Below are 56,602 nucleotides of genomic sequence, written 5' to 3' on the forward strand. Positions count from 1 at the left end.
CTCATCCCGTATGCCTTAGTGCTGCTGCACCTGCGCGTGTTCTATGCCCGCGAGGAAGCCTGGACGCCGACCTTCATCATCGCCGGCATCACGCTGACCAAGATCGTCCTTACGCTTTTGGCCCCGTTGATGACGTCCAACCCGGACCGCGTGGTGATTTTGCTCGGTACGGCCAATGGCTTTGGCTTCGTCTCCGGTGCGGTCATCGGTGGCTTCTTGCTCAAGCGCAAGCTCGGCAGCCTCGGCGGCAAAGCCGTCACGCAGACCGTGCTGTGGGCTTCTGGTGCCGGTCTCGTAGGCTTGGTTGTCTCCTGGGTGCTGTACTGGGGCGTGAATTACCTCCTTCCAGAGAATTTGCCCTCCATCGTCTCGCTGATCAAGGTCGCGGTGCTTGGAGTCATCTTCCTCATCGCCACCGGCCTGGTGCTCTCTAAGTCCTCCTTGCCGGAGGTCCAGAACCTGGCCCGCGCCTTGCAGCGCATCCCGGGCATGTCCCGCTTCATCAAGGTCGATTCCTCCAAGGCTATCGAGCTGGAGGAGCCCGACGTGCCGGAAATCCGGCCGGTATTCACCCAGGATGCCTTCAATGCCACCCTGGTACCGCCACCAATGTCCGCCGGTATCGTCCGCGGCCCACGCCTCGTGCCGGGCGCCCCGGTATCGGATGGTCGCTTCCGCTTGCTCCAAGATCACGGTGCGGTCACCGGTGCACAGTTCTGGCAAGCACGCGAGCAGTCCACCGGCCGCCTAGTCGCGTTGACGTTCGTCGATACCAATAGCCTGGCACCGATTGCGCCATCGACTCCGGGAGTTGCCGCCCGCCGCTCCGCCGAGATTTCGCGCAATACCCGCCGCCTTGCCGAGCTGGAGCTCGATACCGTGGCGGATAATATCCAAGTCCTGTCCTACCGCACGGGCTGCCTGGTGGTGGCGGATTGGTTCGAGGGCACCTCCCTCAAGCAGGTGGCTGAGGCCGATAACCTCGACCCCCATTCTGTGGCTCGTGCTACTGCGCCGCTATTTGCTGACGCCGCCGCTGCCCACGATGCCGGCCTCATCCTCGGAGTGGAACACCGCGACCGCTTCCGCGTTTCTACCGACGGTGTAGTCAAGGTGGCCTTCCCCGCCGTACTGGATGGCACCTCCGCCGCCACCGACCGCGAGGCCCTCAGCTCCGCCCTGGAGCTGCTCGTGGAGTCCACGGAGCCTTCGCCGAAGAAGCTGCGCGATATTTCTGAAGATGCCAACCTCTCGGCCAACGAGGCCGCCCAGCGCGTCGAGGACGCGCACTTTGCCCTCGATAGTGCTGATGAGGACAGCCGCGAGGAAAAGATGGAACAGCTGCAGGAGGCAAAAGCGCTGACCTTGGCCGGCATCGCCCAGCGCCTGCACGACTTCGCACCGGAGGAACCGGAGGAAGCACCCGAGGCCTTGCCGGTAAAGGCAGAAGAAGAACCGGCCCAAGAGGATGACCCGGCCCAAGAGCCTGGCTTCGGCGGCCGCGGTTATTCCGGTTCCGGCGTCATCGTTATCGGTATCTTCGCCACCATCTTCGTCGTAGCGATGGCTGCATTGACCACCTGGATCATGTCCTTGCTCAGCGATGTAAAGGCGTCTAATCCGGTCAGCGAAACCATCCACGGCAGCACCGAAATTCCGGATGCCCCGCCGGTGCGTCTCCAGCCTTCCTCTGCGGTTACCGTTCCTGATAACAAGGACGATGCTGCGCTTATCGACGGCAAAACGGCCACCACCTGGTCCACCGAAGAGGAGGACACCGGCGTCCTCGTCACTGTGGATTCGCCAACGCACTTCGCAGTCTTGCCGGTGGTGCAATCCAATTCGGCTGGGGCGAAATATGCCGTCTATGGCGTTAATCGTGACCGCTTCAACCCAGAAAACCCACAGGCCGGCTCTCTGTACCAACTGGCAAGAGGCAAGTTCAAAAACGGCAAGGAAGACATCGAGCTGGAGAAAACCCCCGAGCAATTCGACGGGCTGCTGCTCATGATCACCGAGCTCCCCAAGTCCAATAAGGCAACCATCGCAGACATTGGGCTCGTTGGACAGCCCTAGGAAAACTTCGGATACATGAACCCACATTGCAGTCCATGAAATGACGGCCGAACTGAAGAAAATCGCCTTCAGTTCGGCCTTAGTTTTTATTTTTCTTCAACACAAAACTTCATGAGCTGCGCCTTCTAAACTTTTTTACTTCAAGTATTGACCATTTAGGAGTAGTGCGTACACTGTGGGGTGTAACGCAAGCAACAATTTTAGGAGTATTCACTATGTCCCTCGCAGCAGGTACCTACGCACTCGATCCAGCCCACACCGTTATCGGATTCGTCGCCAAGCACGCAATGGTCACCAAGGTCCGCGGCAACTTCGCCGATTTTGAGGGCACCATTACCGTGGCCGAGAACATCACTGAGTCCAACGCTCAGGCCACCATCCGCACCGCATCCATCTCCACTGGCAACGATGACCGCGATGCCCACGTAAAGAACGAGGACTTCTTCGCGGTAGAGCAGTACCCGGAGATCACCTTCAAGGCCACCAACCTCAACGTTGATGAGAATGGCAACGGCACCGTCACCGGTGACCTCACCATCAAGGGCACCACCAAGTCCGTCGACCTCGATGTGGAAGATGTTGCTACCGCTGAGGACCCATTTGGCAATACCCGCCTGGGCTTCGAGGCAACCGCCAAGATCAACCGCAAGGAATTCGGCATTGACTTCAACGCTCCACTGAAGACCGGCGGCGTGCTGGTCTCCGAGGAGATCAAGATTGAGCTCGAGGTCTCCGCTATCAAGCAGTAGACCCGTGCCCCAGACGCACTAGAAGCATTAAGCTTCCCCAAGCCCGCAGCCACCTTCTGGCTGTGGGCTTTTCCTACGTCTTCCGATATAGCGGTACAGCCACTCCTTACCCTTGGGAAAGCATTTCAGCGTGAACATGAAGACATAAAAAGTAATTTTCATGGAAAATATGGTGCTGCGTGGAGGACGGTAAGTGCGTCACCGTTGAAATGAAGTACATGGAGGTACCAATCGCAGATACTTTCTATGGCGTTGACCTTAATCGTCACCCCGCGGAGACCGCACAGGAGAGCACTGAACGAGTCGCACAAGAGCTACAACGCCAAGGAATCCGCACCGAGACAAATAATTTCCTCATCTTATTGCCTGACCACTTAGTCGCAATCGAAGTGAACGAAGGCGTTGCTTGGTTCGATCCTGACTATTGGAGTCTCGAGGACTTTCTTGAAACGTCGTTCCTTGCCTAGTGAAAAGTAATCCTCAGTTGTCAGCGAACGAGGCGGCGGCATGGTTCAACGGAAAATAGTTAGACTGCACACCAACTGTGATGACGGTTTCAGTTTCCCACTTTGTACTGCGATATATGCCTAAGGGCGCTGTGCTCGTAAAGCGGAGACTCTGGAATTGTTCTTGATCCATGTTGCGGCATGAGGATCAATGAAACCCGCTATTTCTTGGATAGCGTTATCAACGGAGTCGAGATGTGCGACTTCACTGGCTCTATCGCGCTGTTGAACGATTGATTCGTGGTGAGAGCACCTATTTCTCATTTCATAAACAATGACTACAAGCTCTTCGAACTGCTGTCTGCTGTCAGGGGGTTTCTTCAACGCCCTCTTTACCTGAGGCCAGATGCTTGCTTGATAGTGGTTACTTAAGAGGTAACGCCAGAAGTCGAAGCTGAGTTCAGCAATGATTTTTCCCGGTAACGCCCCTCCTCCTCCAGCTCGTCTTTTCGCTTTGCGGATATTCTTCTTTGCCGCAACGTTGAAAGGTATTCGATCGTCATCAAACCATCGGTCACCGTACCTTCTGGTTAGGGCACTGTGAATGCAGTTTCGAAGAAGTACTTCAACATGCTCAATGTCAGCGAGATAGGTCTTCGTGAGGTGAGTATTCCAAAGGTATAGCGCCTCTGGTGTGGGGTGATCGGCGTACCGGCTCATCCGCGCGGATGAAAACCATTGGGATAGCGGTACGGGGGTCGATCTTGGATTACTCATTATGGAAATGCTAATCTCTATCTTGAAAGCCTCGGAACGATCCCTGCACTACGAAAGTAGGAGTAAATCGCCGAGGTTATTGATTTTCCCGGACGATTAATTTCTTGCACGTCTTTAGATCTAGTCGTGAGGCCCACCATACTGTGCACCTGAGACGGCAACTAGGTTCTTTCGCAAATCTTGCGTGCTGAGATGAGATCGCCCACCTCCGCGCGAGGTTGCGTCCTCTAGTGTGGTGTAACGCTTGCTGATGGTCACTGACATCTAGCGCCGCTTGAAGAGTATGGGACGGGCAAAACTAGTCCAACAGGTCCGCAGCGAGGTCCCAATACCCGCTGGGTATTTTGCTCCTAGAAGGCAGCGGAACTTAGGACCCCAACCCCGCACCCTACGTGACGGAGGTAACTATAGTTCGTAGTCATGACCGCACCACAAAATAAGACGCAGCACGAGTTGCTCCAAGAACGCGCAGCAGCGGTGGACCTGCGCGCCTATCACCTCCACCTTGATCTTTCGGAGGTACTCGATAGCCCCACCTACCGCGTGACTACCCGCCTCGAGCTGACCAGCAATGAGCCCGAGCTCTTCCTGGATTACCTGGGAGAATCGGTCGCTGAGCTAAAGGTCAATGGCACCCCGCAGGAGGTGGACTTTGATAGCAGCATCATCCGGCTACACGGCGTGCCGGTAGGGGAGGAGCTGACCATCGAGGTCATCAGTCACTCCCGCTATTCGCGCACCGGCCAGGGCCTGCACCGCATGCACGATCAGGCCGATAACGCGACCTACCTGTACTCACACCTCGAGCCTTCCGATGCTCGCCGCATCTTCCCCTGCCTCGAGCAGCCGGATCTCAAGGCCGTCTTCCACGTGCGCATGACCGCACCAAAGCAGTGGCAGATCCTCTCTAACCAACCAGAAGTCGAGCGCAATGAGGATGACAATCTCGCCACTGTCACCTTCGCGGCGACACCGCCGCTGTCGACCTACCTGACTTCTTTTGCGGCAGGCCCTTATCAGTATCAAGAGCGCACGTGGACCGCCCCGGATGGCAGCCACTCGGCACAGTTGCGCGCCTTTGCGCGCGCGTCCATGTTTGAGTACCTCGACGAGGAAATCTTGGACCTTACTGCCCAGGGTATGGACTTCTTCCACCAGAACTTTGGCTATCCCTACCCGTGGGGCAAGTACGATTCCATCTTTGTGCCCGAATACAACCTCGGCGCGATGGAAAACCCTGGTCTCGTCACCTTCACGGAGAACTACATTTTCCGCTCCCACGCCACCCGCGCGCAGCATGCCGGCCGCGCGAATACCATCCTGCACGAGATGTCCCACATGTGGTTCGGCGACTTGGTTACGCCACAGTGGTGGGATGACCTATGGCTCAAGGAGTCTTTCGCAGAGTTCATGGGCGCGGATTCTTCCGTGCACGGCACCGAGTACACCGAGGCCTGGTCCAACTTTGCCGGCGCCCGCAAAAATTGGGCCTACCTGCAGGATCAGCTGCCCACCACGCACCCAATTAAGGCGGAGATCCCGGACGTAGATGCCGCGCGCCAGAATTTCGACGGCATCACCTATGCCAAGGGCGCGGCGGTGCTCAAGCAACTGGTGCACTATGTCGGTCGCGATAATTTCTACGCTGGGGCGCGCGACTACTTCCAGGAGCACGCCTTTGCCGCCGCCACCTTTGATGACCTCCTGAAGGCGCTAAAAAAGCACACAGACCGCGATCTTGATGCTTGGTCGCAGGCCTGGCTGCGTACGTGGGGTCCAGATACGCTCATCCCGGAGCTGCACACCGAAGGCGAGAAGATTGCGGAGCTGGCCATCCTTGCAGAAGCCGAGGACGTCTGCCGGCCACACCGCCTGACCGCCTCGCTTTTTGATGCCGACTTACACAAGTATCGCGAGATCGACATCGATCTCCCCACAGGCGATGGCACCATCCGCACCATTATCGATGAGGCGGCCGGCCTTCCGGACCCAGCATTGCTGCTGCTTAACGACGCCGACCATACCTACGCCAAGATCCGCTTCGACGAGGCCTCCCTAGACACAGCGAGTGAGCGCCTGACCGACATCGAGGATGAATTGACCCGCGCGGTAATCTGGACCGCACTATGGAACCTCACCCGCGATGGGGAAATGTCGGCGATTGATTATGTGGGGGTCGTCGTCAAGCACGAAGCCTACGAGACCAACACGACGCTGCTGGCTACTGCCTGCGCAAATGCCAATTTTGCGATTGCCCACTATGTTTCGGAAGCCGACCGCGAGCAGGTCCGCACCGACTATGCCGAGGCGATCTGGGGCCATCTGGACGAGGCCGAACCAGCCTCGGACGCCCAGCTTGTACTCGCTCGCGCCGCCATCCGCGCACTCGCCGCAACGCCGGAGGAATCAGGCACCGCGCGCCTTAAGGCCCTGCTCTCCGGTGACATTGCCGGCCTTCGCTTGGACCCCGAAATCCGCTGGTCCATCCTGCGCGCACTCGCCGCCCGAAATGCCGTAGAACTAGACGAGTTGGAGAAAGAAAAACAGCGCGATAATACGCTGACCGGCGCTACGGAATTCCTCGGAGCCAGCCACGCTTTCCCCACGCCAGAGACCAAGCGTGCCGCGTTCGATAAGGCGCTCACGCCGGGCGCCTACTCCAATGCCGAGGTAGACGCGCTGGTCGCCGGATTCAATGCCCCGCGCTCAGCTGCACTGCAGGAGGCCTTTGCGGAGGAATTCTTCTCCCGCGTGGAAGAGATCTGGGCCGCGCACCCGTTTGAGATTGCCAACCGCCTCATCCGCGGCTTCTATCCACAGCTGCCCATGGCCGACGACGCCACCACCCGTCTGCTGCACCGTGAGCTGCCAGGAGCGCTGCGCCGCGTGCTGCTCGAGTGTCGCGATAATCTGCGGCGCACGCTTCGCGTGCGGGCTGGTCAATAGACTGTACTGTCCAGCGCTCGCGCTCTGCTTCCCCTCGGGTCACACTGTGTTTAACAGTTGTTGATCCGGGGGGAATCTACATATGACGCTGAGTCATGACCGCAGTGACGAAGAACTAGTTGATGCTTTCATTGAAGGGGATAATAAGGCCTTTTCCACCATCGTGGAACGCCACCGCACGCGGCTGACCACCGTGGCACGGCGCTACACCAAAAACGATCACGATGCCCAAGATGTGGTCCAGGAAGCCTTCTTGCGCGCCAGCTGCAACCTGCACTCCTATCGGCGCGAATCCGCGCTATCGACTTGGCTGCACCGGTTGGTGAAAAATTCTGGCTATGACTACCTCAACCATCGCTCGAATAGGGAAAATGCCTCATTAGATACGGAGGACTTCGACGACGATCGCAACCCGCTGCTCGCGCATAATCCTTCCGAAAACCTAGCGGAGCAGCTGGCGGTGCGCGAGGCCATGGAGTTACTGCGCGAGGATCAGCGCGAAGCGCTGGTGCTTACCGACGTCGCCGGGTTCCGCGTCGGAGAAGTTGCCACCGCCCAAGGGGTAAAGCCCGGCACCATTAAATCCCGCTGCGCCCGAGCGAGGGAAGTCCTACGCGCCGCCATTGGGTGAGTTTGCTAATACCGACGTTTGTCAGTGTGGCGGGTAGACTCATGGCGTTACGCGAAACCACACTCTGATTTAAGGGAGTTAGCAATGACCGTCCACGATGTTGCCATCGTAGGTTCCGGCCCTGCCGGTTATACCGCCGCGCTTTACGCGGCACGCGCCGAGCTCAACCCGATTGTCTTCGAGGGCTTCGAGTACGGCGGCGAGCTTATGAATACTACCGAGGTAGAAAATTACCCCGGCTTCCAAAAGGGCATCATGGGCCCAGAGCTCATGGAGGAAATGCGCGCCCAGGCCATCCGCTTCGGTGCAGATTTGCGCATGGAAGTCGTTGACTCGATAGAGCTAGAAGGCGATATTAAGAAGCTGCACGTGGGTGACGAGCTCTTCGAGGCCCGCGCCGTCATCCTCGCCACCGGTGCCGCCCCGCGCCACCTCGGCGTACCAGGTGAGGAAGAACTTACCGGCCGCGGCGTTTCTACCTGTGCTACGTGCGATGGCTTCTTCTTCAAGGACCACAATATTGCGGTTATCGGCGGCGGCGACTCCGCCATGGAGGAAGCAACCTTCCTCACCAAGTTCGCGGACTCCGTCACCATTGTGAACCGCTCCGAGAACTTCCGCGCCTCTAAAATCATGCTGGAGCGCGCCCAGGCCAATGAGAAGATTAAATGGGAGACTAATAAGGTCGTCGAAGAGGTCATTGAAGCCGACGGCAAAGTTGGCGGTCTCAAGCTCAAGGACGTCACCAACGGCGAGACCTCTACCTTGGACGTGACTGCCATGTTCGTAGCAATTGGCCATGATCCGCGCTCTTCCTTCCTCAATGGTCAGGTCGAGCTAAATGACAATGGCTATGTTGTAGTTGAACAACCCACCACCAAGACCTCTCAGCCTGGCGTTTTTGCCTGCGGTGATTTGGTGGATGACCACTACCAGCAGGCAATTACCGCGGCCGGCTCCGGTTGCCGCGCGGCAATTGATGCGGAACATTTCCTCGCAGAAAGCCGTTAATTCAGTATGAGCAACGTCAAGAAAGTAACCACCGATACCTTCCGCAAGGACGTCATCGAGTCCGATAAGCCCGTCGTCGTCGACTTCTGGGCCGAATGGTGCGGCCCCTGCAAGAAGCTATCCCCCATCTTGGAAGAGGTAGCAGAGGAGCTAGACGGCGAGGTCACCATCGCCAAAGTCAACGTCGATGAAGAGCGCAACCTAGGTGCCATGTTCCAGATCATGTCCATCCCTAACGTGCTGATTTTCAACCACGGCGAGAAGGTAGACGAATTTGTTGGTCTGCGTTCTAAAGATGACATCGTGGCGCAAGTGAAAAAGCAACTTTAACTGTTAATCTAATTCCTATTAGATTAAGCGTGTAGAAATTCTGAAATGCGGCCCCTAAACACGGGCTGTGAAAGGGGTAAAAGGCGTGAACCGCGTTCTTCGAGTCGGCGATACAAGCGTGCGTGTAGCTGAGGCTCGCGCCACCTTGGCCCGTCTCGGCCTCTTGTCAGATTTCAAGGGGGAACTTTCTGCGTGGAAAAAGCAGAAGTACTCCGAGAGCGACAAGAGCTTTGATGCCAATTTGTCTGAGGTCCTCAAGGCCTTCCAGCAATCGCGCGGCATCGTGCCCACGGGAGAGATCGATGATCTCACCCTGCGCGAACTGCGCCAGGCCTCGTATACGCTCGGCAGCCGTGTACTTGCCTACGAGCCCGCAAATGAGCTCGTGGGTGATGATATCTCGCAGCTCCAGCAACAGCTGCAGGAGCTGGGCTTTTACCAGCAGCGCGTAGACGGCCATTTTGGCACCAATACCTACGCGGCGCTCAAGGAATACCAACACAACTGTGGCTTGCAAGAAGATGGTGTATGCGGTCCCGCCACCATCCGCGCCCTCAGTCTGCTTGGCCGCCGTATCACCGGCGGATCCGCGCACAATATCCAAGAGCGCGAGCGCGTGCGCAACGCCGGCCCTAAACTGGCGGGCAAGCGCGTTGTGATCGATCCCGCCTTGAGCGGCGGCGACGCCGGCCAACAGGTCAAGGGACGCTTTGGTGATATTTCTGAGCAAGAGATCCTGTGGGACCTCACCCAACGCATCGAGGGACGCATGATTGCCGCCGGCATGGAGACCATCATCTCCCGTCCTCGGACCTCCGATGCGGACGTGAAGTCCCGCGCGGAGTTGGCCAACGCCTTCGATGCGGACATTGTCATCTCTTTGGCTTGTGATTCCTACCCCAATGAGAAGGCCAATGGTGTTGCCACCTTCTATTTCGGTTCCGAATCCGGCAATTCCTCGCTTATTGGTGAGACCCTATCCGGCTTTATCCAGCGTGAGATTGTCGCACGCACCGAGCTGCTGGACTGCGGCAACCACGGCCGCACCTGGGATCTGCTTCGCCTGACCCAAATGCCGGTCATCCAGATCGTGCTGGGCTACCTCACCAACCCAGAAGACATAAAGATCCTCACCAATCCGTCCCGCCGCGACGATATTGCTGAGGCCATCGTCATCGCGGTAAAGCGTATGTATCTCATGGATCAGGATACAGTGGTGACAGGTACCTATAAATTTTCTGAACTCCTTCAAGCTGAGCAGTCCTAAGTCAACGAGATCTGCCCACAAATCTTGGTTCGAAGCGAATCATTCGATTAGTATCTACTGATAATCTTCATTTCTACTATTTGAATGGATCTTCATGATGGATGCTTCGAGCCCCTCCGCGATCTCTCCCAAGGAAATGGGACGTGTAGTAGCTGCAACCACAATCGGTACGGCGATTGAATGGTACGACTATTTTCTATACGCTGCAGTAGCCGGACTCGTTTTTAACCAAGTAATGTTTTCTCCCTTAACCGGAAGTTTGGCCAGCATCGTGTCTTTCGCTTCTGTGGGCCTATCGTTTTTGTTTCGGCCCCTCGGTGCGTTTTTAGCCGGCTACTATGGAGATCGCTACGGTCGACGAATCGTCCTCATGGTCACACTTTTCTCCATGGGGGGCGCAACCACTTTAATCGGCCTCTTACCTACTTACGAAACAGTAGGTCTATGGGCTCCCATTATGCTCATTTTTCTCCGCATTATTCAAGGCGTATCCGCTGGAGGGGAGTGGGGATCAGCGGTATTGCTAGCGGTTGAACATGCTCCGAACCAGAAGCGTGGCCTTTACGGTGCCGGACCCCAAATTGGAGTTCCCATCGGTCTTCTCATGTCCTCGGGAATTTTATCCATTATGAATAGAATTGCGCCCGGAGATGCATTCTTTCAATGGGGTTGGCGCGTCCCCTTCTTACTTTCCTTCGTGTTGGTTATCGTGGGCTACTTAGTAAGAATCGGCGTCGATGAATCGCCGGTTTTCAAAGTTATAGCGGGCAACAAAAGTCATGAAGGCCCGAATCCCATTGGAGTTCTCTTCAAACAGCATCTACCTCTTGTATTTGTCGCCGCACTGGTATTTGCAGGCAACGGAGCTGTAGGTTATATGACAGCAGGAGGCTATATTCAAAATTATGCCACCAACCCAGAAGGATCCATTTCCTTTGAGCGCGGTGATGTGCTCAACGCAGTTACTTTGTCTGCCGTAACTTGGTTAATATTCACGCTATTCGCCGGCTGGGTGTCGGACTATATCGGTCGACGAAGGACTTATCTCATTGGATTTGTCGTACAGGCAATTGGAGCTGGAATACTCTTCCCACTGGTCAACTCAGCTTCACTGGGCCTTCTTTATGTCGCGCTTATCTTTCTAACTGTAGGCCTAGGACTAACTTATGGTGCCCAGTCCGCCATGTATGCTGAGCTCTACCCTGCATCCGTTCGTGCATCAGGGGTATCGATATCTTATGCCATTGGATCAATTCTCGGCGGCGCATTTGCACCTATGATCGCTGCATCTTTAGTAGATGCAACAGGCACAACAGTTGCGGTTACAATCTATCTAGTAGCTGCAAGCCTCGTAGGTTTTACTGCTATCTTGCTTCTCCAAGAAAGAAAAGGTATCCCTCTTAGCCCTGATTTTGAAACGGAACAATCTAAAAGTCCGTTTATTTTTGGTAAGTAACCTAAACAACGGTAGAACTGAGCCATCCGATTCCCATAATCTTCACTGTGACTATTTTATGGTCAATTCGTGGAGTTTCGGACAAATGATCCGAGTCGAACACGCTCTGCTTGACAGGCTGTAGCTGTCATTGAACGATTCTGAATCAGAATAGGAGAGTAACGCCAACGTCCCTCTCTGACGGCCTTTCAACCCGAGCAGATCAGAAGTGCAATTCAGGGGTGTACCAATTACTTCTTCTACTTTTCACTTTGACAAAGAGTACCGATTTCCTTGCAAGTGAATTGTAAAACTTCACAGAGAGGTATTTAACTACATAAAGCAAATTCGGCAGCAATGCAATAATTGCAAATAATTCATCATCCCAAAGTTAGCAACATTCTATTGAACGACACAAGAACCCCCTTTAGGATCCTACGTCCGTATCAAATCTAAATACCTGGAGACGTCAATCGAAAGTTCAGAAAGCCATTAGCCTGACTTTAGGAGTTAAATAATCAGTGCTGCTACTAAAGCCTGCCTTGGGATTAAAAGATCGAATATTTTAAGTGACCGCAAAATAGCATTTGTTTAAACTTTCCATCTTTCGAAAGTTATCCACCTGGCTGCATTAGTGCCATGATGCGCTCAAAATCTTCTTGATCACCAAATTCCACGACCATCTTGCCCTTGCGTTTGCCCATGGTCACGGTGACTTTGGTGTCAAAGCGGTCCGATAGGCGCTCGGCAGAATCGGTGAAGTACTGCGGCTGTGGCGCCGACTGCTTCTTTTTTGATTCGGCCGGCTTGCCATCGCGCTTATAAAGGGTGACTGCCTCCTCAGTGGCGCGGACAGACAGGCCCTCCGCGATGATGCGGTTGGCTATATATTCCATCGCCTCCGTGTCATCCAAAGATAGAAGCGCACGCGCGTGGCCGGCGGATAAGGTACCAGCGGCTACACGTTTTTGTACCTCTACCGGCAGCTTAAGCAGGCGCAGCATATTGGTCACCTGTGGGCGCGAGCGGCCAATGCGGTCCGCCAGCTCGTTCTGGGTAACGCCAAACTCTTCCAATAGCTGCTGGTAGGCGTGTGCCTCTTCCAGAGGGTTGAGCTGCACGCGATGGATGTTTTCCAGCAGGGCATCGCGCAGAAGGTTGTCATCCTTGGTATCGCGCACGATGGCTGGAATAGTAGCCAGACCCGCCTTGGAAGAAGCGCGCCAACGGCGCTCACCCATGATGAGCTCGAAGCCACCCTCCTCGGAAGGGCGAACAACGACGGGCTGCAAGAGGCCAAACTCGCGGATCGAGTGAACGAGCTCGCCCAGCTCATACTCGTCGAAGACGGTGCGTGGCTGCTTCGGATTAGGGATGATATCCCCAATGGAAATCTCACGGTAGGTCGCACCGATGGGAGCCGGGGTGGCCTGACGCTTCTTCGAAGATTGTGAGCCAGAACCCTGTTGAATGGTGGGCGCGCCCTTTACACGCTTGCCGTCGCCGCCCTTGCGGCCAGGCTGCGGGGTGGCATTTCCCAAGATGATATCCGCCGCGGAATCTCCCAGCCGCGGCTTGCGGGTAGGGGCATCAGGGCCGGATGGGATGAGTGCGGCGAGACCCTTGCCGAGTCCACCTTGCTTCTGTTCTGCCATGAGTTCCTATCCTTCCAATTCCGCGTAAATCTCTGGGCTCACGCCAATCGCCCCGGTGGTCGGGTGCGGGCGATAATCGCCGCGCCGGTTAAGCTCGCGCGCCGCCGCAAGATAGGCGCGGGCACCGGTGGACGAAGGAGCGTAATCAATAACCGTAGTACCGTATCCCGGCGCCTCCGAAACGCGCACGGAGCGCGGGATAACATTGCCCAACACCACGGCACCAAATTGCTCGCGAACGTTATCTGCCACATCTTCTGCCAAGCGCGTGCGGGCGTCATACATGGTCAACAGCACGGCAGAGATATGCAGATCCTCGTTGAGGTGTTCACGGATCATGGAAATATTTCCCAGCAACTGGCCCACACCCTCGAGGGCGTAGTACTCGCATTGAATCGGGATGATGACCTCTTCCGCGCACGTCATCGCATTGATGGTAAGCAAACCTAGCGATGGCGGGCAGTCAATGAAAACGTATTCGAAGCCATGCTCCTCGAGGAAGCCGTTATGCAGGGCGTCATAAAGCCGAAATTCGCGGCGTACCAAGGACACCATTTCGATCTCCGCGCCAGCCAAATCAATGGTGGCGGGGATGCAGAAAAGGTTCTCGTTGTGCGAAGAAGGCTGCATAGCCTTCTCGGCACTGCAGTCCCCGAGGAGCACCTCATAGCTGGAATCGGTGCCGGAATTATGTTCCGCACCCATGGCCGTGGAAGCATTTCCCTGCGGGTCAAGATCGATCACCAGCACTTTCTTGCCCTCTGCGGCAAGCGCTGCGGCCAAGTTGGCGGCGGAGGTGGTTTTGCCTACGCCGCCTTTCTGGTTAGCAATGGTGATAAGGCGCGGATTAGTCATGCCGTCTACTTTAGTTCACGCGCGGGACACGAATGATCGTGGTTCCCTCGATGGTTCTGACCTCGGCCTTTCCACCGCCGGCCTTCTTGATGTCAGCGGCATCGCGTTCTAGTTCCTCATGTACCGAAGAGCCCTTCAGTGCGATCATCTCGCCCCCCTTGCGCACTAGCGGCAGCGACCACTTCGCAAGCTTACCCAAGGGCGCGACGGCGCGCGAGGTCACCACATCGGCCCCCGCCACGGCTTTTTTAATCGGGCCTTCCTCAGCGCGGCCACGCAGGACCGTCACATTGTCGAGCCCTAGTTCTTCTACCACCTCGTTGAGGTAGTTATAGCGCTTCAACAGCGGCTCAATCAGGGTTATCCGCAGGTCTGGGCGCGCAATGGCCAGCGGAATGCCAGGCAGTCCGGCACCCGAGCCTACATCGATGACCGTGGTGCCCTCGGGGATTGCCTGCTTGACGACGGCGCAGTTAATAATGTGCCTGTCCCACAAACGCGGCACCTCCCGTGGGCCTATAAAACCACGAGTGGACCCGTCTGTAGCGAGCGAATCATGGTAAGCCTGCGCGAGGGGCAAGCGGGAGCCGAATACTACTGACGGGTCCATCTTGGACACGATGGGGTTCTCCTCCGTGTTTATTTGTTTTTGCGCTGTTTCTTGGTGCGGTTGTCCTTCTTGCGGGCACCCGGCTTAGGTGCGGAAGTGCGCTTGGCCTCAGCCTTCGCGGCTTCCTCTTCTTCTTCCTCGCGGTCCATCTTGGCATAGACGATGCGGGTTTGGAAGAAGGTCCAGACCGTATTGGCCATCATGTAGAACAGCAAACCGATTGGCCAGATGAAGCCGGAGAAGATCAACATGGCTGGCATGACCCAGAGCATCATCTTGGACATCATGGCCATTTGCTGCTGCATCATTTCCGCATTCTGGCCCTGTGGCGCTTGGGTCTTACCGGCGGCGCGGCGCTGTTCCTGGCGGTTTAGGCTCATGCGGGCGTTGAAGTGCGTCATGACCGCAATGATGGCGATCATCGGAACGATGATTACGGCGGCCTGGCTGGTGGTTACGCCCTCCACAATCGGCGAGTTCAAGCGCAGGTTGGTGACCAGCGGGACATCGAAAATCTTGGCATCCAAGAACTGCTGGACCAGGTCCGGCTTAAAGATGTAGTTTGCGGTATTAGCGTTTTCCTCAATGGACATTGGATCGCCGCTGGGGTGGCCAATGCCACCGGCTACTGCAACGGTGCGGTCGAAGGAGCGCAGTACGTGGAACAAACCAACGAACATTGGAATCTGCACGAATACCGGCAGGCAGCCGGCCATTGGACGAACGCCAGATTCCTTGTAGACCTTCTGCATTTCCTGTGCAGCCTTGGTCTGATCGTTGCCGTACTTCGCACGGATTTCCTGCACCTTAGGCTGGATTTCCTGCATTTTGCGCGAGGAACGAATCTGGCTGATAGTCGGCTTGACCATCAGCGCCTTAAGCGTCCAGGTCAGCAGCACAATGGCCAGAATCCACGTAATGCCCCAGGATGGGTCCATTACGAGGGAAAGCAGCCAGTGCCAGAACCATAAAACGGCCGAAATTGGCCAATAAATGAAATTAAGCACGAGTGTTTAATCCTCAGTTGTTGTTGGTATCCGGAACCGGATCAAATCCGCCCGGATGCCAGGGGCCACATTTGCAGACCCTGGCAATTGCCATCGCCGTACCCTTCAATGCGCCATGTTTGGATAGCGCTTCAAGGGCATAAGCACTGCATGTCGGTTCAAACCGACAGGTCGATACCATCTTAAGGCCAGAGACATGTTTTTGGTAGAAACGAACCACTTTGACCATTGGTGTGGCCAATCCTCTGGCTGGGGGAATTTCCTCCCCGCGGGAATTTAGATATCCCATTGCTTGCGCAGTGCTTTAGCAAGATCTTTTTCTAATTGCTCACTGCTAGCAGTGGCGCTAGCGGGCAGTGCACGAATGACCACATCCACGCTGGCAGGCAGCTTGGGAATGAAAGTCATGCACACATGGCGAAGCCGTCGGGAGGTGCCGTGGCGAACCACTGCATTCCCGACGGCTTTAGAAACAATTAAGCCAAAGCGCGGCCCAGTGGCTGCGATTTCGGCTTCCTTGTCCGTACCTGCGTTATCGCGCGCATGCACGACTACCGTACGAGTGCCCGCCCGGCGACTGCCCTTCATCGTGCGCCGAAACTGTGTCGGCGATGTGAGCTTGTGCTGGGCCGGAAGCATAACTTACGCAGTCAGCTTTGCGCGGCCCTTCTTGCGACGAGCCGCAACGATTGCGCGACCTGCACGAGTGCTCATGCGGGTGCGGAAACCGTGCTTACGAGCACGACGACGGTTGTTCGGCTGGAACGTGCGCTTACCCTTTGCCACGTTAATTCTCCTTGAAGTTGTGCGTAGGCACACCACCGCTAACAGCGGCGCACCCACTGATGATTAGATTCCATGAACCTGACGCATCACAGTCTCTCCGGTGCACGGCGAGCCGACGGGCCCAGCCAGTGCGAGGTGACGCTGTCACTTTCACGCGCAACTCTTTGTTGCAATAGACCATGCCAGATTACGTGATTTCTGCCGCTAGAAACAAATCGACACCCGGGTACACCCGAAATTACATAAATGTTGTTTCCTGCAGCTAGGCGGCCAGATTCCGGGCTCTTACTGCGCCGAATCCACCGCACTGGAGGACCTATCCAGATCGGCGTCCAGGGGGTGAATTTTTCTCACTAGACACACCCGCCGCTTCGGCGGTACAACAGAAGAATCAAATTCCACAGCCAAGCCTGGCATGTGGATAACTCTAAATCAGCGCTTGAGACTTTTGCAGTTTCCGCAGCTTAACGCCATAAACCGGCCAATGAAGAGTTATCCACAGCCATGAACTAAGCTGTGAATAACTCTTTCATCCACACCTGTGGATAACTCTGTGGAGATCGAGGTGACTCGATAAAAACCACTGTGAAAACCACGGTGGAATCCACGGTGAAAATTGTTATTCAATGTCCACCCGTTCCCGACTAAATTCCACAAAGGTAGCCTGTTGTGACTGACCCACAAGCGAACCTGCATGCCATTTGGCGCGCGGTCGTTGATGACCTGCTCGCACAATCCGAGCAACCCAATTCCGAGGTCCCTAGTTTTTCCCATTCACAACGCCTTTACCTCCAACTGGTCCGCCCCATCATGATGGTCGAGGGCTACACCCTCGTTGCCGCCGAGAACCTCGACGCCAAAAATGTGGTCGAAAATGAATTGGGCGAGTACATCGCCAAGGCCTTAACCCGACACCTCGGACGTCCCTGCTCCTTCGCGGTTACCTTGGCTACTCCGCAAGAACCACAACCACCAGCCACAGAGCCTTCTCCCCAGGCAGCTCCCCCGCAACAGCAGCAGGCTCCGCAAGCGCAACAACCCCAGCGCACGGAGCCTCCCCAGAACTACATTCCGCGCCCGCAACACTCTGATACCGGTTCACAACCGGCACCCGCCCAAAACAACTGGCAATCCAGCCATGCCCCAGCCAGCTTGGATGAGCTTGCCCAGCACTATAACCAGCAGCAGGCGCAGTCCGCGGGAAATTTCACCGATGCTAGCTCTAATTCCGCTCGCATCCCGCGCGAGGCTCCGGCACATGATCCCAACCGTGAAACTTCACTGAATCCGAAGCACACCTTCGATAGCTTCGTTATCGGGTCTTCGAATCGTTTTGCCAATGGTGCAGCCGTTGCCGTGGCCGAAAATCCCGCCCGTGCATATAACCCACTATTCATCTGGGGTGGCTCTGGTCTAGGCAAAACGCACCTTTTGCACGCCGCTGGTAATTACGCCCAGGTGCTGCACCCGGGTTTGCGCGTGAAATATGTGTCTTCGGAAGAATTTACGAATGACTATATTAATTCGCTGCGTGATGACCGCCAGGAATCCTTCAAACGGCGCTACCGCAATCTCGACATCTTGATGGTCGATGATATCCAGTTCTTGGAGGGCAAAGAATCCACCCAGGAAGAGTTCTTCCATACTTTCAATGCGCTGCACCAAGCCAATAAGCAGATCATTTTGTCTTCGGACCGCCCGCCGAAGCAGCTGACAACGCTGGAGGATCGCCTCCGCACGCGCTTTGAAGGCGGTCTTATTACCGATATTCAGCCACCAGATCTGGAAACGCGCATCGCGATTTTGATGAAGAAGGCGGCAAATGACGGCACCGAGGTGGATCGCTCCGTGCTTGAGCTCATTGCCTCGCGCTTTGAATCTTCCATTCGCGAGCTCGAAGGCGCACTTATCCGTGTTTCGGCCTATTCCTCTTTGGTAGATGAGCCAATCAACGTAGAGATGGCGGAAATCGCATTGCGCGATTTGGCCCCGGATTCCGCTGATCGAAAGATTACCGCTACCTCAATCATGGAGGTCACGGCAGACTTCTTCGATATTGATGTAGAAACTCTGCGCGGCGCCGGCAAGAAGCGCGCGGTAGCGCATGCTCGCCAGCTGGCAATGTATTTGTGCCGCGAGCTTACCGAGCTATCCCTGCCCAAGATCGGTGAACAGTTCGGCGGTAAGGACCACACCACCGTCATTTATGCCGATCGCAAAATCCGCAAAGAGATGACTGAAAAGCGCAATACCTATGACGAGATCCAGGCGCTTACCCAACGCATCAAGAATCGCAGTCGCGCCTAAGTCTTAGCGTGCTGCCTCAGCGCTCTCCTTTATATAAGGAGGGCGCTTTTGTTTTCCCGATCCCGCTTCCCAGATTTCGCCGGGGTCACTTGGGGTTGAAACGAGCTAGAAAGCTAGACAGAATCCTCCACGCCGCACCGGCACACCCGTGTAATTTCACAAATAAGGCCCGAAACCCTCTAAAAAGAGCCGTTTATCTGCAAGAAAAGTTATCCACAGCGTTATTCACACTTGTGTAATTTCAACTTTGTAATTCATAGATCTTACTCACAGTTTTTAATTCCACAGGCCTTGTGCTGGGAGAACCACCCTGTGATCAGTGTTGTGTGTAGATCAGTGATCAAATGACAAAACCTGTGGATAAAACGGCGATCCCACTAGTTGTCCACAATTCACCCCGATTGATCACAGTAAGATCACAAGATTTGCCACACCCCGGATCTGCGCCATGAACTTGTCATTTACCTAGTTACCCACAGATCCCACACCGCTTATTACTACTACTAAATTATTTCTCTGATCTGTATAGAAGAAAGAGGGTGTGTGGAATTCGGCCCGCCCCGCCTCCGGCCAGGCGCGGATCGAGCGGGCAAAGATGGAATTACACGTTGTGGCGCACCGCGCCCAATGCGGTAAGTTGGAAGCCAGTCTTTTGTAAGTAACAAATTTCCTACTTGCCTCAGAGGAGCTCTTCGCACCATGGATGAAGCCGTGTCATTTCGCGTTGCCAAAGATGACCTTGCCAACGCCGTAGCGTGGGTTGCTCGCAGCCTGCCTTCCAAGGTCACTCAGCCCGTGCTTCGCGCGATGTTGATCACTGCGGATGACAATGGTCTTGAGTTCACCGGCTTCGATTATGAGGTCTCTACCCGCGTCCGCATCGCCGGCATGGTGGATGAGCCCGGACAGATTGCGGTAGCCGGCAAGCTCCTCTCCGATATCGTTGCTTCTTTGCCCAACAAGGAAGTAGAGATCTCCCAGGTAGATTCCAAGGCACTGGTTACTTGTGGTTCCTCTCGCTTCGAGCTGCCACTGATCCCACTGGATGATTACCCTCAGCTTCCGGTATTGCCAGAGGTTACGGGCACTATCCAGCCACAGCTTTTCGTCGAGGCCATCCACCAGGTCGCTGCCGCAGCCGGCAAGGATGACACCCTGCCTATGCTCACCGGTGTACACATGGATATCCATGGCAAAGACATTGAGATGACGGCAACGGACCGTTTCCGTCTGGCCATGCGCACCTTGGAATGGGAACCCAAGTCCCCGAACGTGGAAGCCAAGCTCCTGGTGCCTGCTAAGACCCTCCAGGAAACCGGCCGTTCCTTGGATCCGCATCTCAACATTCCGGTAGAGATTGCCGTGGGCACCGATGACAATATTGGTGCCGATGGCCTCTTTGGCCTGCACGCGGATAATCGCGAAACCACCACGCGCATGCTGGATGCGGACTTCCCCAACGTGCAGCCACTGCTGCCGAAGAATCACACCAATATTGCCTCCATTGAGGTCGCCCCGCTGCAGGAAGCAATCCGTCGCGTCTCATTGCTGACGGATCGCAATGCGCAGATTCGCATGGAATTCGCCGATGGTCAGGTAACCCTATCTGCCGGCGCGGATGCCGGTAATGCGACCGAAACCTTGCCGTGCGCCTTCCATGGCCGCGATGAGTTTCTCATTGCCTTCAATCCGGGCTACCTCAAAGATGGCTTGGCCGTCATTAACACCGACCGCGTGGTCTTCGGCTTCACCGAGCCTTCCCGCCCAGCCATTATGATCCCAGAACCGGAAGAGCTGCCTGAGGCCGATGAAGATGGCAACTTCCCCACGCCGAAGACCAACTTCACCTACCTGCTCATGCCGGTTCGCCTGCCGGGCTAATGTACGTCAGGGATCTCGATGTTCGGGATTTTCGCTCATGGCCCGAACTTAATGTGCAGCTAGGGCCCGGGATCACCCTTTTTGTCGGGCGCAATGGCTTTGGCAAGACCAATATCGTCGAGGCCATTGGTTATACTGCCCATCTTTCCTCCCATCGCGTATCTCACGATGCACCGTTGGTGCGGCAGGGTGCCGATAGTGCACGGGTGTCTATTACCGCGGTGAACCAAGGCCGCGAGCTCACTACCCATTTGCTGATTAAACCCCACGCGGCCAATCAAGCGCAGATCAATCGCACGCGCCTGCGCAGCCCCCGTGAGCTGCTGGGCGTGGTAAAAACGGTGCTCTTTTCCCCGGAGGATTTGGCCTTGGTGCGCGGGGAGCCGGCTGGACGGCGCGCTTATCTCGATAGCATCATTGCCTCGCGGACTCCGCGCCTTGCGGGTGTAAAGGCCGACTATGACAAGGTACTCAAGCAGCGCAATGCCTTGCTGAAATCAGCCTCCGGCAGCCTGCGCCGCGGCTATTCCGATAGCGACGGTGCCGCCGCATTGGCTACCTTGGATACCTGGGATGCGCAGCTTGCCCGGCTCGGCGCCCAAGTAATCGCCGCGCGCCTTGCGCTTGTCGACGCCCTCTTGGACCACATCCCCGCCGCTTATTCCGGCCTGGCACCAGAATCGCGGCTGGCGCAGGTGGAATATAAGTCCACTATCGATACCTCGGATCGCGAGGTACTAGAGGCCGTCTTGCTTACCGAGTTGGCCACCGCCCGGCAGCGCGAGATTGAACGCGGCATTTCCCTGGTGGGCCCGCACCGCGACGATCTGGTGCTTAATCTGGGTGATCAGCCGGCCAAGGGCTTTGCCAGCCATGGTGAGACGTGGTCCTATGCCATTGCGCTGCGCCTGGCGGAGTTTAGTCTGCTGCGGCAAGAGGGAGGATCGGATCCGGTGCTCATTTTGGATGATGTATTTGCCGAGCTTGACGCCAAGCGCCGCAAGCAGCTTGTCCACCTGGCCGCCGAGGCCGAGCAGGTGCTCATTACCGCGGCGGTAGATGAGGACCTACCGGGGAACTTGGAACCCATCGTGCGCTACCGCGTGAGCGTGGAAGATACCGATACCGGCCGCATCTCCAAGCTCAGCGCTGAGGATGCCGTTGAGGATGGGGATGGTGACAAGGATGAGTGAGGAACAAGGGGGCGTCGGCAAGCAGCGCATTGATCCTGTCACCCAGTACTTTAAATTGGTACGGTCCACCTCCAAGAACCCGCCGAAGCTAACCCGCCCTGTGCCGAAGATGCCGGTGCCCTCTCTAGAGAAGGCACAAAAGCAGGGGTATATGGGCTATCAACGGGGCATTCCTACGGGACCAGATGGCAGGAAGAAACGGCGAACGCTGGCGGTGCCGAGCCTGGGAGCCCAAATCAGCCGCGAGGTAGTCAATCGCGGCTGGGAGCACGACTTGGCCAATGGTTGGGTGATGGGTAATTGGGAGAATCTCGTGGGCGAGCGCATCGCCGCCCATACGCAGCCGCAACGGATTAAGGACAAGGTTGTCTATGTGTCCTGCGATAACTCCACCTGGGCTACGGAGCTGCGCTATCTGCAGCGACAAATCCTGCGGAAAATCTCTGACCGCCTAGGCCCGGATGTCATTGTTGAGCTGCGCATTCATGGGCCCAAGCAGCAGCGAAATTATGAGGGGCGGCAGTGGGTGAAACCACAAGGATCGCAAGATACGTATGGCTAATAGGTTGCACTTGGATCCGACCTTTAAATCCTAAATAACCTCAGAGCGCGCCAGATTCCTATCTCTCACGGGTGTGGGGTGTCTTTCAGTAGGGGGTATCCGTGTAGAATAGTTAAAGTCTTAGAATTAGCTATAGCCAAAAGGAGAGCACGAATCCGTGGCTGAAGAACACGCATATGATGCCGGGTCAATTACGATCCTGGAGGGCCTCGAGGCCGTCCGTAAGCGCCCCGGCATGTACATTGGTTCGACCGGTTCGCGCGGCCTGCACCACCTCATTTGGGAGATCGTTGATAACTCCGTCGATGAGGCTATGGCCGGCTACGCCGATAAGGTTACCGTCAAACTGCTGGAAGATGGCGGCGTCGAGGTCATCGATAATGGCCGTGGTATCCCGGTAGAAATGCACGCCTCCGGCGCACCTACCGTCCAAGTGGTCATGACGCAGCTGCACGCTGGCGGTAAATTCGACTCCGACTCCTACGCCGTATCTGGCGGCCTGCACGGCGTCGGCATTTCCGTGGTGAACGCACTTTCTACCCGCGTAGAAGCGGAAATTAAACGCGATGGTAAGCACTGGTATCAAAACTTCCAGAATGCCGTCCCGGATGATCTCGTTGAGGGCGGCAACGCCCGCGGCACGGGTACCAAAATCCGCTTCTGGGCGGATCCGGAAGTATTTGAAACTACCGAGTACGATTACGACATCATTGCTCGCCGCCTGCAGGAAATGGCCTTCCTGAATAAGGGCCTATCCATTGAGCTCATCGATGAGCGCGTTACCGAAGAGCAGATCGAGCTGGAAGAAATCGCCGATGCAGAATCCGGCGAGACCAGTGCGGATGAAACCTCCTTCGATGATGCCCCGGACGCTGGCGATACTTTCAACGAAGAATCCGGTGAAGCGGCGGAAGCTGCGGCGGAAAAGAAGCGCCGCAAGAAGATCACCTTCCACTACCCGGATGGCTTGACCGATTACGTCAAGTACCTCAATAAGTCCAAGACCGCGATCCACCCGACTATCGTTTCTTTCGATGCCAAGGGCGAAGATCATGAGGTGGAAGTAGCACTGCAGTGGAACCAGGGCTATAAGCAGTCCGTTCACACTTTTGCTAATACCATCAATACCCACGAGGGCGGCACGCACGAAGAAGGCTTCCGCGCGGCCCTAACCTCCTTGATGAACCGCTATGCCAAGGAGCATAAGCTCATCAAGGAAAAGGATGGCAACCTCTCCGGCGATGACTGCCGCGAGGGCTTGGCCGCCGTCATTTCCGTCAAGGTGGGCGATCCGCAGTTCGAGGGCCAGACCAAGACCAAGCTGGGCAATTCCGAAATCAAGGGCTTTGTCCAGCGTGCGGTGAACGAGCACGTCAATGACTGGTTCGATGCCAATCCGGCTGAGGCAAAGGCCATTATCAATAAGGCCGTGTCCTCCGCACATGCTCGCATGGCTGCCCGCAAGGCCCGCGAGATGGTGCGCCGCAAATCTGCCACCGATCTGGGCGGACTGCCCGGCAAGCTCGCGGATTGCCGCTCTAAGGACCCGAAGATTTCCGAGCTCTACATCGTGGAGGGTGACTCCGCAGGTGGTTCCGCTAAGGGCGGCCGTGATTCCATGTTCCAGGCCATCTTGCCTCTGCGCGGCAAGATCTTGAACGTGGAGAAGGCCCGCATGGATAAGGTCCTCAAGAATGCTGAGGTCCAGGCGATTATTACTGCACTGGGTACCGGTATCCACGAGGAATTCGACATCAAGAAGCTGCGCTACGACAAGATCGTGCTCATGGCCGATGCCGACGTCGACGGCCAGCACATTGCCACGCTGCTATTGACCCTGCTCTTCCGCTTCATGCCCCAGTTGGTTGAGGACGGACACGTGTACCTGGCTAACCCGCCGCTGTACAAGCTCAAGTGGTCCAAGGGCACTCCGGGCTATGCCTTTTCCGACGACGAGCGCGATAAGCTGCTGGCCGAGGGGCTGGAGCAAAACCGCAAGATCAACAAGGATGACGGCATCCAGCGCTACAAGGGTCTGGGCGAGATGAACGCCGCCGAGCTATGGGAAACTACGCTCGACCCGAGCACCCGCATCCTGCGCCGCGTGGATTTGGAAGACGCGCAGCGCGCCGATGAGCTCTTCTCCATCCTCATGGGTGACGATGTCTCGGCCCGCCGTTCCTTTATTACCCGCCGCGCCAAGGACGTCCGCTTCCTGGATATCTAAAGCGCAGCACAAAGCCCACCGTGGAATTTCCGCGGTGGGCTTTAATTGTGGCGTTTTAAAGCGCGATCCCTAGGCCTGGGAGCTGCGCTGATCCGCTACGGCGAATCCCAGGGAGGCAAGACACATGGACAGGATGACGCCGAAGCCGGCGACGATGGAAAGCGGCCAGTCCGCGTTCGTGCCGTGCAAGGTGGCAAAGACTATGGCTGTGATGACGGCAAGACCGATGGCCGTGCCGATGCGCTGGCCGGTCTGGAGGACAGCGCCCGACGATCCAGCGTAGGCCTGAGGGACATGTGCCAAGGTGAGCGTCTGGTTAGGGGAGATGACCGAGCCTTGCCCGCCGCCCACCAAGGAGAGCGACAGGACCATCCACCATTCGCTGGTGCCCCATTGCTCGGTGGCCCAGATGAGCGCAATGGTGGAAACGAGCCCGGAGATGGTCACCATCATGCCGATAACCACGACCTTGCGGCCGTGGACGGACACTGACCGGCCGGCCAGTGTGGCAGAAATAGAGCTCAACAAAGCGGCTGGAATGCCTACGGATCCGGCAGCGAGGGCGGAGTGCCCGAGACCGCTTTGGAAGTAGAGCGCGACGAGCACCCAAATGCTGGTAATACCCATAAACCACAAGGTGGCGATGATGGTGCCATTGCGAAAGCTCGCAGTAGCAAAGATATTAAGATCCACCATTGGTGGATGACCGGTGGCCTTGTGTCGTCGCTCCCACAGCACCCATGCCACCAGTAAAAACGCGCCCAGGAGCAGCAGCCACCACACGCCAGGTGTTCCAGAAGACTCCATGAAGGGGAAGAGGATGGCCCACACGGCGGCGCCAAGGATCACAGCACCAATGGGATCAAGGGTGGCTAGGGTCTTGAAAATTCCCAGTTTATTGCCCATTTCATCGCGTACACGAGAAAACAGCGGCCGCGGAAACCACATCAATCCCAAGATGATGGCAATAAGGCCGACGGGGAAATTGACCAGCATGGTCAACCGCCAGCCCAGGTCTGCGCCACCCAGGCGTATGAGCAAGCCGCCAAGTACCGGTCCAATGGCCACGGCGAGGCCCACCGTGGAGCCAAAATAGCCGAAGGCGCGGGCCCGCTCGGGGCCGCGGAAGTACTGCTGGATCATGCCCACGCCCTGGGGATTAAGCAGGCCAGCACCTATGCCTTGGATAAAGCGGGCGGCATTGAGTGCCTCAGCATTAGGGGCAAAACCGGCGACTGCGGCGCTGATGGAATAGATAGCGATGACAGCTAGAAAGATGCCGCCGCGGCCGACGAGATCTCCGGCGCGGCCGGCCGCCACGAGGATGACGCCGAAAGTGAGCGCATAGCCGGAGAGCACCCATTGCACATCCGAATTAGAGGCCCCTAAACCCGATTGAATAGAGGGCAGGGCCACATTAACAATGGATACGCTCAGCAGCGACATAAAAAGCGCCGTGAGCAAAACGATAAGTACCCGCCAGCGAGCGGGATCTTGGCCGGCGGGGTACTCGGTCTGGTTAGCTGCGGAAGTAGTCACTTCCACACTTATACCTGGCGTTTAGAAGGCGATTCAACTGCCGGGAATCTACATATGCTTCTGCAGCACGCGGCCGAAATCCGGAACCGCAGGGGTGAGGAATTTCGAAGCTTTAGCGCGCAGGGAGTTATAAGGCTTGGATAGTGCGGGGGAGTTGACCTGCTCGGCATGCTTATCGGCTACCGCCATGATGGCATCACTGACCTCGGCGCTGCGCGGCTCTAGGAAGGAACCGAAATCCTGCTCAGAGCTGCTTTCAAACTCTTGCCAGTGCGGGTCCATAGCGTCGAGGACATCCGGTAGCACGCGGCCTAGCGCCTTGGTGATGATGGCGGAGTCGACCTTCTTTGCGGCGGCGACGGCGCCCTTCAGCGCCATGCCGGTAATGCCCGATTGCTTGGCGACGACCCCCTCAACCAGTTCGCCACAATCGCTAATCACCGCAGTGCGCTGCGGACCTGACATAAGTTCAGAAAGATGTCCCATGCTGCACCACCTTACGCGAGTTAAGCCGGCTGTCCCGGCAGGCCAGGGAGGTTGGCCTGAATGGCAGCAATCTGATCGGCGATCTGGCCCAAGCCAGCATCGCGGGCTGCCTTTTCCAGATCCACGTTGGGGGAGTAGAGGGCCACGGCGCTGGCCAGGGCGGTGACGCCCGCGGCCGCTGCGGTGATGATCAACGTGAGATCCAGTTGGGAAGAACCGGTAGAGGAACCACCAGTCTGGCCCTGTTCAAATTCCGGATTTACCTCGTCTTTCCAGGAATCCGCCTCAGCTGCAGTAGCGGTAGGAGCAGTGACGGCGGTGGCAGCTAGGGCAACGGCCGTAAGGCTCGATACGGCGATCTTCTTGACGTGGGACATGGTGCTAGTTCCTTCCTTGGGTCACTCTTCCCAAAACTTAGGCAACTTCTTTAACACTAAGGTAGACGCGCACGGTGAACTTTGCGAACTCTGCGTTATACCCGCTCAGCGCCGGAACGCGGGCTAAAACCTCCGCCATAGCGCGGGCGGCATCGCGGTGGCTATCGTGGATGGCTATTCCTTCCACCTTGGCAGTGCTGGCCGCCGCAGCGGCCGCAAGAGCAGCAAAATTGGTGACGCGGACGTTAAAGCGCGCGCAAAACTCGCGTGCCAAAAGGTAGAGCTGTTCGGTACTCATGATCACCTAGGACTGCGTGGGCCGGGCGCGGCGGATTTCCGCCTCCAGCTCAGCGCGGCCGGGGAGGAGGGCGCGGGCGGTGGATTGCACGTGGGCGTCGGCAAGCGTGCGGGCTGCCGCCGCAACAACAGCGCGCACCACCGCCTCGTGCTTGGAGGTGCCCTGCGCGGAAGCCAGTAGCGTGAGCGCGTGATCCTGTTCGGCCGTAAGCCGCAATGTCATTGCCATGCCTCAGTGATACCACGGTGATACCATGCGTGCGGCAATTCGGGCCCTGAAAGGCGCTAAAGGGTAGAATCTGGCGTTATGAGTGACAATAACGACGATCTTTTTGATCGCATATTTCCCATTGACATTAATGAGGAGATGGAGTCGAGCTACATCGACTACGCCATGTCCGTCATCGTCGGCCGTGCCCTGCCGGAGGTGCGCGATGGACTAAAGCCGGTGCACCGCCGCATCCTCTACGCGATGTTCGATTCCGGTTACCGGCCGGAGCGCGGCTACGTAAAGTCCGCCCGCCCGGTCTCGGACACCATGGGTCAGTTCCACCCGCACGGTGACTCCGCCATTTATGACACCTTGGTGCGCTTGGCCCAGTCCTGGAATATGCGCTACCCACTGGTGGATGGCCAGGGTAACTTCGGCTCCCGCGGTAACGATGGCCCAGCAGCAATGCGTTATACGGAGTGTAAGCTCACCCCGCTGGCCATGGAGATGGTGCGCGATATCCGCGAAAACACCGTTGATTTCTCGCCCAACTACGATGGCAAAACCAGCGAGCCGGACGTACTGCCGTCCCGCGTTCCAAACCTGCTGATGAACGGTTCGGGCGGCATTGCCGTGGGTATGGCCACCAATATCCCGCCGCATAACCTCAACGAGCTGGCTGAGGCCATCTACTGGCTACTAGATAACCCAGACGCCGATGAAGAGGCTGCGCTGGAAGCCTGCATGGAACGCGTCAAGGGCCCGGATTTCCCCACCGCGGGCCTCATCGTGGGCGATCAGGGCATCAAGGATGCCTACACCACCGGCCGCGGATCCATCCGTATGCGCGGCGTGACCTCCATCGAGGAATCTGGATCCCGCCAGACCATTGTGATTACCGAGCTGCCGTTCCAGGTCAACCCGGATAACCTCATCTCCAATATCGCGGAGTCCGTGGCCAGCGGCAAGATCGCGGGTATTTCCAAGATTGAGGATGAGTCCTCCGACCGCGTTGGCATGCGCATCGTCGTCACCCTCAAGCGCGACGCCGTGGCCCGCGTGGTGCTCAATAACCTCTACAAGCATTCCCAGCTGCAGACGTCCTTCGGTGCCAACATGCTCTCCATTGTCGATGGCGTGCCGCGCACTCTCCGCCTGGATCAGATGCTGCGCTACTACGTGGAGCACCAGATCGAGGTCATCGTTCGCCGCACCCAGTACCGCCTGAATGAGGCCGAAAAGCGCGCCCACATCTTGCGCGGTTTGGTCAAGGCACTGGACATGCTCGATGAGGTCATCGCCCTTATTCGCCGTTCGCCCACCGTGGACGAAGCGCGCGAGGGCTTGAAGGAGCTTCTCGACGTCGACGATATCCAGGCCGATGCCATCCTGGCCATGCAGCTACGCAAGCTGGCTGCCCTGGAGCGCCAAAAGATCATCGATGAATTGGCGGAAATCGAGCGCGAGATCGCTGATCTGAAGGATATCCTCGCCCGCGAGGAGCGCCAGCGCCAGATTGTCCACGATGAGCTGGCAGAGATCGTCGATAAGTATGGCGATGAACGCCGCACCGAAATCATTCCGGCAACCGGCGATGTGACCGATGAGGATCTTATCGCCCGCGAAAACGTTGTAGTCACCATTACTTCCACGGGCTACGCTAAGCGCACCAAGGTGGATTCCTACAAGGCGCAAAAGCGTGGTGGCAAGGGCGTACGCGGCGCTGAGCTCAAGCAGGACGATATTGTCAAGAACTTCTTCGTCTGCTCCACTCACGACTGGATCTTGTTCTTTACCAACTTCGGCCGTGTTTACCGCCTCAAGGCCTATGAGCTGCCAGAGGGCGGTCGCGCCGCACGCGGCCAACACGTGGCTAACCTGCTGGAATTCCAGCCGGAAGAAAAGATCGCGCAGGTCATCCAGATTCAGTCCTACGAGGACGCTCCTTACCTGGTCCTCGCCACCCAGCAGGGCCGCGTAAAGAAGTCCCGCCTAACCGATTATGAGTCCGCGCGTTCCGCTGGCCTTATCGCCATCAACCTCAACGAGGGCGATGCGCTCATCGGCGCACAGCTCGTCTCCGAGGGCGATGACATCCTGCTTACCTCCGAGCAGGGCCAAGCCATCCGCTTTACTGCCGATGACGACCAGTTGCGCCCCATGGGCCGCGCTACCGCCGGTGTGAAGGGCATGCGCTTCCGCGGCGATGACCAGCTGCTATCCATGTCCGTGGTCCACGATGGCGAATTCCTCTTGGTTGCCACCTCCGGCGGCTACGGTAAGCGCACCGCTATCGAGGAATACACTACGCAGGGCCGCGGTGGCCTGGGTGTCATGACCTTCAAGTACACCCCGAAGCGCGGCAAGCTAATCGGCGCCATCTCTGTGGATGAGGATGATGAAATCTTCGCCATTACCTCCGCCGGCGGCGTCATCCGCACCGAGGTGGACCAGATTCGTCCGTCCTCCCGTGCCACGATGGGCGTGCGCTTGGTCAACCTGGGTGACGATGTCGAACTGCTTGCCATCGACCGCAACGTCGAAGAAGATGGTGAGGAAGACGCTCAGGCCGTGGCTAAGGGCGAAAAGACCGTGGATGAGGTCCAGCAGGAACACAAGGCTGGCGATGCTTCCAAGGATGAGGAGTAATTAATGGCACGACGAGACATAACGATTACGCGAATCTCGCCTATCTCGGCATTCCGCGTCGGTCTGGCCCTGTCACTCGTCGGACTGATCGCCTGGATGCTGGCCGTATGCCTGCTTTATATTGGCCTGAACCAGGTGGGGATTTGGGAATCGCTCAATAGCCTCGTCGGCGGCGTCGGCGGCGGATTCGAGGTCACCTTCGGTGTCGTCATCTCCGCCTCCGCGCTCATCGGCGTTATTTTCGCCGTTCTCCTTACATTGCTGGCTCCCCTGATGGCGGTTATTTATAACGCCATCGTGGACGTCTTTGGCGGCCTGCGAGTCGACCTAGACAACCGCTAGCGCCTCTCTCACCCTAGAGGATGCCGGCACCTTCGGGTGCCGGCCTTTTCTTCTATCAGCACGAATCTTCCCCTTTTTGTTTAGTGGTATGAAATGCTTCTTGAGCAGGCGATTTGTATAAATCCGGGGATAGTATGTAGAGTTAATTCTCGTTCCGCACAAGGGCCTATAGCTCAGTCGGTTAGAGCGCATCGCTGATAACGATGAGGTCGCTGGTTCGATTCCAGCTAGGCCCACCACGGAACAATGGGGCATTAGCTCAATTGGTAGAGCATCTGCTTTGCAAGCAGAAGGTCAGGAGTTCGATTCTCCTATGCTCCACAGCATGAAGTCCGGCTTCCTCTTCGGAGGGGCCGGACATTTTCTATTTCCGCGGTCGTTCCCAAGTGCTCTAAGAAGTGACACAATGGCGAGCACTCCACTCGGATCACCATTTTCGTCCATATAAACCGGCAAAACCGTCGACGAAAATTGAGGTGTGGATGGACGATATCGTTGAAGACAGCACTAAGGCAGTCTCGAAGAGGGAGCCGATGATGGATGGCAGTGGCATCTACACAGTGGCACGGCAGCGCGCCGAAGAGATGCTCGGCTCGCAGGTACAGCATCCTTTCGGGCCCGACTGGGAAGTATTCAAAGTACGCGGCAAAATTTTCCTGTTACTGACAGCGGTGACAGGTCAACAGCAAATGATCATTAAGGCCGAGCCGGAGGACTGCCAAGCGCTACAGCAGCAGTATCCGTTCATTGCACCGGGCTACCACATGAATAAGCGGCATTGGGTTTCCGTCTACCCACACGCAGAACTGCACCAACAGCTGATAGAGGAGTTAGTCACGGATTCCTATCGTTTGGTGGCGGAGAAGCTGCCAAGAAGGCAGCGGCCGATCGATACGTCCTTTGGGCACTAAGGTCTTTGCGTTTAGGGCAGTGATGAGTCACTTTAGAATTAAAGCCAAGTTGATAGAATAAATCCCATGACCGAGCGCGATGACTACTGGCTAAATGATGAAGAACTCGCATCATTTATGTCCCTAATGAGCGTAAATATTCGCTTGACCAATATTTTGGATGCTCAGCTGCGCGATGACGCAGGCCTGAGCTTTTTTGAATATACGGTGCTCTCTCGACTATCTGAGGCGGAAAATCGCGAGATGCGTATGCGTGATCTGGCGATTACCGCCAATGGATCTTTGTCCCGCTTGAGCCAGGTCGTTACGCGCCTAGAAAAGCAAGGGTGGGTCGTGCGCCAGCCGTGCCCGACTGACGGCCGCACCACCATGGCACAGCTGACGGATAGCGGCTGGGATAAGGTAGTAGAGACCGCGCCTGGACACGCTAAGCAGGCTCGGAAGTCCGTAATGGATAACCTGACCCGCACGCAGATCCGCCAGATGCTGCAGATCAATCAGCGGATCATAAAGGCCATCGAAAATGATGAGCGCTATGGTGGGCGCTATTAGTCAGCTTCCTCGTTACTTTTTGGGATAGCCGCGGCGGCCCGAGACGGTTTTATCGAAAGGGATCCAAAACCGCAGGGCCGCTTCCTTGTTTTTCGAGATGCCGATGCGCGGTCCGCGTACCCATTCTGGTTCGGAGGTTCGCTCAACAATCTGAATTGGTTGGTGGTTATCTTCCAGCGTGAAGCCTAAGGCCTTGCCCAAGTTTCCTGGCCCGCGGGCAAGATTATGAAAATCGGTGGTGCCGCGGCGGGCGAAGGCGATATCGGCACCCTCGATGATTTCGCCGCCGCGCAGCAGGCAGCCTTGGCCGGTGCCATCAGGGGCGCAGACGATATTGACGTTGCGGTGGATACCATAAGAAATATAGACGTAGAACTTACCCGGCGGACCGAACATGGCCGCATTGCGCGGGGTCTTTCCTTTAAAGGTATGTGCAGCGGAATCCTCGGCACCGAGGTAAGCCTCAACCTCCGTGAGGCGGATGCTTACCCCGGCATGGGTGAGGGTGCAGCCGAGGAGTTGGGGAGCGACGGCGTCGGCAGTCAGGGCAAAATCAATCATTAACCACGAGCGTAGTAGCGCTTACCTGCCACAGGGGTGCGCAGGAGGCGATCCAAGCTCACGGGCTCGAGGCCCTTCGCGCGCAGGCCGTCGATAACGCAATCGGCGGCGTCCACGGTGGTGGGGTGGATATCGTGCATCAACACAATGGAGCCGGCGCGGGCGCCTTGGACGGCCGCGGAGCACACATGGTCGGAGTTGCGGTCCTTCCAATCCACGGTGTCGACGTCCCACAACGCTTGGGAGACGCCCTTATCGCGGGTGGCCTGATCAACGGTGGCGTTGGTCGCGCCATAGGGCGGGCGTACCCAGCGCGTGCCTTGGCCGGTGGCCTTTTTGATGGCGGCATTGCCGGCGTCGATTTCCTGGGATACCTGGTCATAGGACAGGGTGTTGAGCTGGCGGTGGCTCTTGGTGTGGTTGCCGATGGTGTGGCCCTCGGCCTTCATGCGCTTGAGCAGCTCAGGATGCTGATATGCGTTGGGGGCTAGCACCATGAAGCTTGCGTGCGCGTTCTTTGCCTTGAGCTTGTCCAGTAGGCGGTTGGTCTCGGCACCGGGGCCGTCGTCATAGGTGATAGCTACGCAATTGGCACAGTCGACGCTACCTTCGCTGCGCGGCTGCGGCTTCTTTGGAGCTGGGGCGGCGGGTGCCTTCTTCCCGGGGGCAGAGTGTGGAAATGCCTGGGAGCTGAAGTCTTCGACCTGTGCGCGGGCATCCTCGATGCGATGGTTGATTTCTCCTTGAATATCCGCGCTTGAAGACGCAGGCAATCGCGGGATTTGCGGTAACTGTGCATGAGCGGCTGCTGGCATGGCGGCGGCAATAAGCACGGTGAGTGCAGAGGTGAGGATGCGGCGCATAGTGTTCCTAAAAATGAGGGAAAGTGGACATGATGTGCCCATGACCCTAGCGCCCGAATGTAACCAAAGTGATAGGACATGCCTAAAGTGTCCAAAGTGATTTGAGTGGTTCAGGTTTTAAGCGGTTTGTGGTTGCTTCGGCTGCGGTAGTAAAGTGTGTAGGCACTGGGGCATTAGCTCAATTGGTAGAGCATCTGCTTTGCAAGCAGAAGGTCAGGAGTTCGATTCTCCTATGCTCCACAGCATGAAGTCCGGTTTCCTCTTCGGAGGGCGCCGGACTTTTCTCTGCGCAAGGGCAGCTAGGGGGCGATGTCGCGATTTTTCGATGTAAACTCCATTTTTGTCGGCGGAAATGGCAGGGATGTACGCGCACGGTCGCGGGGAGGAAACTTTAAGTACAGTAAGTGGGGAATTATTACTATTACGCGAAACCATTAGGAGACTAACCATGGCCGCCAACGTTCGCTACAACGATCCCTTTACCTCCACAGAGAAGAAAGTTTCGGCGCCGGAGGGCGCAGAATACGTTGTGGTGCGCAAACGTGGCGAGGCCGCAGTGGATGGCGAGGTCATGAGCTTTCACGGCACTCGCGAAGAGGCGCGCGAGGCGGTCATGGCCGGGCTGACCGAGGAGTTTAAGACGGCCGTGGATAATGAGCCGATTTACGTTACGCACGCCCGCCTGCGCTCGCTTTAGAAGCGTTTCAGCATCACAAAGTGTCCCTCGTGGCTGCCCACGTGTTCAAAGCCGAGGTGCTCATAGAGCCCCTTGGCGCGGGGATTATCGGGGTGGACGGCTAGCGAGATGCCGGGGGCATGCAGGGTGTGGGCGAGGGAAATAGCGGCGTCGATAAGCGCGGTGGCAATGCCCTGTCCCTTATAGCGGGCCTCAACCGCGATGGCGAGCTCCGGAATGGCGGGCTCGACAAAGCCAAATCCGTGGTTGTCCTCCGTGCCCCAATTGAGCCACACGCCACCGGCCGGGACAAGCTCCTCCCAGGCGATGAAACCGCCCTGGTTGGGATCCCAATTTTCCACGTAGAAGGCAAAATCAGCGGCGAAGTCAGGGGAGAGCTCGCCGTGCTCGTCGCCGAAAGTATCGGTGAGGAAGTTGAGGCGGGCGAGATAGGTGCGGTCAGATTCTTGGGTTGCGCGAAGTTCCATGGAATCCACGATAGTCGCCAGTGGTGCACACGGGGTACGCATGCGAAAATCCCCTCCGCACAGGCCAGTGACCTGTGGGAAGGGATGTGGCTGCCGCTTAGGCGAGGTGGTAATTGCGGACGTCGTGACCGTTAAACTCGCGCTCGATACCGGCCTCGTCTACGGAGTGGAAAGTGGTTCCGTTATCGATGGCGAAGCGCAGGTTATCCACGCGAGAGGAAGGGTCTTTAGACACCGCACCCGCTGGGAAGTAGTACGTTGAACCGTCTTTGAGCTTGACGGTGAGGGACTCAAAGCTCATTGTTCATCTCCTTGTAGAAAGATCCCTAATGTGGGAATTCAATCAAGAGATTTTTGTCTAAGCAAAGAAATGAGATCTAGGCAACGCTGAATATACCCCCACGGCGGGGTGGAAAGCGTATTTATTCCTTGACCTACAGGCGGTGCTTGCCCTCGTTTTGGTGGTCATCGGTAATGCGGGTGGTATCGGCTGGCTGAGCTGCTTCTTCTTCGCGGTGCTTGGCCAGCTGCTCGTCGATGGAACCCAGCAGTTCCTCATCGCGTACAGCGCCTTCCTCAACGAGGTCAGACTGGGTGTCATTCTCGCTGGTGGAGGTGTAGACCAAGGTGGACTCAGGGGCGGTGTGGGAGGCGGACTGGAAGTCGTCCACGCGCGGTGGGGTCTGGGATGGCTTGTCGTTGGAGCGCAGCCAGTAGTAGGCGGCACCGGCCGCGGCGGAAAGCACAGCGATAATGCCGGCGAAGATCCAGCCCTTGGAGGACTTCTGCTTCTTCTGTTTCTTGGCTACCTTGGCGGACTTCTTCTTGAGGTTCTTCTGCGCCTTCTGAGAATCCTTTTTGGCCTGCTTGCGGGCCTTCTTAGCCTTCTTGGTGGCCTCTTCCTTGGCGTCGTTCAGGCGCTCGGTGGCGTCCTCGCGGTAGTTGTTGAACTCCTCCAGGGCGCGCTCGAGGCGGGAGTGTGCGGCGCGGGTGACGGCGCCCGCTTGGCGGCGGGACTCGGCGAAGCTGCCGTTATCGCGCTCGTCCATCTTCTGCGCGGCCTCCTCCAGGGCGGTGTAGGCTTCGCGGGACTTTTCTTCGCGGTAGTTGTTGAACTGGCTCCACAGGTTCGATGCGGTCTTGAAGGCCACGTTCAGTGTCGTGGGGTTCATGGGGTGGAACACTCCTTAACTCAGATTTATCAATTCGCTTTCACCCAGCATAGTGACGTGTCGGGTGGTGTACCACCGTGAGCGCGAGGGCGTGCAGGGGGAACGCGCCAGAAATAGACCGCTTGGTTCAGAATATACGATTATTATTCAGTCAATTTTTCGCCAACCTCGCAGTTTGCAGGCTTGCAATGGTAATACCATTGCAAAATCGCTACCGCGCAAACTGAACAGCTTGGTACGTTTTTCTCAACACACCGACGACGACCAGCAAAGGAGGTGACCATGAGCCCGCGACTTTCGGCTTCCGCGCCCTTGGATTATGAAAGCGAAGAGGAATCCCATGTGCCTGAGCGCCTCGCCCTTTCCTTCGAGGTAATCCCACCGCGCCACGATGCCGATGCCGCCAAGATCGACTGCCTGCTAGAGGTCCTGGAAAGCTATCACCCCGATTACATCGCGGTAACCAGTTCCCAGCGCTCCGGCTGGCTAGAGGGAACCGCGGCCTTCATTGAGAAAATCTCGCAGAACACCTCTATGCGCCCGCTGGCGCACCTGGCGTGCACGGCCGGCTCGCGCGACGAGCTCATCGGGTGGATTAATCGCTTAGTAGATGCCGGAGTGCGTGGCCTGCTAGCTCTGCGCGGTGACCTCCCCGAAGGGGGCATGCCAGAGCACTACCTCCAGCATGCCGATGAACTGGTTCGCCTCATCCGGGAATTGGAGAGCCACCAAGCGGCCCGCTTTGCTGCCGGCCGACTCGCTGTAAGTGTGGCGTGCTATCCCAGCGGCCATGCTGAATCCAAAAACGAGGACGAGGACTTTGACGTCCTGCTCAATAAGCAGCGCCTTGGCGCGGACTTCGCCATCACCCAACTCTTTTTTGATGCCGAGGATTTCCTCCGCTTCGCCCAAAGGGCGGAGTTGGCCGGGGTGAAAATCCCCCTCATTCCGGGGATTATGCCCATGACCAGCCTGCGCCGGTTGGAACGAATGGGGCAGCTGTCCGGGCTGGCCGTACCCGAAAGGGTGCGCACTCGGCTCGCGGCAGCGAAAACCCCAGAAGAGGAATACGAAATCGGCATGGAGCTTACCGCCCAATTGGCCCGCACCATCGTGGCCGGCGGCGCGGAAGGCCTCCATATCTATACCCACAACAATCCCGACATTACCCAAGACCTGTTATCTCGAATCGGAGTAAGCAATGACGAACACTAATTTCCCCAAGGCGACGATTGAGGGCTACCCTCGCGTCGGCGCTAACCGCGAGCTCAAGCGCGCGCTGGAATTCTATTGGGCCGGCCGCATCGATGCAGAGACCTTTGAGTCTGCCGCTCATTCCCTGCGCTTGGATACCTATAACCGCTTGCGCGACCTCGGTCTTACTGAGGACTATGCCATTCCAGCCGACGTCGCTTACTACGACCAGGTGCTCGAGACCGCACTGACCGTGGGCGCCGTAGCCGGCGAGACCCTGGATGATGAGTTCACCTTGGCTCGTGGCAATAAGGACACCGCGCCGCTAGAGATGACTAAGTGGTTCGATACCAACTACCACTACATCGTCCCGGAAATCTCCGATGACCAGGACTTTAAGGCGCACCCACAGCGCGTTATCAAGCTGGTGGAAGAAGCCCGCGCAGCTGGCCACACCGTGCGCCCATACCTCGTCGGCCCGGTTACCCTGCTGGCGCTGTCCAAGCAGGCCGAGGGCGCTACCAAGTCCCCGCTTGACCGCTTGGATGATGCCGTCAAGGCCTACCAGGAGGTACTGGCCGAGCTGGATAAATCCGGTGTGAAGTGGGTACAGCTAGCTGAGCCTGCCCTGGTAGCGGACCTGACCGTTGCCACTGATGAGGAGCTTGCCGCCCACATCAAGAGCGCCTATGAGGCCATCTTGGGTGCGGACAACCGTCCGCAAGTCTACCTCACCACCCCTTATGGCTCCGCGCGCAAGGGCCTTGAGGTCTTGGCGGAACTTAAGCCAGAGGCCGTCCAGGTGGATCTGTCCGTGGGCACCTTGGCTCTCGATGAGGGCTACCTTGAGCGCGTGAAGAAGCTGAACTCGCACGTGGTTGCTGGGCTTATCGACGGCCGCAATGTCTGGGCCGCCAACCTACGTGACCTGCGCTCCAAGTACGAGGACCTAGAGGGAAGCCTTGACTCCCTTTCTGTGTCTACCTCCGTATCCCTGCAGCATGTGCCGCACACCGTGGAGGCAGAAACCAAGCTGCCGGCCGACGTCGCCACCTGGTTCTCCTTTGCCAATGAGAAAGTCAAGGAAGTCGTAGCCCTCTCCCAGGGCCCACTGGAAGCGCCGGAGGCGTACAACATCAGCGACCGCGCGGTGCGCACCCGTGCTGACTCTGAACGTATCCACAATGTGGCGGTGAAGGCGCGCATCGAGAAGCTGCCGGCCGGCGAGGTCAAGCGCGAGCCTGCCTTTGCCGAGCGCAACGAGGCGCAAAAGGAACTCGGCTTGCCGCAGCTGCCGACTACCACCATTGGTTCATTCCCACAGACCAAGGAAATCCGCCAAGCGCGTGCGGCGCACCGCAAGGGCGAGCTTTCCGACGCCGATTACAACGCCGCCCTCAAGGATGAGGTCAAGTCCGTCATCGAGCTGCAAGAGCGCCTCGGCCTCGATGTACTTGTACACGGCGAGCCAGAGCGCAATGATATGGTCCAGTACTTTGCCGAGCTGCTCGATGGTTTCGTAACCACCGAAAACGGCTGGGTCCAGTCTTATGGCTCCCGCTGCACCCGCCCGCCAATAGTCGTAGGCGACATCTCCCGCCCGGCTGCGATGACCACCGAGTGGTCCAAGTACGCCCAGTCGCTCTCGGAGCACCACGTCAAGGGCATGCTTACCGGCCCGGTGACTATCCTGGCCTGGTCCTTCGTGCGTGATGACGTCCACCAGTCCATCTCTGCGGACCAGCTCGGCGTCGCGCTGGCGGATGAGGTCCGAGACTTGGAAGAGGCCGGCATCGACATCATTCAGATCGATGAACCCGCCTTGCGTGAACTGCTGCCTTTGCGTGAGGAAGACCGCAAGGCCTACCTGGACTGGGCCGTGCGCTCCTTCCGCCTCGTTGCACTCGAGGCCAAGCCGACCACCCAGATCCACACCCACCTGTGTTACTCCGAGTTCGGCCAAATCATCGATGCCGTTGCCGGCCTCGATGCCGATGTCACCTCCATCGAGGCGGCTCGCTCCCGCATGGAACTGCTCGAAGATATCGACGAGACCTTCCATTCCGAGATTGGCCCGGGCATCTACGATATCCACTCCCCACGCGTGCCCTCCGTGGCGGAGATGGCCGAGCTCATCCGCGCCGCGCTCAAGCACGTGCCGGTCGAGCGCCTGTGGGTTAACCCGGACTGTGGCCTGAAGACCCGCGGCTACGAGGAGACCGAAGCCTCCCTGCGCAATATGGTGCTGGCTCGCGATGAGGTACGTGATTCCCTCTAAGGCCTCGTAACCCCATGGAATCCCGGCTGGGAAATGGGCAACTAGCCCTTACTTGGCCGGGATTTCTCGTTTTGCCTTGCTGCGCTTGTTGATCCACCCGATGATCATCGGCAGCACGGAAATTGCCACCACAATCAGCATGATGATGTCGATGGAGTGAGCAATGCCCGGGATACCGCCCAGCAGGACACCGACGAGCAGCATGGAACCTACCCAGCCGATGCCGCCGAGAATATTCCAGCGCAAGAAGGAGGAGTAGCCCATTTCCGCGGTGCCGGCGGCGAAGGGGACGAAAGTGCGCACGATTGGAACGAAGCGGCCTAATACTAGGGCCACCGGGCCGTGGCGCTGGAAGAAGTCTTCCGCGCTATCGAGGTGTTCGGTGCGCAGAACGCGGGCATCGTCCTTGAAAAGCTTGCGGCCAAAGCGGCGGCCCAAGTAGAAGCCCACCTGGTCGCCGGCAAAGGCGGCCACCGCGGCCACGACAAAGAGCAGCCAGGCGTTGATGTCGAGTTCGTGGCGCAGGATGGCCGCGGTAACGAGCAAAGAATCACCCGGCAGGAACGGGAAAAGCACGCCGGACTCGATGAAGATGACCACGGCGACGCCGAGCAGAATATAAGGTCCAAAGCTTTGGAGCAGGGAACCTGCGTCCATAAGGTTGTGGAGGGAGGACAAGAAATCCATGTGCGGATCCTTTCTTAGTGGTTCTTTTAGTATCCTCCGCAAACTGCAAAGTAGCTGCGAATCCACTGGGTGTCCGAATGGAACCGATATGTTTCTTTTCTCCTCCTAGCTTCCGGGTAAGAAACATCACTAGCCTGGGAGTATGAACCACTCCGCATTCCGTAATAGTCAAGACACTTTTCTCTCCGACGCCCTCGCTGGGCTCATCGCCAACCACCCCGATGCCTACTGGCACGATGTCGGATTCATCGGCCGCACCACATCACTGCGCACCGCGGACGGTGATCCGGCAGTGGCGGTGATTTCCGGTGGCGGTTCCGGTCATGAACCGATGCACGCCGGCTTCATAGGCCAAGGCATGCTCGCTGCGGCCTGCCCGGGACTGCTGTTTACTTCCCCCAACGCGGTCCAAGTCAGCGAGGCCACCCAGTGGGCTGACCAGGGCAGGGGAGTAGTCCACGTGGTGAAAAATTACACCGGAGACGTCATGAACTTTACCGTCGCTCGCAACGCCGCCGAGGCGGTAGACACCCGCACGGTGCTGGTGGCCGATGATATTGCCACCGATGGCAATGAGGACGGCCCCGGTCGCCGCGGTACGGGTGCGACCATCCTGGTGGAAAAGGTCGCAGGAGCTGCTGCCTACCGCGGCGATGACGTGGATAAGGTTGCTGAATTAGGGCAGCGCGCCGCGGATAATTCTCGGAGCATGTCCGTGGCGTTGGGTGCCGGTTTTATGCCGACTACCGGCCGCGAGACCTTTGATCTTGCAGCCGGCCAGATGGAGGTGGGTGTGGGCATTCACGGTGAGCCGGGCACCCACACCGAGCAGGTAGATAGCGCGAGCGCTATCGTAAATCAGGTCCTGGATAAGATCGTGCCAGCCCTTGAGCTGGGTCAAGGCGATGAAGTGGTGTGCCTGGTCAACGGCCTAGGCGGCACCACCCCGCTGGAGCTGAGTTTGCTCTTTGGTGAGGCCGCCGCGCAGTTGGCCCAGCGTGGCGTCACCGTAGCCCGGTCGTTGGTGGGTTCCTATGTCACCGCGGTCAATATGCACGGTGCTTCCTTTACTCTGCTCAAGGCAGATGCGGAGCTGCTCGAGCTTGTCGACGCCCCCACTGCCGCCCCCGCCTGGCCGCACACCCTGGGCCGCGCGAAGGCGGTAGAACCCGCCACCATCACCTTCCAGGATGAACTTCCTACCGAGGGCGAGGAGAATCAGTGGCTCACCGCCTTTGTGGAGCGTCTCCAAGCCTCCTTCGAGGCGCTTACGGAGCTGGACCGCAAAGCCGGCGACGGCGACTTTGGCCAGAACATGGAGGCGGCCTTTGGTGGCATTGAGACTCCACTGCGCGGTACGGATACCCAGATCTTCACCGGGCTGGCCAAGCGCCTGCTCGTCCTCGCCGGTGGAACCTCTGGCGCTGTCTTCGGCACGCTCTTCAACGAGCTGGCCCGGGCGGAGTCGCTGGCGGACGGGCTCAACGCAGCGGCTGACCTAATCCACGAGCTCGGCGGCGCCCAGCGCGGTGATCGCACCATGCTCGATGCCCTCATTCCCGCCGCAGAAAAAGCCAGCGAGCTAGGGGCGAAGGATCCGGATGCGGAGACCTTGCAGGCGCTTTTCGACGCCGCCCATGCCGGCGCCCTCGACACCGAGGACCTTGCTGCAAAGAAAGGCCGAGCCTCCTACCTGGGAGATCGCAGCAAGGGCGTTATCGATCCGGGCGCCATCGTGGTCAGCTGGCTCTTTGGGGGAGAACCTCTCTCAGCGCACTAAGCGAGCTGAGATCTCCCTTACCGGTACGGTCGAGGTGGAGCGCATGCAGACCCGCTGTGCGAGCTCCCTGTACGTCGTTGGCCAGGGAATCGCCCACCATGAGCGTGTCTGCAGCATCCACTCCGAGCTGGCGGCAAGCAGCGAGGTAGGCCGCGCGCTGCGGTTTGGGGCAGCCGAGGTCGACGGTGGGGATGAGGAGGACGTCGGCAAGCGCAAGGCCCGTGGCCTCCAGCTTCGCCTGCTGCATTTCGCGCTTGCCGTTGGTGAGTATGCCGACCTGAAAGCCGGATTCGAGGGCCCAGGTGAGGGTGGGCAGGGCGTCGGAAAAAGCGCGCCATTGCTCCCGATAGGCGGAAAGATAGCCGTCATAGGCGGCCAGCGCCTCGGCATCGCTCATTTCTTGGCCGAGGAATTCGCGGCAGCGCGCCGCGCGCTGGCCGTGGTGGGAGACCTCGCCGCGCTCATAGGCTTGAAACCACTTTCGTTCAATGGCCGCGAACCGCGCATGCTGGCCCTCGGGCAGGCCGAGCTGGCGGCACCACTGATCCACCGCGTCTCGAGCCGCGCCGGTGTGATCGAGCAAGGTGTCATCCAGATCAAAAAGAAGCGCGCGAATCATGCCTTCAGGCTAGCGCGATCGCTGACAGCGTTATGTCATGCGCGGCAGGCACGCGTTAAATTCTTTACAATGGCTGGCATGACTCAGAAGACCGCAACTGCAACGATGCATACCAACTACGGTGACATTGTTATCGATCTCTTCGGTAACCATGCACCGGTAACCGTTGAAAACTTCATCGGCCTGGCCAAGGGCGAGAAGGACTACTCCTCCCAGAACGCAAAGGGCGAGCAGTCCGGACCGTTCTATGACGGTGCAATCTTCCACCGCATCATCGATAACTTCATGATTCAGGGCGGCGACCCGACCGGCACCGGCCGCGGTGGCCCGGGATACCAGTTCCAGGATGAATTCCACCCGGAGCTGCAGTTCGACCGCCCATTCCTGCTGGCCATGGCTAATGCCGGCCCGGGCACCAACGGCTCCCAGTTCTTCATCACCGTGGCGCCGACCCCGCACCTGAACAACCACCACACCATCTTTGGCGAGGTAACTGACGCTGCTTCCCAGGAGGTTGTATCCAAGATCGCCAAGGTGGATACCGACCGCATGGACCGTCCGCACGAGGACGTTGTTATCGAGTCCATCGATATCGCGTAATCGCCTTTTTCCTCGGGCCCGTCACCGCATTATTCGTGCGGCGGCGGGCTCGTTGCAGTTTTCCCGAGCTATCCACAGCCAGACCCCGCCTAAAGGACTGACAACTTCATGACCATGGTGAGAAACTATGTTCGCGCTACCCCAGCGACCGCGCTCATCGCCGCCGTCTGCATCATCGCTTGGCTGATTACCGCGGTGCAGGCGCGCACGCTAGGAGCCACCTTCTATGATTCCCCGCTCGCAGCGGATTGGGGCCTGTGGGGACCGGATTATCCCTTCCGCCCTCAGACTGCGCTGTCTTCGGAGTTCATGCACCTAGACGCGGGCCATTTGGCGGTGAATATGATCATGCTCTTGCTCATAGGCAGGGAAGTGGAGCGGACGCTTGGCACCGGGTTGTATCTTGCCGCTTATTTCACCTCTTGCCTAGGTGCATCCGCCATGATCTTGAAATTCGACTTCAATACCCCCACCGTCGGCGCCTCCGGTGCGCTCTTCGCACTCATGGTCATGCTGGTAGGTGCTTATCGCCAGCGCGGGCTCGATCTCCGCGCGCCCATCGCCTTGGTTGTGGCGAACGTGGCCTATACCTTCCTGGCCAATGGCGTATCCCTGTGGGGACACTTGGGTGGGTTGTGCACAGGCCTCGTGTTGAGCCTTTTTCTCTATCGAAAAAGCCCCTCTCTTCGCTGGGGCGGTGTTGTTGTGGTGGCCGCGGTAATCCTCGCGCTCTTAGCCCAACAAGCTGGGTTTTGGGGATAACTGTGAATTTTGATCACCGGAAAGCATGTGCGAAATAATTCCACAATGTTTATCCACAATGTGGATAACTACATTTTTGTAATTTACCGAACGCTTTTCCGGAGTTTTCCCTGATCGCGCTGGTCTAGACCGTGCGGAAGTAAGAAAATCCGCCTGTGGAAGTCCGTGAAAACAGTTATCCACAGGGTGTTAATAATTGTGTGAAATTCACATTTCACAGGCTTTCTCCACAGCCTGTGGATAACTTTCTACCCACTGTGTGAGCAAGACTGATAAATTTGGGTACTGACCTGCATAAGGAGCATTGTGGATAATCAACCTCGCGCTGTGATCGTCGGCGCAGGACCTAATGGACTCACGGCCGCGGCGCGTTTGGCCATGGCTGGCTGGAGCGTGGATATCTACGAACGGGCCGACTGGGCCGGTGGTGCGGCAGCCTCCTCGGCGGAGACTTTTCCGGGCACGATTGTGGATCTCGGAGCGGCCGGGCACCCTTTTGGCGTGGCGAGTCCGGCGTTCCGCGCCCTCGATCTGGAATCCCATGGTTTGCGGTGGCTTAACGCCCCCTATCCCATGGCCCATCCGCTAGAGGGAGCCCCGGCCGGGATCTTGCAGGGTTCCTTGGCGGATACGGCCGCGGAGTTGGGAGCCGATGCCCGCGCGTGGACGCGGTTGCACGGACACATTGTCCGGCACATTGATGAGCATGTGGGGAATGCACTAACGCCGCTGGTACGCTGGCCCGATCGCCCCGTGCGCTTGGCACAGTTCGGCGCGGCCGGCATCGTGCCCGCCAGTCAGCTCGGCCGAGCGGTCTTGGCTACGCCACAGGCCCGCGCCCTCTTCGCGGGCAGCGCGGTCCACGCGATTACCTCGCCTACGAGGCCATTTACCTCCGCATTCGGCTTGCTCTTTGGCGGGTTGGGCATGACCCGCGGCTGGCCCGTGGTGGAGGGCGGCACCGGCGCTCTTATCGACGCCCTCTTAAACCTCCTCCGTTCCCATCATGCCCGCCTCCACACCGGATGCGAGGTTCGCGACCTGCGGGAATTGCCCGCAGCCGAGGCGATCATTGTGAACCTGACCCCGCAGCAGATCCTGGGGCTGCGTGGGCTGGAGCTTCCCAGCCGTGTTCGCCGGAGCCTGGCGCGCTGGCGATATGGCAGCGCCGTCTTCAAAGTGGATTTCCACCTCAGCGAGCCCGTGCCGTGGACCGACTCGCGCGTGGGCCAGGCCGGCACCGTGCATGTGGGAGGCACGGTGGAGGAGATTTGTAGGGCAGAGGGGGACGTCGGCAAGTGGCGCATGCCCGAGCGACCCCTAGTATTGGTCTGCCAACAATACGTGGCCGACCCTTCCCGTGGGCTTACGCTGTGGACTTATGCGCACGTCCCGCGCGGCTATGCGGAGCGCTATCCGGGTGAGGTAACCGAGCTGATTACTGCGCAGATCGAACGCTTTGCCCCCGGTTTTCGGGATACCATCCTGGCTACCCACGCCACTAGCCCAGCCGAGCTGGAGCGGTGGAATCCCAACCTGGTGGGCGGCGATATTGCCGGCGGATCCATGACTGGGCTGCAAACTCTCCTGCGGCCACGCCTTTCGCCCCATCCGCATCGCCTCGCTCCGGGAGTATATATGGCCTCCAGCTCCGCCGCTCCCGGTGCTGGTGTGCACGGTATGCCGGGATGGTGGGCCGCCGAAGAAGCGCTCAGCGGGTGGAAAGGCGGCGCTGCCAGAAAAAGAGGCCCGCACCGATGAGCCAGAGAGTCGCAGCGGCGAAGTACTCAGGGATGGTCGTGGTGCGGGGCAAGTAGGAACTGCCTGGGACGAGCCCTGCTATGACAGGCTCGAGGAGGAAGCCCAGGACGGCGAGATAGTCGAACCACCGGAACTGGGCCGAGGCCGCGCCGGCCAGCCCCAATACCGGTCCAGAGATGAGCGCCAGGATAAACCACTGGGCGTTGTACTCAAATGCCTCCCGCCAGTTGTACACACCGAAGACCACGAGCAAGGCGTAGTGCACGGCCAGCATCAAAACGATAATTCCCGTACCGGCCAGGAGTGCCTTGAGCCACCGGCCCGAATAATTCTTGCCTATGAGGTAGCTAAAGATTCCCCACACCATGCCCGAGCCCAGGACATTGCCTAGGTAGTTGCGCACGGAAAGGCGGAGGGGAGCGGCGCCGGTGAGTAGGGTGGGGTCGGCAAACGCGATGTGCACGGCCGCGTAGGCCACCGAAATGATGAGGCCAGCAGCAAGAATGTGGCGAGACATGTGGCTCCTAGATATGAAAAAACCCTCGCCACCTACAGGAAGCAGGGAGCGAGGGAACAGGCTGGGAGGTCTAGCTTAGCGCCACCCCATGGTCATCAGCAGGCCGATGATGGCCAAGCCAAAACCGATGCCATAATTCCAAGCGCCGAGGTCCGCCATGAATGGGATGTCCTGGCCAGCGAGGTAATTGACCACGAGCCACAGCAAGCCGATGACCATCAGGCCCAGCATGATGGCTACGTACCACTTCGGGGTGCCCTCCGAATTGATCTTGACGGGGGTGCGGTTGGTAGCAGAGCTCGAGGTAGGGACGGAGGAGCTCTGAGAAATCTTTGACTTCGGCATAAGATACCTTTTCTAGATTTAAGTTCTTATCTAAGTTCGTACTGAGACCTTAGGATACCAGCAGCTATGGCTGCGGCAGAAGTGCAGCGGGGTCGAAATTCCACAGGCGAACCTCAATGTTTTGATCCTTACGCATGGTATCGCCTGGATTCACAGAGGCCCAGCCAATCTTATTGCTATCCACCAGTGCGCCGGTAGGCACGGGCTCACCCGGCACTAGCTGGCCAGTCCAGCCAGCCGCGCGGAGTTCATCTTCGGCCTGCTTCTGACTCTGTCTTACCAGGTCAGGAGCCTTAAAGAGCATGCCATTGGAGACCTCAACGGTGACCGGCTTGCCCTTTTCCAGCTCCGCGCCCTCATTGGATACGCTCAGCACCGTGCCCTTCGGCTCCAAAGAATCGACCTCGCGCACGTCTACATCAAAGTCATTGGATTCGAGGCGGCTTTGGGCATCTTCTACATTCATGCCGGAAACATCGGGTACGCGCTTCTTTTCGACGCCCTTAGACACCGTCACCCGTACCTTCGATCCCTTGGATAGTTGGGTGCCGCCGGCAGGATCCTGCTTGATGATTTGGCCGGTTGGTGCTTCATCGTTTTCCTCCGAAACGTCGGAGTTGAGTGCCAAGCCGGCCTCTTCGAGGGCCTGGGAGGCCTCGTCCAAGGTCATGCCGGTGATGTCCGGGACATCAGTAATTTCCTTACCGGAGGACACAGTCAACGTTACCGAGGCATTCTTTTGCAGCTCGGAACCCGGGGCGGGGTTGATGCGGATGACATTATTGCGAGGGATATCCGGGTTGGCTTCCTCGTTGACGGTAACCTGCAGGCCCATGTCTTCGAGTTCCTTAACCACCTCATTGCGTGGGCGGTTTTCCACCTCTGGCACGATGATCTTGTCGTGCGGGGCAGATTGGGTCTGGCGTGGCTTTTCGGGATCCTTCTTGTCATTGGAGAAGAAGTCCCATGCGAAGTAGCCCACGATAGCTACCAAGAGGGCGGCCAAGAAGGCAGCCAACCACTTCATCCAGCCGCCGCCCTGCTTCTCATCCTCTTCGGAGGGGCGGGTGGATTGAATCGGTGCGCGGTGCGCTGCCGCGGGGGCCGCAGCGGCACCCACCATCTCGGTAGGCTGCTCGACCTCGTCCTCATTAACATGCATGCGCGCTGCCGCGGTGACCTGTCCATTGCGCAGGCGTTCCAAATCGCCGGCCATCTCCCAGGCGGATTGATAACGATCCGCAGGGTGCTTCGCCATTGCGGTAAGCACCACCGCATCAATGTTGACGCGCTGGGTGGGGGTTAGTGAAGGATCCGCGATGAGCTCCGACGGTGGTGTCGGCTCTTCCTGTACGTGCTGATAAGCAACCGCAAACGGGGTTTCGCCCTCAAATGGGGTCTGACCGGTAAGGGCCTCGTAGAGCACGCAGCCCAGTGCATAGACGTCCGAACGGGCATCCGCATTCTTACCGCGGGCTTGCTCGGGAGAAAGATATTGGGCGGTGCCGATAACGGCGGAGGTTTGCGTCATCGCCGAGGTGGAATCATCCAAGGCGCGAGCGATGCCGAAGTCCATCACCTTCACCTGGCCGGTGTTGGTGAGCATAATATTTGCCGGCTTGATATCGCGGTGGATAATGCCGGCTTCGTGCGAGGCTTGCAGTGCATCCGCTACCGGTTTGAGGATATCCGCCGCTTCCTGGGCGGATAGTGCTCCATCCTCGCGAATGATATCGCGCAGGGTGCGTCCATTGACCCGCTCCATGACGATATACGGGATGGTCATGCCATCCAGCTCGGTTTCCCCGGTGTCATAAACCGCCACGATATTGGGGTGATTCAACTTGCCCGAGTTCTGGGCCTCGCGGTAAAAACGCTCCCGGAAATTGACGTCGCGCGCCATTTCCGGGCGGAGCATCTTTACCGCAACCTGGCGGCCTAGGACAGTGTCTTCGGCAGCATAGACCTCAGACATGCCGCCGGCGCCGATGATCTCGCCTCTCCGATAGCGGTCATTGACCATCGCTTAGTCACCCTCCTGTGTCAGTAAATCAGCCAAGTCTCCGGGGAGCTCATTAGCCTGCGAGTTTACTGGAGTATCCAGCTCAGGTGTGTTTTCAACGTGCGTATCCTGCGGATTCTGTTGCGTCGGTAGGGCCGGGGACTGCTGTTGATGGGTGGGCGAGTGGCGCGTGGGTGTCTCACGGTGAGTAGTACGCGGAGTCTCTTCTTGCTCCGTCTCCTGCGGCTCGGTCTCTGTCACCGTCACCGGTGCTGGGGCCTCTACCGTATCTTCGTCCGGGGTGTCTTGGTGGGTGGTGGTGGGATCGCGGTACTCCGTAACCACCGAGGTTTCCGGCGTGCTGGAGGGTGCGCTCGTTCCCTCGCTATCGCTTAGCTGCTGGTAGGCGAGGTAACCACCGCCGGCCAAGGCCGCGAGGAGCAAGGTGATGCCCAGGCCCTTCAGAAAGGAGGAGCCACCCTTCGATTCCTTAACTGGAGCGGTTCCCGCTGCCGGATGGATCGTGGTGGGTTGGGCAACGTTGCCCAACATCTCCGTCGAGGCGGACGGCGATGGCTCTGGTGCGCGCTGCGCTAGCGGTGCGGACTTGGGCTGCGGCGGGCGCTTGCCCAAGCGGACTGCGGAGATGGCTAGAGTGAACTCGTTGCCATCGGCGTAGCGGGTGGCTGGATCCTTGCGCAACGCAATGCGAATGAGCTCGCGAGCCGGGGCACTGATATTCGTCGATAGCGGATCCGGCTCCTGGTTGATATGAGCTAGGGCGATGGACACGGAGGAATCTCCGGTAAAGGGGCGCTTGCCGGCGAGCATTTCATAGCCAACGACGCCGAGTGAATAGACGTCGGAAGCCGGCGTCACATCCTTTCCCTGTGCTTGCTCGGGAGACACATACTGTGCGGTGCCTACCACCATGCCGGTGCGAGTCAGCGGCACGGCTGCGGCCGCCTTGGCAATGCCAAAGTCCGTGATCTTGACCTGGCCATTTTGCGTAATGAGCAAGTTGCCGGGCTTAATATCGCGGTGCACGAGCTCCATGCGGTGGATGATGGACAGGCCATGCGCAGCCTGCTCGAGGACGTCGAGAGCCAGCTCCTCCTGCAGCGTATTTTCGCGCGCCAGTAGGTCTGCAAGGGATTCGCCACGGACGTATTCCAAGGCCATGAAACAGAATTTGCGGCCGTTGTCTTCCAATTCGCGGTAATCATAGGTGGCTACCACGTTCTCGGACTGAATAGATTCGGCCGATTTCGCCTCGTTGCGGAAACGCGAGAGGAACTCTTGGTTATCGGAAAATTCCGGGCGTAGAACCTTGAGTGCGACCTCCCGATCATTGCGGGTGTCATCGGTCAACCACACGGTGGACATTCCGCCGTGGCCGATTACCCACTGCAGCTCGTAGTCGCTGCCAATCAGTGCCTGGAGATGTTCCTTATTCTCGGCGCTATTCATTACTGCTCCCCCTGGTATGCGCGCAGGATAGCCCGGCCAATTGGGCCGGAAACCTTGCCGCCCGTCGCGGACTCACCTAAGTTACCACCATTTTTTACCACGACGCCCACTGCGATATCCCGCTCCGGATCGAAGGCAACGTACCACACGTGCGGGGCTAGGCCCTCGCCATGCTCAGCGGTACCGGTCTTGGAAGCAAAGCCATTGCCATCATATCCAGCGGAGGAACGCTCCGAGGCATACATCAAATCAGTAAGCGTAGCCGCAGTTTCCTCGTTAACCGCCTGGTCTGCCTTCTTTGGTTTGGTGGTGCGGATGTCCTTCATCTGGGAGTCGGTAATGCGATTGACCAGGTAAGGCTGCATGCGGGTGCCCTTATTGGCCACGGTGCCCGCCATAACAGCGGCTTGCAGCGCGGTCATGGTGACATCGCGCTGACCAATGGCGGACTGCGCCGTGGCCGCCCCATCCGGCAAATCGCCCAAGGTACCGGCGGAGGTGGAGACGCCGAGGTCATAGTTTTCTCCCACGCCAAAGGCCTTGGCATACTTGCGCAATTCATCTGCGCCGAGCTGCTCCGACATCTCCACAAAAGCGGTATTGCACGACAGTGCAAAGGCGGTCTGCAGGGTTACCGCATCTTGGCCGTTGCACTTTTGGTTGGCATAGTTAGTCAGCTCCGTCACCGTGTCTGGCAAGGTAATGACATTGGAACCGGTCAGAGTGGAGGAGGGATTAAAACCGTTGTTCAGGCCCGCCGCGGTGGTGATGATCTTGAAGATGGAACCCGGAGGCAGCGTTTCTGCACCGGCGTGGTTGACCAGCGGCTGCCCCTCCTGCTCTTGCAGGTTGGCCCAAACATCTTCGGCGGAATCGCCCATCAGATCATTCGGGTTATAGCCAGGGTTGGAGGCCATAGCCAGAATCTTGCCGGTGGAAGGCTGAATGGCAACCGCAGAGCCCTCGTAACCCGGGCCCACAAGCTGATCATAGGCAGCCTGCTGGAGTGCAGGATCGATGGTGACCTCTACATTGGCGCCCTGCTTCGGCTTATCGGCCAGAGCATCGAGCCAGTTTTGCTTCATTAAAGAATCATCGGTGCCATTGAGGATGTCATTTTGGGAGGACTCAAGTTCCGAGGCACCAAATTGGCTAGACAGGTAGCCGGTCAAGTTGCCAAAGGCCGGTGAATTAATGGGGTAGGAGCGCGAGTAGGTCTCGTCTGGGTTCTGCGTCGACTGTGCCAATACGGTATTGCCCGCGAAGATCTGTCCGCGCGGGGTGGTCTGCATTTCCATGAAGCCGCGCATATTCCGCGGATTATGGGCGTATTTATCTTCAGAAAAAGCCTGAATCACCGTCAAGTTGACCAGCAAGATGGCCGTCAAAATGATGGCGAATAAGGACACTAGACGGATGGATCTATTCATCGGTGAGCCTCCTGGACCGACGGGAACATGGAGGTATCGCTCGGCGCATTGCTCGAGGTCTCCTGCATGGGGCGACGAGCCGCGTTAGAGATCCGCAGCAAGATCGCCAATAACACATAGTTAGCCATGAGAGAGGAACCACCGGCAGACATGAACGGCGTGGTCAAACCGGTCATCGGCAGCAGGGCAGAAATGCCGCCGGTGACCACGAAGACCTGGACTGCCAAGGTAAGAGAAAGACCGGAAGCCACCAGCTTGCCATAGGTATCGCGGGTGCGCAGCGCAGTGCCAAAGCCGCGGATGGCCAGCATACCGAAAAGCACCAGTACGCCGGCAAGGCCAATGAGGCCGAACTCCTCACCGATTGCAGCAAGGATGTAATCCGAGTGGGCCACCGGAACGAGTTCTGGATGCCCCTCTCCCAAGCCGCTGCCAGAGATGCCACCGGAAGACAAGCCGAATAGCGACTGGGAGAGCTGGAAACCCGTGACGTCATAATTGCCCAGCGGGTCTAAGAAGTTAGAACAGCGTTGCTGGATTTTCGCGGAGATCTGATAAATACCAAAACCGCCCACTCCGACGAGAACCACGCCGATAAGCAGCCAGCTCACTCGGCCGGTGGCCATAAACAGCATGCCAAGGACGGTGCTAAACAGCAGCAGCGCTGGGCCGAAGTCATTGGAGATACCCATGATGACGATCGCGATGGCCCAAATGATCAGGATGGGTGCGAGGTCGCGCAAGCGCGGCAGGGAGATACCCAGTACTCGGTATCCCGCCACGGTAAATAGGGAGCGCTTCTGCGTCAGCAGCATGGCAAAGAACAAGATCAGCAAGATCTTGGAGAACTCGCCGGGCTGGATTGAAAACGGACCCAAGTTTATCCAGATGCGTGCCTCCACGTCCGCAGGCTGCGGCCATACCAGCGGCAGGGCCAGCAGGACAAGGCCTGCGGCACCCAAGATATAGGAGTAGCGCGTCAGCGAGCGGTGATCCTTCAAAATGGCCAAGACCAGCACGAAGAGTACGAGTCCGACGACGGTCCACATGACCTGACGCACCGCGAGCCCGCTTTCATTGACCAGATCTAGGCGGGCCAACATGATGAGCCCGATGCCATTGAGGATCGCCACGATGGGCAGCATGATCTGATCGGCATAAGGTGCTAAGAAGCACATCACCAGATGGGCGACGGTAAAGACGCCAATGAAACCGCCAATGAGATAAACCAGGTCCATGGTCAGAGCGTTGTCCTGGGAAAGCTCAAGGCTGACCAGGGTAATAGCGAAGACAATGGCGGCTAGGATGAGCAGGCCGAGTTCGGTCCCTCGGCTAAAAAACTTTTTCACAACCTACACCTCCCGGCAGGTGACGCCAGGCTTGTTTTTCTTGGCATCCTTCTTATCTTTTTGGCTCGGCGCAGTAATACATGGCTTGAGCGCCTTATCGCCCAAATCATTGACTTGCTGCTGCACCTCACCCAGATCACCAGTGGAGAGATGGTCGACGGCGCTGCGTTCAGATTCCGGTAGGTCCGTAACCTTTAGCGGTGCAAAGTCGCCCTTGCATGGCTCGCCGGAAAAGAGGAGCGAATTGCTGTCATTGATGCACACGTATTGGTTCGTGGAGTGTAGTTCCTTGCCAAAGACGGAGTAATCAGCACCCTGTTGGATGGTGATTTCCTGTGCCTCGTTGGTAGCTACGTAATAATTATTGGACAAGAAGTTCTTTGCCCACAGTCCGGCACCGATGACCAGCGCGAGGACGATGAGCAAGGCGAGGAGGACCTTCCAGCCGGTCTTTCGGCCGGAAGTTTCCTCCTCCGCTTCGTCATCATTAGGCTCTGGGCGCTCGTTTTTGCCATCCGCCATGACGGCCGGCGGAATTACCTGAGGCTTGCGGGAGAGTTGTGCCGCCCGCGAGGCGGAAGAATCCGGATGGGTTGGGTCTTCCGTAGGGCCCGCGAGGGCGCCGACGCGGAATGGTTCGTGCTCCTGGGGGCTTTCCTCGGTTACTTCACCGATAACCACGGTGACATTATCCGGGCCTCCGGAACGGATGGCTAGGTCCACTAGGGTGGAGCCGGCCTGCTCAATGCTGCCTTGCCCCAGTGCGGTCTCAATAGTGGAGGCGGTTACCGGATCCGAAAGCCCATCGGAGCACAACAGGATACGGTCGCCGGGCTTGGCGCCGAGAGTAAATAGCGTTGCTTCGACCGGGCGGCCCGTATAGGCCTTTAGAATGAGGGACTTCTGCGGGTGCGACGAGACATCGCCTGGGTCCAGTTCGCCCTTATCCACTAGGGATTGCACGTAGGTATCATCCTTGGTGATCTGCTCGAGTTTGCCGTCGCGCAGCAGGTATCCGCGGGAATCACCCACATGGCAGACGCCGAAATCCGTGCCGTTGAAGAGCATGGTGGTCAGCGTGGTACCCATGCCTTCGGTTTCTGGGTGGGCCTTGACATGGTCACTGATGGCCTCATTGGCCTGGTCAGCGGCCGCTTCTAGTAGCGCCGTGGTGTCTTGCTGGCCCGGGTTTTGGTCCAAGATTTCTAGGTGGTTGACCATCAGCTCGGAGGCAACCTCGCCTGCTGCGTGGCCACCCATGCCATCCGCCAAGATCAAAAGGTGAGGACCGGCGTAGCCTGAGTCCTCGTTATTATCGCGAATGAGGCCGCGATCGGACTTAGCAAAGAAGTTCAGCTTCAGTGTCATGCGTTCAACCTCACGGTAGTGCGGCCCAGCTTAATTTCGGAGTCCGCGCCGACTACCTCGGGTTGGTCGATGCGCACGCCATTGACAAAAGTGCCATTGCGAGATTCCAAATCTTCTACTACCCATTCGCTACCGCGGCGGAATAGCCGGGCATGGTGGCCAGAAGAATAATCATCGCCCGTGACAAAATCGCAATCAGAGGCTCGGCCCAGCGTGCAATCCTCTAGTGTGCCCAATTCCATGTGGGAGCCTTGCAACGGCCCCTCAACGATGGACAGCTGCTTAATCGCTTCCCGACGCCGCGGTGCCCCCACCTTCTTCGACTGCTGGCGGATAGCACCGGCGGACTTATTGGTATCGCGGCGCATGGCGTTTAAGGCCACCAGGATAAAAATCCAGAGCAGAGCCAACAAGCCGATGCGAAGCGCCAGCATGATGACTGCATCCATGGCGACCTCCCTTCCTTAACTGAACTTAGTAGCTGTGCGAATCAAGGCCCGTGATGCGGACCTCGATGTGGGAATGGCCCATGGTGATCACGTCGCCATCGGCAAGCAGCCAATTATCAATCGGCGTCTCATTCACGGTGGTGCCGTTGGTGGACTGCAAATCCACCAGAACCGCATCCTGGCCGTTCCAGGTAATCTCCGCGTGCTGGCGGGATACGCCAGTATCCGGAAGGCGCAGGTCGGCGTCGTTGCTGCGGCCGATAATATTGGAGCCCTCTTGCACGTGATAGACGCGCGAGGAGCCATCCTGCAGCATCAGGTTGACTGCGGGGCCCTGCGGCTGCGGGGCGGGTTGACTATCTGGAGCAATGAAAGCGGTAGTTACCGCGTCATCAGCCGTATTCTCGTGCTGCTCGGTCATCTGGTCCTCCTGACCATCAAAGTCGTGGAAAATAGCCTCAAAACCGGTCTCTTCCGTGGGCTCGTGATCAATAAACGAGGACACGCGAAGCTGACCCGTGCGCAAACCAGATTCCTCCGCCACACGCACAATCACGGGGCCCGCGAGGGACCATCCGCTATTGCGAATGAAGCGCGACAACTGGTCTGCACAATCGGCCGGCAAATTGCGATCCTGCGACAAGTTCTCCAAATCCTTGGAGGAGACACCTACAGTCATTACGTTCGGACTATAAAGGTTGTCATCGTCGCCGCGCGCGAGATTGTCCTGAGCTTCTTGCTTCAAAAGCTCATCAATTTCCGCGGGAACGACCTTGCCGCCGAAGACAAGGGCCATGCCGTTATCAAGGCCGCGTTGCATGGCGGAGTCCAGCTTCGCCAGCTTTTCTAAAAACGCCACGAGCCATTCTCCTTTCCACCATGCAGCGATCAGTAGCGATCAGTATAGTTTGTTCACCCCCTCGAAACGTAGATGGCGACGCGAAAGTTCCCAGAAATTTCGCTGCTCCTTCCCCGAAATAGTTTATTTTTCCTGCAGATTTGTAGTTCTGAGCAGCATTCGTGGTATCTTTATCAAGTCGCTAAGACATCCACACCCTGCCCGGGTGGCGGAATTGGCAGACGCGCTGGCTTCAGGTGCCAGTGTTCGATAAGGACGTGCGGGTTCAAGTCCCGCCCCGGGCACCATGAGCAGTTGTACAAACTGCGACACCGGAGGTAACAAACTCGAAAGGGTTCGTGACCTCCGGTTTATTTCTTTTTCTGAACTTTTCCGGTCGAGGATTGTAAGTGTGGGGATTTACATCCTAACTCCCGCTCTCGGCTTTCGTACTTTTGTTTTCGATGGTGTCAACAACTCATCTTGCTTGTTGTCTTGTCTTGATCTGACGGCCTTGGCCAGGAAACACTTCGCTGCGGCCACGTTTCGCTTCGAAGAGAGGTAAAAGTCCAGGGTCTGGCCACCGGCGGTGATCGCCCGATAGAGGCAGCACCACCTGCCGCCGACCCGGATATAGGTCTCATCCACCCGCCAGGAACTGGCCTGCCAGTCAGGTACCTGCCGGTACCACCGTGTTTGCTGGTCCAGCTCAGGCGCGTATTTCTGGACCCAGCGGTAGATCCTGGTGTGATCGACCGGCACGCCCCGCTCGGTCATCATTTCCTCCAGAGCGCGGTAGCTCACCCCGTAGCGGCAGTACCACCGCACTGCCCATAGAATGATGTCACGGGGAAATGACAACCGGAGAAGATACCCATGGCTGTGATTATTTCACGTCGCCGTTCCTACTGCCCAACTTTGCAACAGCACCTGTTCGATAGCGTTTAGGCGGGCATGTCGGTATGGGCCTCTAGGCTTGAGGGCATGGGCTTTTTAGAAAACCTCCTGAACCGCTACGCCCCGCGCACACCGGGCAAACCGGTCTTTGCGGTCATTGATACCGAAACCACCGGCTTTAACAAGCGCTACGACCGCATCATTGAACTTGCTGCCGTGCGCGCTGACGCATACTTCAATCCCGTTGACTCCTGGCACACATTGCTCACCCCTGACACCAACGCCGTGTTCACTACTCGGGGGACACCCCCGCCCACCTCGGCACTCAACCCTGCTGTGGTGGTTACTCGTAGCGAAGCGAGCTGAGCATCCCGGTTTCCA

56 protein-coding genes, 4 tRNA genes and 1 pseudogene (1 of these 61 cut by a window edge) are annotated in these 56,602 nt (G+C 57.9%); 30 read left to right on the forward strand and 31 right to left on the reverse strand.

What is annotated here, in order from left to right; all coding sequences use genetic code 11:
• The 3 genes from MHK05_RS08525 to MHK05_RS08535 form a co-directional block, all read left to right on the forward strand.
• Window positions 1-2,076: lipid II flippase MurJ (locus MHK05_RS08525; protein ID WP_275436561.1), on the forward strand; the 2,076-nt coding region annotated here is incomplete at its 5' end.
• 215 nt (window positions 2,077-2,291) lie between these two features.
• Window positions 2,292-2,825 carry a YceI family protein gene (locus MHK05_RS08530; RefSeq protein WP_239206114.1) on the forward strand — a complete coding sequence of 178 codons (534 nt, stop codon included), beginning with the start codon at window positions 2,292-2,294 and terminating at the stop codon, window positions 2,823-2,825.
• A gap of 179 nt (window positions 2,826-3,004) precedes the next feature.
• Entirely contained in the window at window positions 3,005-3,292 is a 288-nt protein-coding gene (locus MHK05_RS08535; RefSeq protein WP_239206116.1) for a hypothetical protein, read from the forward strand.
• 120 nt (window positions 3,293-3,412) lie between these two features.
• Here MHK05_RS08535 and MHK05_RS08540 read toward each other — a convergent pair whose 3' ends face one another.
• A complete protein-coding gene (locus MHK05_RS08540; RefSeq protein ID WP_239206118.1) occupies window positions 3,413-4,048 on the reverse strand; it encodes a hypothetical protein in 636 nt (211 codons plus the stop codon).
• Between the two features lie 420 nt (window positions 4,049-4,468).
• Here MHK05_RS08540 and pepN point away from each other — a divergent pair, with 420 nt between their 5' ends.
• The 6 genes from pepN (at window position 4,469) to MHK05_RS08570 (ending at window position 11,689) form a co-directional block, all read left to right on the forward strand.
• Window positions 4,469-6,994 (forward strand): aminopeptidase N, encoded by a 2,526-nt coding sequence (gene pepN, locus MHK05_RS08545; protein WP_239206120.1) that lies wholly within the window; start codon window positions 4,469-4,471, stop codon window positions 6,992-6,994.
• Window positions 6,995-7,076: 82 nt separating this feature from the next.
• Window positions 7,077-7,625 carry an RNA polymerase sigma factor gene (locus MHK05_RS08550; RefSeq protein ID WP_239206122.1) on the forward strand — a complete coding sequence of 183 codons (549 nt, stop codon included), beginning with the start codon at window positions 7,077-7,079 and terminating at the stop codon, window positions 7,623-7,625.
• Window positions 7,626-7,709: 84 nt separating this feature from the next.
• The gene (gene trxB / locus MHK05_RS08555) at window positions 7,710-8,636 is read left to right on the forward strand and encodes a thioredoxin-disulfide reductase (protein ID WP_239206124.1); all 927 of its coding nucleotides are present in this window, start codon (window positions 7,710-7,712) and stop codon (window positions 8,634-8,636) included.
• A gap of 6 nt (window positions 8,637-8,642) precedes the next feature.
• Window positions 8,643-8,966 (forward strand): thioredoxin, encoded by a 324-nt coding sequence (gene trxA / locus MHK05_RS08560; protein WP_023020190.1) that lies wholly within the window; start codon window positions 8,643-8,645, stop codon window positions 8,964-8,966.
• Between the two features lie 85 nt (window positions 8,967-9,051).
• Window positions 9,052-10,233 (forward strand): N-acetylmuramoyl-L-alanine amidase, encoded by a 1,182-nt coding sequence (locus tag MHK05_RS08565; protein WP_023020191.1) that lies wholly within the window; start codon window positions 9,052-9,054, stop codon window positions 10,231-10,233.
• Between the two features lie 94 nt (window positions 10,234-10,327).
• Window positions 10,328-11,689, forward strand: a complete 1,362-nt coding sequence (locus tag MHK05_RS08570; RefSeq protein WP_411338959.1) for an MFS transporter — start codon at window positions 10,328-10,330, stop codon at window positions 11,687-11,689.
• Window positions 11,690-12,282: 593 nt separating this feature from the next.
• On the opposite strand, the gene MHK05_RS08575 is transcribed toward MHK05_RS08570, so the two are convergent.
• The 7 genes from MHK05_RS08575 to rpmH are packed head-to-tail and all read right to left on the reverse strand — an operon-like array spanning window position 12,283 to window position 16,581.
• Window positions 12,283-13,323, reverse strand: a complete 1,041-nt coding sequence (locus MHK05_RS08575; RefSeq protein WP_239206126.1) for a ParB/RepB/Spo0J family partition protein — start codon at window positions 13,321-13,323, stop codon at window positions 12,283-12,285.
• A gap of 6 nt (window positions 13,324-13,329) precedes the next feature.
• The gene (locus MHK05_RS08580) at window positions 13,330-14,178 is read right to left on the reverse strand and encodes a ParA family protein (protein WP_023020194.1); all 849 of its coding nucleotides are present in this window, start codon (window positions 14,176-14,178) and stop codon (window positions 13,330-13,332) included.
• A gap of 10 nt (window positions 14,179-14,188) precedes the next feature.
• Entirely contained in the window at window positions 14,189-14,788 is a 600-nt protein-coding gene (gene rsmG / locus MHK05_RS08585) for a 16S rRNA (guanine(527)-N(7))-methyltransferase RsmG (RefSeq protein ID WP_034656078.1), read from the reverse strand.
• Window positions 14,789-14,817: 29 nt separating this feature from the next.
• Window positions 14,818-15,795, reverse strand: a complete 978-nt coding sequence (gene yidC / locus MHK05_RS08590; RefSeq protein ID WP_239206128.1) for a membrane protein insertase YidC — start codon at window positions 15,793-15,795, stop codon at window positions 14,818-14,820.
• A 13-nt stretch (window positions 15,796-15,808) separates the two neighbouring features.
• Complete coding sequence (gene yidD, locus MHK05_RS08595; RefSeq protein ID WP_239206130.1) at window positions 15,809-16,024, reverse strand: membrane protein insertion efficiency factor YidD; 216 nt, start codon at window positions 16,022-16,024, stop codon at window positions 15,809-15,811.
• Between the two features lie 47 nt (window positions 16,025-16,071).
• Window positions 16,072-16,434, reverse strand: coding sequence for a ribonuclease P protein component (gene rnpA, locus MHK05_RS08600; protein ID WP_239206132.1), 363 nt, complete (start codon window positions 16,432-16,434; stop codon window positions 16,072-16,074).
• A 3-nt stretch (window positions 16,435-16,437) separates the two neighbouring features.
• The gene (gene rpmH / locus MHK05_RS08605) at window positions 16,438-16,581 is read right to left on the reverse strand and encodes a 50S ribosomal protein L34 (RefSeq protein ID WP_003847033.1); all 144 of its coding nucleotides are present in this window, start codon (window positions 16,579-16,581) and stop codon (window positions 16,438-16,440) included.
• Between the two features lie 669 nt (window positions 16,582-17,250).
• Between rpmH and dnaA the strand changes: the two genes are divergently transcribed.
• The 5 genes from dnaA (at window position 17,251) to gyrB (ending at window position 24,751) form a co-directional block, all read left to right on the forward strand.
• Complete coding sequence (dnaA, locus tag MHK05_RS08610; RefSeq protein WP_239206134.1) at window positions 17,251-18,888, forward strand: chromosomal replication initiator protein DnaA; 1,638 nt, start codon at window positions 17,251-17,253, stop codon at window positions 18,886-18,888.
• A gap of 699 nt (window positions 18,889-19,587) precedes the next feature.
• Window positions 19,588-20,769, forward strand: a complete 1,182-nt coding sequence (dnaN, locus tag MHK05_RS08615) for a DNA polymerase III subunit beta (RefSeq protein WP_200288484.1) — start codon at window positions 19,588-19,590, stop codon at window positions 20,767-20,769.
• Window positions 20,769-21,962, forward strand: coding sequence for a DNA replication/repair protein RecF (recF, locus tag MHK05_RS08620; RefSeq protein WP_239206136.1), 1,194 nt, complete (start codon window positions 20,769-20,771; stop codon window positions 21,960-21,962). Before dnaN ends, recF begins: the two co-directional genes overlap by 1 nt.
• Window positions 21,955-22,524 carry a DciA family protein gene (locus MHK05_RS08625; protein WP_034655616.1) on the forward strand — a complete coding sequence of 190 codons (570 nt, stop codon included), beginning with the start codon at window positions 21,955-21,957 and terminating at the stop codon, window positions 22,522-22,524. The genes recF and MHK05_RS08625 overlap by 8 nt, the downstream gene beginning before the upstream one ends.
• Window positions 22,525-22,681: 157 nt before the next feature.
• A complete protein-coding gene (gene gyrB / locus MHK05_RS08630) occupies window positions 22,682-24,751 on the forward strand; it encodes a DNA topoisomerase (ATP-hydrolyzing) subunit B (protein ID WP_023020202.1) in 2,070 nt (689 codons plus the stop codon).
• 69 nt (window positions 24,752-24,820) lie between these two features.
• Here the strand turns inward: gyrB and MHK05_RS08635 are convergent, their stop codons facing one another.
• The 5 genes from MHK05_RS08635 to MHK05_RS08655 are packed head-to-tail and all read right to left on the reverse strand — an operon-like array spanning window position 24,821 to window position 27,679.
• Complete coding sequence (locus tag MHK05_RS08635) at window positions 24,821-26,296, reverse strand: MFS transporter (RefSeq protein ID WP_239206138.1); 1,476 nt, start codon at window positions 26,294-26,296, stop codon at window positions 24,821-24,823.
• A 42-nt stretch (window positions 26,297-26,338) separates the two neighbouring features.
• Entirely contained in the window at window positions 26,339-26,776 is a 438-nt protein-coding gene (locus MHK05_RS08640; protein WP_239206140.1) for a DUF6918 family protein, read from the reverse strand.
• Between the two features lie 20 nt (window positions 26,777-26,796).
• Window positions 26,797-27,153, reverse strand: coding sequence for a hypothetical protein (locus tag MHK05_RS08645; protein ID WP_023020205.1), 357 nt, complete (start codon window positions 27,151-27,153; stop codon window positions 26,797-26,799).
• Window positions 27,154-27,190: 37 nt separating this feature from the next.
• Window positions 27,191-27,451: a hypothetical protein gene (locus tag MHK05_RS08650; protein ID WP_023020206.1), complete on the reverse strand. Its 261-nt coding sequence runs from the start codon at window positions 27,449-27,451 to the stop codon at window positions 27,191-27,193.
• A gap of 6 nt (window positions 27,452-27,457) precedes the next feature.
• Window positions 27,458-27,679, reverse strand: coding sequence for a hypothetical protein (locus MHK05_RS08655; protein ID WP_034655619.1), 222 nt, complete (start codon window positions 27,677-27,679; stop codon window positions 27,458-27,460).
• Window positions 27,680-27,757: 78 nt separating this feature from the next.
• Here MHK05_RS08655 and gyrA point away from each other — a divergent pair, with 78 nt between their 5' ends.
• The 6 genes from gyrA (at window position 27,758) to MHK05_RS08685 (ending at window position 32,115) form a co-directional block, all read left to right on the forward strand.
• On the forward strand, window positions 27,758-30,310 hold the full coding sequence (gene gyrA / locus MHK05_RS08660; protein ID WP_023020208.1) for a DNA gyrase subunit A: 2,553 nt from the start codon (window positions 27,758-27,760) through the stop codon (window positions 30,308-30,310).
• A gap of 3 nt (window positions 30,311-30,313) precedes the next feature.
• A complete protein-coding gene (locus MHK05_RS08665) occupies window positions 30,314-30,652 on the forward strand; it encodes a DUF3566 domain-containing protein (RefSeq protein ID WP_023020209.1) in 339 nt (112 codons plus the stop codon).
• Between the two features lie 162 nt (window positions 30,653-30,814).
• A tRNA-Ile gene (locus MHK05_RS08670) sits at window positions 30,815-30,891 on the forward strand.
• 9 nt (window positions 30,892-30,900) lie between these two features.
• Window positions 30,901-30,973 (forward strand) — tRNA-Ala (locus MHK05_RS08675).
• A 161-nt stretch (window positions 30,974-31,134) separates the two neighbouring features.
• Window positions 31,135-31,563 carry an MmcQ/YjbR family DNA-binding protein gene (locus tag MHK05_RS08680; protein ID WP_239206142.1) on the forward strand — a complete coding sequence of 143 codons (429 nt, stop codon included), beginning with the start codon at window positions 31,135-31,137 and terminating at the stop codon, window positions 31,561-31,563.
• 66 nt (window positions 31,564-31,629) lie between these two features.
• Window positions 31,630-32,115 carry a MarR family winged helix-turn-helix transcriptional regulator gene (locus tag MHK05_RS08685; RefSeq protein WP_023020211.1) on the forward strand — a complete coding sequence of 162 codons (486 nt, stop codon included), beginning with the start codon at window positions 31,630-31,632 and terminating at the stop codon, window positions 32,113-32,115.
• A 12-nt stretch (window positions 32,116-32,127) separates the two neighbouring features.
• Here MHK05_RS08685 and MHK05_RS08690 read toward each other — a convergent pair whose 3' ends face one another.
• Window positions 32,128-32,676, reverse strand: a complete 549-nt coding sequence (locus tag MHK05_RS08690; RefSeq protein WP_239206144.1) for a DNA-3-methyladenine glycosylase — start codon at window positions 32,674-32,676, stop codon at window positions 32,128-32,130.
• A complete protein-coding gene (locus MHK05_RS08695; protein WP_239206146.1) occupies window positions 32,676-33,539 on the reverse strand; it encodes a polysaccharide deacetylase family protein in 864 nt (287 codons plus the stop codon). The genes MHK05_RS08690 and MHK05_RS08695 overlap by 1 nt, the downstream gene beginning before the upstream one ends.
• A gap of 167 nt (window positions 33,540-33,706) precedes the next feature.
• On the opposite strand from MHK05_RS08695, the gene MHK05_RS08700 reads away from it, so the two are divergent.
• Together MHK05_RS08700 and MHK05_RS08705 are read left to right on the forward strand one after the other, a co-directional pair.
• Window positions 33,707-33,779 (forward strand) — tRNA-Ala (locus tag MHK05_RS08700).
• A 208-nt stretch (window positions 33,780-33,987) separates the two neighbouring features.
• Complete coding sequence (locus MHK05_RS08705; RefSeq protein WP_005329702.1) at window positions 33,988-34,236, forward strand: hypothetical protein; 249 nt, start codon at window positions 33,988-33,990, stop codon at window positions 34,234-34,236.
• Here MHK05_RS08705 and MHK05_RS08710 read toward each other — a convergent pair.
• The 3 genes from MHK05_RS08710 to MHK05_RS08720 form a co-directional block, all read right to left on the reverse strand.
• Entirely contained in the window at window positions 34,233-34,703 is a 471-nt protein-coding gene (locus MHK05_RS08710; RefSeq protein WP_049358521.1) for a GNAT family N-acetyltransferase, read from the reverse strand. The genes MHK05_RS08705 and MHK05_RS08710 overlap by 4 nt on opposite strands.
• A gap of 97 nt (window positions 34,704-34,800) precedes the next feature.
• On the reverse strand, window positions 34,801-35,004 hold the full coding sequence (locus tag MHK05_RS08715; RefSeq protein ID WP_005326240.1) for a hypothetical protein: 204 nt from the start codon (window positions 35,002-35,004) through the stop codon (window positions 34,801-34,803).
• Window positions 35,005-35,137: 133 nt separating this feature from the next.
• On the reverse strand, window positions 35,138-35,875 hold the full coding sequence (locus MHK05_RS08720; protein ID WP_023020215.1) for a hypothetical protein: 738 nt from the start codon (window positions 35,873-35,875) through the stop codon (window positions 35,138-35,140).
• 282 nt (window positions 35,876-36,157) lie between these two features.
• Here MHK05_RS08720 and MHK05_RS08725 point away from each other — a divergent pair, with 282 nt between their 5' ends.
• Both MHK05_RS08725 and metE read left to right on the forward strand, forming a co-directional pair.
• The gene (locus tag MHK05_RS08725) at window positions 36,158-37,090 is read left to right on the forward strand and encodes a methylenetetrahydrofolate reductase (protein WP_239206148.1); all 933 of its coding nucleotides are present in this window, start codon (window positions 36,158-36,160) and stop codon (window positions 37,088-37,090) included.
• Window positions 37,077-39,347, forward strand: a complete 2,271-nt coding sequence (gene metE / locus MHK05_RS08730; RefSeq protein WP_239206150.1) for a 5-methyltetrahydropteroyltriglutamate--homocysteine S-methyltransferase — start codon at window positions 37,077-37,079, stop codon at window positions 39,345-39,347. Before MHK05_RS08725 ends, metE begins: the two co-directional genes overlap by 14 nt.
• Before the next feature lie 48 nt (window positions 39,348-39,395).
• Here the strand turns inward: metE and MHK05_RS08735 are convergent, their stop codons facing one another.
• Window positions 39,396-40,034 carry a DedA family protein gene (locus tag MHK05_RS08735; protein WP_239206152.1) on the reverse strand — a complete coding sequence of 213 codons (639 nt, stop codon included), beginning with the start codon at window positions 40,032-40,034 and terminating at the stop codon, window positions 39,396-39,398.
• Between the two features lie 142 nt (window positions 40,035-40,176).
• Here MHK05_RS08735 and MHK05_RS08740 point away from each other — a divergent pair, with 142 nt between their 5' ends.
• Entirely contained in the window at window positions 40,177-41,814 is a 1,638-nt protein-coding gene (locus MHK05_RS08740) for a dihydroxyacetone kinase family protein (RefSeq protein WP_239206154.1), read from the forward strand.
• Here the strand turns inward: MHK05_RS08740 and MHK05_RS08745 are convergent.
• Window positions 41,774-42,433, reverse strand: a complete 660-nt coding sequence (locus MHK05_RS08745) for an HAD family hydrolase (protein ID WP_239206156.1) — start codon at window positions 42,431-42,433, stop codon at window positions 41,774-41,776. The genes MHK05_RS08740 and MHK05_RS08745 overlap by 41 nt on opposite strands.
• A 69-nt stretch (window positions 42,434-42,502) precedes the next feature.
• Between MHK05_RS08745 and MHK05_RS08750 the strand changes: the two genes are divergently transcribed.
• The 3 genes from MHK05_RS08750 (at window position 42,503) to MHK05_RS08760 (ending at window position 45,556) form a co-directional block, all read left to right on the forward strand.
• Complete coding sequence (locus MHK05_RS08750; RefSeq protein ID WP_034656094.1) at window positions 42,503-43,033, forward strand: peptidylprolyl isomerase; 531 nt, start codon at window positions 42,503-42,505, stop codon at window positions 43,031-43,033.
• A 108-nt stretch (window positions 43,034-43,141) separates the two neighbouring features.
• Window positions 43,142-43,795: a rhomboid family intramembrane serine protease gene (locus MHK05_RS08755; protein WP_239206158.1), complete on the forward strand. Its 654-nt coding sequence runs from the start codon at window positions 43,142-43,144 to the stop codon at window positions 43,793-43,795.
• A gap of 306 nt (window positions 43,796-44,101) precedes the next feature.
• Window positions 44,102-45,556 (forward strand): phytoene desaturase family protein, encoded by a 1,455-nt coding sequence (locus MHK05_RS08760; RefSeq protein WP_239206160.1) that lies wholly within the window; start codon window positions 44,102-44,104, stop codon window positions 45,554-45,556.
• On the opposite strand, the gene MHK05_RS08765 is transcribed toward MHK05_RS08760, so the two are convergent.
• The 9 genes from MHK05_RS08765 to MHK05_RS08805 all read right to left on the reverse strand — a co-directional run bounded on the left by MHK05_RS08765 (window position 45,507) and on the right by MHK05_RS08805 (window position 55,345).
• Window positions 45,507-46,073 carry a hypothetical protein gene (locus tag MHK05_RS08765; RefSeq protein ID WP_239206162.1) on the reverse strand — a complete coding sequence of 189 codons (567 nt, stop codon included), beginning with the start codon at window positions 46,071-46,073 and terminating at the stop codon, window positions 45,507-45,509. The genes MHK05_RS08760 and MHK05_RS08765 overlap by 50 nt on opposite strands.
• Window positions 46,074-46,148: 75 nt before the next feature.
• Complete coding sequence (gene crgA, locus MHK05_RS08770) at window positions 46,149-46,418, reverse strand: cell division protein CrgA (RefSeq protein ID WP_005326260.1); 270 nt, start codon at window positions 46,416-46,418, stop codon at window positions 46,149-46,151.
• A gap of 64 nt (window positions 46,419-46,482) precedes the next feature.
• Window positions 46,483-48,441 carry a Stk1 family PASTA domain-containing Ser/Thr kinase gene (gene pknB, locus MHK05_RS08775; RefSeq protein WP_239206164.1) on the reverse strand — a complete coding sequence of 653 codons (1,959 nt, stop codon included), beginning with the start codon at window positions 48,439-48,441 and terminating at the stop codon, window positions 46,483-46,485.
• 3 nt (window positions 48,442-48,444) lie between these two features.
• Window positions 48,445-49,890 carry a serine/threonine-protein kinase gene (locus MHK05_RS08780; protein ID WP_239206166.1) on the reverse strand — a complete coding sequence of 482 codons (1,446 nt, stop codon included), beginning with the start codon at window positions 49,888-49,890 and terminating at the stop codon, window positions 48,445-48,447.
• Entirely contained in the window at window positions 49,890-51,320 is a 1,431-nt protein-coding gene (locus MHK05_RS08785; RefSeq protein WP_239206168.1) for a penicillin-binding transpeptidase domain-containing protein, read from the reverse strand. The genes MHK05_RS08780 and MHK05_RS08785 overlap by 1 nt, the downstream gene beginning before the upstream one ends.
• Complete coding sequence (locus MHK05_RS08790; protein WP_239206170.1) at window positions 51,317-52,669, reverse strand: FtsW/RodA/SpoVE family cell cycle protein; 1,353 nt, start codon at window positions 52,667-52,669, stop codon at window positions 51,317-51,319. The genes MHK05_RS08785 and MHK05_RS08790 overlap by 4 nt, the downstream gene beginning before the upstream one ends.
• A 3-nt stretch (window positions 52,670-52,672) precedes the next feature.
• On the reverse strand, window positions 52,673-54,037 hold the full coding sequence (locus MHK05_RS08795) for a PP2C family protein-serine/threonine phosphatase (protein ID WP_239206172.1): 1,365 nt from the start codon (window positions 54,035-54,037) through the stop codon (window positions 52,673-52,675).
• On the reverse strand, window positions 54,034-54,486 hold the full coding sequence (locus MHK05_RS08800; RefSeq protein ID WP_005329668.1) for an FHA domain-containing protein FhaB/FipA: 453 nt from the start codon (window positions 54,484-54,486) through the stop codon (window positions 54,034-54,036). The genes MHK05_RS08795 and MHK05_RS08800 overlap by 4 nt, the downstream gene beginning before the upstream one ends.
• Before the next feature lie 25 nt (window positions 54,487-54,511).
• Window positions 54,512-55,345, reverse strand: a complete 834-nt coding sequence (locus MHK05_RS08805) for an FHA domain-containing protein (protein ID WP_005326268.1) — start codon at window positions 55,343-55,345, stop codon at window positions 54,512-54,514.
• A 199-nt stretch (window positions 55,346-55,544) separates the two neighbouring features.
• Between MHK05_RS08805 and MHK05_RS08810 the strand changes: the two genes are divergently transcribed.
• A tRNA-Leu gene (locus tag MHK05_RS08810) sits at window positions 55,545-55,632 on the forward strand.
• A gap of 193 nt (window positions 55,633-55,825) precedes the next feature.
• On the opposite strand, the pseudogene MHK05_RS08815 reads toward MHK05_RS08810, so the two are convergent.
• Window positions 55,826-56,202 (reverse strand): annotated as a pseudogene (locus MHK05_RS08815) (IS6 family transposase); the annotation flags it as partial.
• 106 nt (window positions 56,203-56,308) lie between these two features.
• Between MHK05_RS08815 and MHK05_RS08820 the strand changes: the two are divergent.
• On the forward strand, window positions 56,309-56,587 hold the full coding sequence (locus MHK05_RS08820; protein ID WP_232212570.1) for an exonuclease domain-containing protein: 279 nt from the start codon (window positions 56,309-56,311) through the stop codon (window positions 56,585-56,587).
• Here the strand turns inward: MHK05_RS08820 and MHK05_RS08825 are convergent.
• Window positions 56,565-56,602, reverse strand: the 3' end of a protein-coding gene (locus MHK05_RS08825) for a multicopper oxidase family protein (RefSeq protein WP_239206174.1). The gene runs 1,444 nt beyond the window's last position; 38 of the gene's 1,482 nt are visible here — the last part of the coding sequence; its start codon lies beyond the right edge, outside the window; its stop codon occupies window positions 56,565-56,567. The two genes, MHK05_RS08820 and MHK05_RS08825, sit on opposite strands and share 23 nt — an antisense overlap.

Origin of the sequence: Corynebacterium nasorum (assembly GCF_022347325.1) — a bacterium.
GTDB classification, from domain to species: Bacteria; Actinomycetota; Actinomycetes; order Mycobacteriales; family Mycobacteriaceae; genus Corynebacterium; species Corynebacterium kefirresidentii.

Coding starts and splice junctions, on each gene's coding strand:
- MHK05_RS08530 (WP_239206114.1), top strand. CDS start 2,292: ATGTCCCTCGCAGCAGGTACCTACGCACTCGATCCAGCCCACACCGTT.
- MHK05_RS08540 (WP_239206118.1), bottom strand. CDS start 4,048: ATGAGTAATCCAAGATCGACCCCCGTACCGCTATCCCAATGGTTTTCA.
- pepN (WP_239206120.1), top strand. CDS start 4,469: ATGACCGCACCACAAAATAAGACGCAGCACGAGTTGCTCCAAGAACGC.
- MHK05_RS08550 (WP_239206122.1), top strand. CDS start 7,077: ATGACGCTGAGTCATGACCGCAGTGACGAAGAACTAGTTGATGCTTTC.
- trxB (WP_239206124.1), top strand. CDS start 7,710: ATGACCGTCCACGATGTTGCCATCGTAGGTTCCGGCCCTGCCGGTTAT.
- trxA (WP_023020190.1), top strand. CDS start 8,643: ATGAGCAACGTCAAGAAAGTAACCACCGATACCTTCCGCAAGGACGTC.
- MHK05_RS08570 (WP_411338959.1), top strand. CDS start 10,328: ATGATGGATGCTTCGAGCCCCTCCGCGATCTCTCCCAAGGAAATGGGA.
- MHK05_RS08575 (WP_239206126.1), bottom strand. CDS start 13,323: ATGGCAGAACAGAAGCAAGGTGGACTCGGCAAGGGTCTCGCCGCACTC.
- MHK05_RS08580 (WP_023020194.1), bottom strand. CDS start 14,178: ATGACTAATCCGCGCCTTATCACCATTGCTAACCAGAAAGGCGGCGTA.
- rsmG (WP_034656078.1), bottom strand. CDS start 14,788: ATGGACCCGTCAGTAGTATTCGGCTCCCGCTTGCCCCTCGCGCAGGCT.
- yidD (WP_239206130.1), bottom strand. CDS start 16,024: ATGGTCAAAGTGGTTCGTTTCTACCAAAAACATGTCTCTGGCCTTAAG.
- rnpA (WP_239206132.1), bottom strand. CDS start 16,434: ATGCTTCCGGCCCAGCACAAGCTCACATCGCCGACACAGTTTCGGCGC.
- dnaN (WP_200288484.1), top strand. CDS start 19,588: ATGGATGAAGCCGTGTCATTTCGCGTTGCCAAAGATGACCTTGCCAAC.
- recF (WP_239206136.1), top strand. CDS start 20,769: ATGTACGTCAGGGATCTCGATGTTCGGGATTTTCGCTCATGGCCCGAA.
- MHK05_RS08625 (WP_034655616.1), top strand. CDS start 21,955: ATGAGTGAGGAACAAGGGGGCGTCGGCAAGCAGCGCATTGATCCTGTC.
- MHK05_RS08640 (WP_239206140.1), bottom strand. CDS start 26,776: ATGGGACATCTTTCTGAACTTATGTCAGGTCCGCAGCGCACTGCGGTG.
- MHK05_RS08645 (WP_023020205.1), bottom strand. CDS start 27,153: ATGTCCCACGTCAAGAAGATCGCCGTATCGAGCCTTACGGCCGTTGCC.
- MHK05_RS08650 (WP_023020206.1), bottom strand. CDS start 27,451: ATGAGTACCGAACAGCTCTACCTTTTGGCACGCGAGTTTTGCGCGCGC.
- MHK05_RS08655 (WP_034655619.1), bottom strand. CDS start 27,679: ATGGCAATGACATTGCGGCTTACGGCCGAACAGGATCACGCGCTCACG.
- gyrA (WP_023020208.1), top strand. CDS start 27,758: ATGAGTGACAATAACGACGATCTTTTTGATCGCATATTTCCCATTGAC.
- MHK05_RS08665 (WP_023020209.1), top strand. CDS start 30,314: ATGGCACGACGAGACATAACGATTACGCGAATCTCGCCTATCTCGGCA.
- MHK05_RS08680 (WP_239206142.1), top strand. CDS start 31,135: ATGGACGATATCGTTGAAGACAGCACTAAGGCAGTCTCGAAGAGGGAG.
- MHK05_RS08685 (WP_023020211.1), top strand. CDS start 31,630: ATGACCGAGCGCGATGACTACTGGCTAAATGATGAAGAACTCGCATCA.
- MHK05_RS08690 (WP_239206144.1), bottom strand. CDS start 32,676: ATGATTGATTTTGCCCTGACTGCCGACGCCGTCGCTCCCCAACTCCTC.
- MHK05_RS08695 (WP_239206146.1), bottom strand. CDS start 33,539: ATGCGCCGCATCCTCACCTCTGCACTCACCGTGCTTATTGCCGCCGCC.
- MHK05_RS08705 (WP_005329702.1), top strand. CDS start 33,988: ATGGCCGCCAACGTTCGCTACAACGATCCCTTTACCTCCACAGAGAAG.
- MHK05_RS08710 (WP_049358521.1), bottom strand. CDS start 34,703: ATGGAACTTCGCGCAACCCAAGAATCTGACCGCACCTATCTCGCCCGC.
- MHK05_RS08715 (WP_005326240.1), bottom strand. CDS start 35,004: ATGAGCTTTGAGTCCCTCACCGTCAAGCTCAAAGACGGTTCAACGTAC.
- MHK05_RS08720 (WP_023020215.1), bottom strand. CDS start 35,875: ATGAACCCCACGACACTGAACGTGGCCTTCAAGACCGCATCGAACCTG.
- MHK05_RS08725 (WP_239206148.1), top strand. CDS start 36,158: ATGAGCCCGCGACTTTCGGCTTCCGCGCCCTTGGATTATGAAAGCGAA.
- metE (WP_239206150.1), top strand. CDS start 37,077: ATGACGAACACTAATTTCCCCAAGGCGACGATTGAGGGCTACCCTCGC.
- MHK05_RS08735 (WP_239206152.1), bottom strand. CDS start 40,034: ATGGATTTCTTGTCCTCCCTCCACAACCTTATGGACGCAGGTTCCCTG.
- MHK05_RS08740 (WP_239206154.1), top strand. CDS start 40,177: ATGAACCACTCCGCATTCCGTAATAGTCAAGACACTTTTCTCTCCGAC.
- MHK05_RS08745 (WP_239206156.1), bottom strand. CDS start 42,433: ATGATTCGCGCGCTTCTTTTTGATCTGGATGACACCTTGCTCGATCAC.
- MHK05_RS08750 (WP_034656094.1), top strand. CDS start 42,503: ATGGCTGGCATGACTCAGAAGACCGCAACTGCAACGATGCATACCAAC.
- MHK05_RS08755 (WP_239206158.1), top strand. CDS start 43,142: ATGACCATGGTGAGAAACTATGTTCGCGCTACCCCAGCGACCGCGCTC.
- MHK05_RS08765 (WP_239206162.1), bottom strand. CDS start 46,073: ATGTCTCGCCACATTCTTGCTGCTGGCCTCATCATTTCGGTGGCCTAC.
- crgA (WP_005326260.1), bottom strand. CDS start 46,418: ATGCCGAAGTCAAAGATTTCTCAGAGCTCCTCCGTCCCTACCTCGAGC.
- pknB (WP_239206164.1), bottom strand. CDS start 48,441: ATGGTCAATGACCGCTATCGGAGAGGCGAGATCATCGGCGCCGGCGGC.
- MHK05_RS08780 (WP_239206166.1), bottom strand. CDS start 49,890: ATGAATAGCGCCGAGAATAAGGAACATCTCCAGGCACTGATTGGCAGC.
- MHK05_RS08785 (WP_239206168.1), bottom strand. CDS start 51,320: ATGAATAGATCCATCCGTCTAGTGTCCTTATTCGCCATCATTTTGACG.
- MHK05_RS08795 (WP_239206172.1), bottom strand. CDS start 54,037: ATGACACTGAAGCTGAACTTCTTTGCTAAGTCCGATCGCGGCCTCATT.
- MHK05_RS08800 (WP_005329668.1), bottom strand. CDS start 54,486: ATGGATGCAGTCATCATGCTGGCGCTTCGCATCGGCTTGTTGGCTCTG.
- MHK05_RS08820 (WP_232212570.1), top strand. CDS start 56,309: ATGGGCTTTTTAGAAAACCTCCTGAACCGCTACGCCCCGCGCACACCG.